The sequence below is a fragment of the Pseudomonas sp. P8_229 genome (genome assembly GCF_034008635.1).
Taxonomy (GTDB): Bacteria; Pseudomonadota; Gammaproteobacteria; order Pseudomonadales; family Pseudomonadaceae; genus Aquipseudomonas.
Genome location: NZ_CP125378.1, coordinates 3,032,273 through 3,086,793, shown reverse-complemented (window position 1 = coordinate 3,086,793; position 54,521 = coordinate 3,032,273). Strand labels below are relative to the sequence as shown.

The window sequence follows — 54,521 nt, the reverse complement described above, 5'->3', positions numbered from 1 at the left end:
GACCTCGACAAGCAATTGACCGAGGCCGGCGTGCTGTCACGCCGCATGCCGTTCCAGGTCGACAGCACCTTGCGCAAGGCAATCAACGCCGGCGAAGTCATGTTCATCGACCAGCACCTGTCGGAAACCGTCGAACAGTTGCGCAACCAGCAGTTGAAGCTGCCGGACATCGCGGTAATCGAAGCCGTGGCCATCACCGAACAGGGCCACATCGTGCCGACCACTTCGGTGGGCAACTCGGCAAGCTTCGCGATTTTCGCCAAACAGGTCATCGTCGAGATCAATCTGGCACACAACGCCAACCTCGAAGGCCTGCATGACATCTATATCCCGACCTACCGCCCGACGCGCACGCCGATCCCGTTGGTAAAGGTCGACGACCGCATCGGCAGCACCGCGATTCCGATCCCGCCGGAGAAGATCGTCGCCATCGTCATCACGCAGCAAGCGGATTCGCCGTCCACGGTGTCAACCCCGGATGTCGACACCAACGCCATCGCCGAACACCTGATCACGTTCTTCAAGCAGGAAGTCGATGCCGGGCGCATGACCAACAAGCTCGGCCCGTTGCAGGCCGGGATCGGCAACATCGCCAACGCAGTGATGTGCGGTCTGATCGACTCGCCGTTCGAAGACTTGACCATGTACTCCGAAGTATTGCAGGACTCGACCTTCGACCTGATCGATGCGGGCAAGCTGAGCTTTGCCTCGGGCAGCTCGATCACCCTGTCGGAGCGGCGCAACAGCGACGTGTTCGGCAACCTGGAGAAGTACAAGGACAAACTGGTGCTGCGTCCGCAGGAGATCTCCAACCACCCGGAAGTGGTGCGTCGCCTGGGCATCATCGGCATCAATACGGCGCTGGAGTTCGACATCTACGGCAACGTCAACTCCACCCACGTCTGTGGCACGCGGATGATGAACGGCATTGGTGGCTCGGGGGACTTCGCGCGCAACGCACACCTGGCGGTGTTCGTCACCAAGTCGATCGCCAAGGGCGGGGCGATTTCCAGCGTGGTGCCGATGGTCAGCCACGTCGACCACACCGAGCATGACGTCGACATCCTGGTGACCGAAGTCGGTCTGGCCGACCTGCGCGGCCTGGCCCCACGCGAGCGCGCCCGGGTGATCATCGACAACTGTGTGCACCCCGATTATCGCCAGGCGCTGAATGACTACTTCACCGCCGCCTGCGCCATCGGTGGTCATACCCCGCACATCCTGCGCGAAGCCCTGAGCTGGCACATGAACCTGGAAGAAACCGGGCGCATGCTGGCGGTGTAATTCGCACAGTCAACCCGCTGATGCAAACACAGGTTGTGTCAGCGGATTTTACCACCCTCCGCACCTGACAAAAACTGTACTGCTGTACCGGTGTTTTCCTACAGCTTTTACCTGCTATTTCCTTCGAATTGAACAATAACGCACCACTTGAGTGCAGACAGGTACAGTTTGCTCAATTTTGACCCGTACACCCCCTATAAACAGTTAACTGGTCACTCACAATACAGTTGAACTGTATCTAGAGAGACTAGGCAAACGAGAGGATCATGGGCACCAGTCAAACCACTACCTGATCCCGCCACAAGCGGAAGGATGTCAACCATGGAACGTACACTCAGTTCCGAACTGTTCTTCGAAGACAAAGCTGCAAAAAACCAGGCTTCCCTGCCTCTGCGCGTTATCGCCAACCTGATGTTGTGGCAGCGCCGCATCTCCAGCCGCCACCAACTGGCTCGTCTGGATTCGCGTCTGCTGGCTGACGCCGGTATTAGCGAAGCACAACGCTACGAAGAGCTGAGCAAGCCGTTCTGGCGCTAAGTAGCGTCGCTGGCTCTGGTCGTTAGACCCACCGCCAGCAACCCGAATTGAACACACAAGACCCGTCGCGGGAAACCGCGACGGGTCTTGTCGTTTCAGGGTCTGAAAAATGCCCGTACAACCACCGACAAGAACAACAGGTACAGTTTTAAAAGAACAGAATCTTAACCAGTACAATTCCCTATCGGTGTATCTGCCTCCGAAAGTGCATCCGGCGCAGCATGTCCTTAACCCCTCCCGGCTTAAGGAATACGCCATGAAAGACTTACAGGATGTTTCAGCAATTTCGATCCAGCCGCTCGTTCGCCCGCACCGCCTGCGGCGCCTGTTGCGTGGCTTTTGGCAATCATTGGAGCGCGCCAGGACACGGCGTCTGCTGGCTCAGCTCGATCAACGCGACCTGGCGGATCTGGGCCTCAGCCATGCCGATCGGCTCAACGAGTTGGAGAAACCCTTCTGGCGCTAGCATTCTGCCCACTGTGCGAACAACGCGCGGCGGCCTAATATCCATGGCAGAACGTGGCGAATCTTCTGTAACTCGCGTCTGACTCATCAGACACAAGCCACCTCTCAATACGGTTTACTTTCAGGAGATACACCATGTCCCGTCTTCGCCTGCTCAGCGCTGCCGCCTTGCTGGCCGTGGCAGCCAACGCCAGCGCCACCAGCTTCATCGTGACCACTGACGCCGTAGTTGGCGCACTGAAGTCCTCTTCGGACGCCACTTCCGACGTCAGCTCTTCACTGCGTGACAACAAAGTCGTGATCGCCGCCCGTGACGACGCTGCCAGCTTCATTGCCAGCCAAGGCCAGATCCGTGGCGTGAAGCTGGAAAGTGCCCTGGACCTCATCCGTCATCAGGCACCGCAACTGAACGCCACCGACACACAACTGGCGCAAGCCATCCTGGCGATCTGATCCGACTTCGCTGGAAGGGACACGCCAGTCGTGTCCCGATGTTTCGCCACTGGCTCTGGCCCGGGCATTACGCTAGCCTTGAGACTCGCTAACCGTTATCGAGTCCCATGCGTTTTCTGACCAACCTGCTTATTCCTTCTGCCTTGATCAGCGCCTGCTGGGCGACGTCGGTCGATGCCTTTGATGTCTCCACGCAAAACACCGTGGTGACGGTATGGGCCACCGGAATGGTGTCTTCCGCACCATTCGACCGTAAACTGATCATCGCCGCTCACGATGACGCGGCGGCGTTTGTTGCCAGTGACGGTCAATTGCGCGGCGCGCAGCTCGAATCCGCACTGCATTACCTGCGCAAATCCCGACCAAAACTTCATGTCAGCGACCTTGAACTGGCACAGGCAATTCTCGTCCAATAGTTATCCCAGTCCTTCGTTATCATTGCCCCACCGGAGTCGTTCCATGCGTAGCCCGCTGATTGCTGCCGCCCTTGGCCTGTTTTTATTGGCCGACGTGGCCCAGGCGCACACCCTGGTAGCCACCAGTAACATCATCGTTCGTGCCTCCCAGCGCACCATCGATTTCACCTCCGATACCACCACGTCGATTCGCGATTCGAAAATCATCCGCGAAGCCCACGACGATGCGGCCAGCTTCGTTGCCACCAACGGCGATATCCGTGGTGCGCACCTGGAAGCCGCCCTCAACACCTTGCGCACGCGTGTACCCGAAGCCCGCGACGCCAGTGATCAGGTGCTCGCCGAAGCCATCCTCGCACTGTGAAGTCACTCGGTGCCTGGCTGCTGGCCGGGGCAATGTTGCTGCTCGGCAACAGCGCCCACGCCAGCCTGCAATTGCGGCTCAAGACCGACGGCCTGAGCCCCGCCCAGCAGCAGGCCAGTCAAGCGTTGCTCGATGAAGCGATGCAGAAGCTGCCGCCCAGCTTCGTCGAACAGCTGGACCGGCGCATCGATGTCGGCTGGACCGACGACATGCCCGGCAACGCCTACGGCCAGGCGACCCTGGTCGCCGAACTCGACCTGAACCGCAAACTGCTCGCCAGCCTCACCGACGGCAGCGCGGCCAAAGAGAAAACCAATCGCCCCCACGGCACGGTCCGCCAGGAACTGCTGGCAACGGTGCTGCACGAACTCACCCACATTTATGACCGCGCACGTCTGTGGCCCGGCGCCGAGCGCACGCTGATCCAGCGCTGCACCCGCCGCAGCAACAGCGCCGGCCTGGTCGGCATTCCCGATGAATGTCGCGGACAGACCGAACGGCGCTTCACCCTCAGCGATGACCCGCGCCTGCTCGACCTCGCCGGTTGGCAACAGTACGTCGGGCGCCGCGGCGAGCGTGAACAGCACAACCGTCAGGTGGCCCGCAGCCCGGACCTGTACGAAATCTCCAGCCCGAAAGAGTTTGTCGCGGTCAACATGGAGTATTTCCTCCTCGACCCGAGCTACGCCTGCCGCCGTCCGGCGCTCTATCGCTACTACAAGGAACGCTTCGACTGGGCTCCTCCGGTCAAGGACACCTGCAGTAACACCTTCGCCTTTCTCAATGCCGGCAACGACTTCGCCAAACAGCCACTGGGGCAGGTCGATCCGGAGCGGGTGTATGCCGTCGACTACTTGCTGGCCGAGGCCAACCAGAACTGGGTCAGCCGCTGGGGCCACAGCATGTTGCGCCTGGTGATCTGTGCGCCGGGGCGACCACGGGGTCCGGACTGCCGGCTCGACCTGGACCAGCATCTGGTGCTGTCCTACCGCGCCTTTGTCGGCGATGTACAGTTGTCGAGCTGGGACGGTCTGGTCGGCAAGTACCCGTCGCGGCTGTTCGTGCTGCCGCTGGCCCAGGTGATCGACGAGTACACCAAGACCGAACTGCGCAGCCTCGCTTCGGTGCCACTGAACCTGTCGCGCACCGAGATTGAGGAAGTCGTCGAACACGCCGCCGAGATGCACTGGAGCTACGACGGCAACTACTTCTTCCTGTCCAACAACTGCGCCGTGGAAAGCCTCAAGCTGTTGCGCAGCGGCAGCAACAACAAGCAACTGGTCGGCCTCGACAGCATCATGCCTAACGGCTTGCTGGAGGTGATGAAAGGCCGTGGGTTGGCCGACACCAGCGTACTGGACAATCCCAAGGAAGCGCTGCGCCTGGGCTATCGCTTCGACTCGTTCCGCGATCGCTATCAGGCGATGTTCGATGTGTTGAAAAAGCAGTTGCCGATCAAACAGACCACGGTCGAGGACTGGCTGTCGTTGTCTGCCGAAGAGCGCCGCCAGTGGTTCGAGCGCGCAGACCTGCGCACCAGTGCCGCATTGCTGCTGCTGGAACAGGCGAGCTATCGCCGCCAGTTGCTGTTGGCCCAGGATGAGGTCAAGCAACGCTACCTCGGCGCACGGGAGCTGGAGAACGGTGGCATGGACAAGGCCAACGCGACCCTGCAGGAAATTCTCGCCAACAGCGGCTTCCTCAGCCGTCCGGCAGAACTGCTCGACAGCCGCGGCTACGGTCTGCCGCAACCGAGCGAGTTCAAGCGCCTGCAAGATGAAAGCAGCCAACGCCAGAAACAACTGCTGGCGCTGAGCGGCGATCTGGACAAAGAGGTGCGCAAGTTGCTGGAACCCAAGCGAGCCGCCGAGATTGCCGCCAGCGAAGCCAACGTGAAGCAGATCGGCGAACATCTGCGCAAACTGCACAAGGCATCCGGCGGACTTGAGCTGCCCTGAAAAAAAGATCGCAGCTCTAAGGCTGCGATCTTTTTTATTACCTGCAGATCAGTTCAGAACGCCATCCAGAATTTCGTAAACGATCCCGGTGCCCACCGCGATCAGCACGATATCGCCCCCGGTGCGCCGCCATTCATAACCGGGATACACCGGCAAACGGCTCAGCGCCCGACCGTCCAGCCGCTCGCCGTAATAACCGTGCGGCAACGGCCGGCCGCGCTCCAGACGGATACCCGGTGGTGGCGGTGCACCGCGCACGAAGTAGCCGTGGTTGTCGCGAATGGTCTGGCGCACCGGGCCGAAGTCGTGCGGTGGCGGGCCGCCACGGTGATCGTTTGGCGGGCCGCGATGATCGTCGCGATGGTCATTGCCATGGTTGTCGTACTGGCCCTGCTGCGGGCCACCGTGGTCATGATCATCGCGCTGATCGGCGCTGGCCAGCAGCGGTGTCGCACTGATCATCAGTACGCCCAATCCGGCCATCAGACGTTTCGGCATTTTCATCGGGTCTTTCCTCACTGCACCAACAGCAAAAAGGGATTCAGAACGTGGTTCTGAATCCCTCGGTCTTGCTCAATTAGGCTGCGTTGTGAGGCGCTAATTCCTCTGTATCAGGAACTTTACCTTCAACTGACGCGGGCCTGACGCACGCCTTCGGACAGTGCCGAGCAAAGGCTCAGCACGCCGTCGATGGCCTGCTCCGGCGTGGTCGCATTGGCGATGTGGTCGATCAGGGCCGAGCCCACCACCACACCGTCTGCCAGGCGTGCGATGGAGGCGGCTTGCTCCGGGGTGCGGATGCCGAAACCGATGCTGATCGGCAGGTCGGTATGCCGGCGCAGGCGCGTTACCGCCTCTTCGACGTGCTCCAGTGTTGCCGCGCCAGCACCGGTCACACCGGCCACCGACACGTAGTACACGAAACCCGAGCTGCCATTGAGCACTTTCGGCAGACGCGCATCGTCAGTGGTCGGGGTGGTCAGTCGGATGAAGTCCAGGCCGGCAGCCTGTGCCGGATCGCACAGTTCGGCATTGTGCTCCGGTGGCATGTCGACCACGATCAGGCCATCGACACCTGCTTCCTTGGCATCGGCAATGAAGCGCGGCACGCCATACATGTGGATCGGGTTGAAGTAGCCCATCAGCACCAGCGGCGTATCGCTGTTGCCTTCACGGAACTCGCGGACCATCTGCAGGGTTTTCGCCAGATTCTGTTTGGCGCCCAGCGCACGGATGTTCGCCAGTTGAATCGCCGGGCCGTCGGCCATCGGGTCGGTGAACGGCATGCCCAATTCGATCACATCGGCGCCAGCGCCCGGCAAACCTTTGAGGATCGCCAGCGAAGTGGCGTAATCCGGGTCCCCGGCGGTGACAAAGGTCACCAGCGCGGCGCGGTTCTGTTCTTTGAGTTTGGCAAAGCGGGTTTGCAGGCGGCTCATCAGTGTTTCTCCTGCTTGGACTGTTCCATATGGTGCATGACGGTCTGCATGTCTTTGTCGCCACGGCCCGACAGGTTGACCACCATCAGGTGCTCCTTCGGCAGGTTCGGCGCGCGTTTGAATACTTCAGCCAACGCATGAGCGCTTTCCAGTGCCGGGATGATCCCTTCCAGACGGCAGCATTTGTGAAACGCTTCAAGGGCTTCGTCGTCGGTCACCGAGGTGTACTGAACACGACCGATGTCATGCAACCACGCGTGCTCAGGGCCAATGCCCGGGTAATCGAGGCCGGCGGAAATCGAGTGGGCGTCGATGATCTGACCGTCGTCGTCTTGTAGCAGGAAGGTACGGTTGCCGTGCAGCACACCCGGTACGCCGCCGTTCAGGCTCGCAGCATGCTTGCCGGTTTCGATACCATAACCGGCCGCTTCGACCCCGATGATTTCGACGCTCTTGTCGTCGAGGAACGGGTGGAACAGGCCCATGGCGTTGGAACCGCCACCGATGCACGCCACCAAACTGTCCGGCAGACGACCTTCCTGAGCCTGCAACTGCTCGCGGGTTTCCTTGCCGATCACCGCCTGGAAGTCGCGCACCATCGCTGGGTACGGGTGCGGGCCAGCCACGGTGCCAATCAGGTAGAAGGTGCTGTCGACGTTGGTCACCCAGTCACGCAAGGCTTCGTTCATCGCGTCTTTGAGGGTGCCGGTGCCGGCCACCACCGGGATCACTTCGGCGCCCAGCAGCTTCATGCGGAACACGTTGGCCTGCTGACGCTCGATGTCAGTGGTGCCCATGTAGATCACGCAATCCAGACCGAAACGCGCGGCAACGGTGGCGGTGGCCACACCGTGCATGCCGGCGCCGGTCTCGGCGATGATGCGTTTCTTGCCCATGCGTCGCGCCAGCAGGATCTGGCCGATGCAGTTGTTGATCTTGTGCGCGCCGGTGTGGTTCAGCTCTTCGCGCTTGAGGTAGATCTTGGCGCCGCCGCAGAACTCGGTCAGACGCTCGGCGAAGTACAGCGGGCTCGGACGACCGACATAGTCACGCTGGAAGTAGGCCAGCTCTTCCTTGAACGCCGGATCTTCCTTGGCCGCTTCGTATTCACGGGCCAGATCGAGGATCAACGGCATCAGGGTTTCCGCCACGTAGCGGCCGCCGAACGCGCCGAACAGGCCGTTATCGTCAGGGCCGCTGCGCAGGTTGGAGGTGTTCGAAGTCTGGGTCATGATGTGCTCCAGGTGAATTCGGGTGAGAAGAGAATGGCGTCCACTCTACCCCTGACCTTCCAGGCTGAAAACCGATAAGATCGCTACAACCTGTCAGGAAATCTCACAGATACCATGAGCCATGACCTTCCTCCGCTGAACGCCTTGCGTGCCTTTGAAGCCACGGCCCGGCTGAACAGCGTCAGTCAGGCAGCCGAACAGCTGCACGTCACCCACGGCGCGGTCAGCCGCCAGCTCAAAGTGCTCGAAGAGCATCTGGGGGTGAGCCTGTTCGTCAAGGATGGGCGCGGCCTGAAACTCACAGATGCCGGGATTCGTCTGCGAGACGCCAGCGGCGAGGCATTCGATCGGTTGCGCAGTGTGTGCGCCGAGCTGACGCAAAACACCGCCGACGCACCGTTCGTGCTCGGCTGCTCTGGCAGTCTGCTGGCGCGCTGGTTCATCCCACGCTTGGGCCGGCTCAATGCCGATCTGCCGGACTTGCGCCTGCACCTGTCCGCCGGTGAAGGTGATCTCGACCCACGGCGCCCCGGACTCGACGCCTTGCTGTTGTTCGCCGAACCACCATGGCCGGCAGACATGCAGGTGTACGAGCTGACGGCAGAACGCATCGGACCGGTGATGAGCCCGCTGTTCCGTGGTTATCAGCGCCTGCAAACCGCACCGGCATCAGCCTTGCTCAGCGAACCCCTGCTGCACACCACCTCTCGCCCTCAAGCCTGGCCGAGCTGGGCACAACAAAACCGCCTCGACGCCAAGGCGTTGAAGTTGGGACAGGGTTTCGAGCATTTGTATTATTTGCTGGAGGCAGCGGTCGCGGGTCTAGGCGTGGCGATCGCACCAGAGCCGCTGGTGGCCGAAGATTTGAAGGCTGGTCGACTGGTTGCGCCGTGGGGTTTCTGCCAAACCCCGGCGCAACTGGCGTTGTGGCTACCCAAGCGCGCCGCAGACGGGCGCGCCCGGCAACTGGCGCAGTGGCTCAAGAACGAACTGCGCCAGACGGATCACTCGCCGCGCTTGAACAGCAAGTAGGCGGCCAGCAGCCCCAGTGCACCCACCGCCACACCGGCGGTGGTCCAAGGGTGTTCCTGAGCGTAATCACGGGTGGCGATCCCGGTCTCGCGGGTTTTCACTTTGACTTCTTCGTAGGCATCGCTGAGCAGGTGACGCGAATGTTTCAGCGCGCTTTCGGCATTGCTTTTCAGCGCCTTGAGGGTCTTGCGCGACTCGTCCGAGGCATCGTCCTTCAGGCTTTCCAACGATTTGAGCAGACTCTCGATCTCGGCTTCCATGCTTTGCAACGAGGCTTTACGTAAAGAGGTGTTGGCCATGGTGGCTCTCCTGCATTGGTGATGAGTGGCGTGTGTTGGTTGGGACTTCAGCGGTTTGAGAAAGTGCAGAAAATCTGAACTTCGCTTGCTCCGGGCCGCCGAAATCAACAGTGCAAATCACTGCTAGTCTCAATCCAACACGCCAAGGAGATCGCCATGAGTGACCATCACACCTACAAGAAAGTCGAACTGGTCGGCTCGTCCACCAGCAGCATCGAGGACGCCATCAACAATGCGCTGGCTGAAGCGAACAAGAGCATCAAGCACCTGGAATGGTTTGAAGTGGTCGACACCCGTGGCCACATCAAGGACGGCAAGGCTGCGCACTTCCAGGTAACGCTCAAAGTCGGCTTCCGGATTGCCAGCAGCTGAGTTTGGGCTACGCTTCTGAACTTGCGCGCTGGCCGAGTGCCATAGGAATGGCAAAGCGCTACAAGGTGAGCGCATCGGGATACCCGATGCCCGCCTCTTTTAATCCGACCAGGGAGTGCGACCGATGAAGAAGTTCATATTGGCAGTAGGTTTGTTGAGCCTTGCGGGTGGCGCGTTTGCTGCTGGCAAGCCTTGTGAAGAGTTGAAAAGCGAAATTGCCGCGAAGCTGGATGCCAAGGGCGTTTCCGGGTATTCGCTGGAGATTGCCGACAAGGGTGCGGCCGCTGGCGGCAAGGTTGTCGGCAAATGTGAGGGCGGCGCCAAGGAAATCGTCTACAAGCGCGGTTGATCGCGACTGAAATGCAAAAGCCGACGCGAAGGCGTCGGCTTTTTTGTGGGCGACACGTTCCCCCTGTAGGAGTGAGCCTGCTCGCGATGGCGGTGTAACAGTCAACAACTCAGTGACTGTGGAAACGCTATCGCGAGCAGGCTCACTCCTACAGGGGTTGGTGTTATCCCTTCATGACCTGCGCCAGCAACTCATAGGAATGCAGGCGATCGGCATGCTCATACAGATCACAGGTGAAGATCAGCTCATCGGCCTGCGTCTGTTCAACCAGCACCTCCAGCTTCGCGCGGATCTTCTGCGGGCTGCCGACCATTGCCAGGCCGAGGAAGTCCCCCACTGCCTCACGCTCATGGGGTAACCACAGGCCATCCATGCTTTTCACCGGTGGACGCTGCACCAGACTCTGCCCGCGCATCAACGCGAGAATGCGCTGGTACACCGAAGTCGCCAGGTAATCCGCCTGCTCATCGGTATCCGCTGCAACCAACGGTACGCCGAGCATCACGTACGGCTTGTCGAGCACCGCCGATGGCTTGAAGTGATTGCGATAGACGCGGATCGCCTCGTGCATAAAGCGCGGGGCGAAGTGCGAGGCGAAGGCGTAGGGCAAACCGCGCTCACCGGCCAGTTGCGCACTGAACAGACTGGAGCCGAGCAACCAGATCGGCACATTGGTGCCGGTTCCGGGCATGGCGATCACCCGTTGATCCGGGGTACGCGGGCCGAGGAAGCGCACCAGTTCGGCGACGTCTTCCGGAAAGTCATCGGCACTGCCAGAGCGCTCGCGGCGCAGGGCACGGGCGGTCATCTGGTCGGAACCCGGTGCCCGGCCCAGCCCGAGGTCGATGCGCCCCGGATACAGGCTTTCGAGAGTGCCGAACTGTTCGGCGATCACCAGCGGTGAGTGGTTAGGCAACATCACCCCGCCGGAGCCGACGCGAATCGTCGAGGTACCACCGGCCAGATACCCCAGCAATACCGAAGTGGCGGAACTGGCGATGCCGTCCATGTTGTGGTGCTCGGCGACCCAGAAGCGGGTATAGCCGAATTTCTCGACATGCTGCGCCAGGTCCAGCGAGTTGCGCAGCGATTGCGCCGGGCTGCCGTTCTCGCGCACCGGCACCAGATCGAGGGTGGAAAACTTTACGTCGGACAGTTGCTTCATAAACCTGCGTCTCCGAGTGGTCTGCAGGTTTTTTCTTGCGAACGAAAACCTGCCGAATTCATAAGCGTGTTCTGTGCAATAAGGGCATATACCCGAGTTTCAATAGCTGAGGGAAAAATCCTACTAAAAAAGTCAACGATTCACCTGAGCTGAACTTTGTTCCGGCGTCTATCCTCAGAAGCCTTGCAAGCAAACACCACGACGGCGCGGCGTTCCGCGCCAGATCTTGAGGAGGCAGACATGGCTATCGTGAAGAAAGCATCCGCGCATTGGGCTGGCGATCTGAAAACCGGCATCGGCTCGATCTCTACCGAAACCGGCGTCCTCAGAGAAGCGCCTTACGGCTTCAAGGCCCGCTTCGAAGGTGGCAAGGGCACCAACCCGGAAGAACTGATCGGCGCCGCCCATGCCGGCTGTTTTTCCATGGCGTTTTCGATGATTCTCGGCGATGCGGGCCTGAGGGCTGACAGCATCGACACGCAGGCGGAGGTCACGCTGGACCAGGTGGACGGCGGCTTTGCCATCACTGCGGTGAAGCTGATTCTCAAGGCGAAGATCCCGGGAGCGACGCAGGCGCAGTTTGAAGAACTGAGTAACAAGGCCAAGGAAGGGTGCCCGGTGTCCAAGCTGTTGAATGCGAAGATTACGCTTGAGGCTTCGCTGGTCAGCTAAGTCGGCGCTGACTGACCCAATCGCGAGCAGGCTCGCTCCCTCAGGGTGTGTGTTGTGAACACGTCCAATGTGGGAGCGAGCCTGCTCGCGAAAGCGATCCAAAAAGCACCGCAGTGCCTGAAGATGTGAGCGAAGTCAGAACCCGCTCTGCAAAAATATGGTCGAATAAGTGACAGCAGCTTCAGCGCACACCCGTGCGCGCTGCACCAGGGAGCTTTAACTATGAAACGTATTGGCTTGGCGATTTTCTGCAGTGCACTGGCCACAACGGTTCTTGCCGCACCGAAAGACTGTGAAGAATTGAAGAACGAGATCGAGGTCAAGATCCAGGCCAACGCCGTGCCCTCCTACACGCTGGAAATCGTCAGCAAGGAAGAGGCCGATAAACACGACGTGGCGATGGTCGTCGGCACTTGCGACAACGGCACCAAAGCGATCATCTATCAGAAAAACAGCAACTGATTCACCTCAGGTAAGGCAGTCGATGTCCCGGTCCTCGGCAACGATCTCGTGCCTGGCGTTGTACAAACGCGCGCTCGGCGTGAACCCCAGCGAACGCCCTTCCAGCAGGTAACGCTGGCCGGCTTCGAAATGGTCGTAGCGGATGTACAGGTAACACAGCCGCTCGACCGGGCCGGTCATCAGACTGCCACCGCCGCCAAACACCTCGAAGTCGAAACGCACCCGCAGCTCATGGCTGCCAGGCGTCACCTGAAAGAAACGCCCGTCGGTCAACCGTTTATTGTCGAGGCGCTCGGCCATGAGCAGTTTGCCGCCCGGGGTCGGGGTCGAAAAGTCGACCCAGGCCATTTGTGGATCGACCGGTGGCAACGGGGTCTGGCAGCCGGTGATAGCGCCGACTGCGAGCAACAGCATCAACTTGCGCATGATGGATGTCCAAGGGTTCAGACCTGAAGCATAGCGCCGATCAAGTGCGCTGACAGCCTGCCGGTGTGCCCTGGCCAACCACTTTGCGTTGCTCGTCGTAGAGCTTCGCCCATGGACGGAAACCGATACTGCCGGCCTGCAGCTGATAACGCTGACCGGCGTTGAAGTCCTTGAATTTCACGTTCAACTGGCAGTCGCGCCACAGCGGCTCGGCATCCGGGCCGATGTTGGTGGCTTCGACCGCAAACTGATAACGCACCTTCAGTTCATGGCTGCCGGGCTGCACCTCGAAATAACGTTTGTCGGCCGTGGTTCGGCTATCGACCTGCAGCGCTTGCAGCGCGGTGTCCTGTTGCCGGGCATCGAGGTCGATCCAGGCTTGCGAGGGGTCAGGGTCGGGCATTCCGAATCCGGCACAACCGGCCAGCGTCAGCAGGCCTCCAGTCAGCAACAACATGCGCATAGCGAAGCTCCAAATGGCGGGATAGTCTTGCGGGCAGACTTTCCAAAGGATTTTTTATTTTGATCAGGCCGCTTCCAAGCCATGGGTTACTTGATCGCGTTTTTCGGATTTTGTTTCCGGGTGTGATGTTTTTGTTGCTCAGCGGTTGCTCCAGCGTGAGCTATTACAGCCAGTTGGCCAGCGGTCAGTTGCAGTTGTTGCAGGCGCGTGAGCCGGTGGCCAAGGTGATCGCCGACCCCAGCCGCGATAGGGCATTACGCACACACCTGATCCAGTCGCAGAAGGCCCGCGCCTTCGCCAGCGAACAACTGCATCTGCCGGACAACCAGAGCTATCGCCTGTACGCCGACATCGGCCGGCCGTACGTGGTGTGGAACGTGTTTGCCACCCCGGAGTTTTCCCTGACCCCGCAGAACCATTGCTTCCCGATTGCCGGCTGCGTGGCCTATCGCGGCTACTACAGCCAGAGCGCCGCACGTGGCGAAGCGGCGATTCAGCGCCTGCAAGGCATGGACGTGTCGATTGGCGGCGTCGAAGCCTATTCGACCCTCGGCTGGTTCAATGACCCGATTCTCAACTCGATGATGGGCTGGGGTGACGAGCGCCTGGCCACGCTGATTTTTCATGAACTGGCGCATCAGCGCTTCTATGTGAAGGACGACACCGAGTTCAACGAGTCCTTCGCCACATTTGTCGAACAGCAAGGCACCCGACAGTGGCGGGCATTTCGTGGCCTGCCGCCAGACACCGACTCGCTGCTCATGCAGCGTGACCAGTTCATCGAGTTGGTGCTGGAAACGCGTTCACAACTGGAAAAGCTCTATGCCCAGCCGCTGCCGGCCGAGCAGATGCGCGAGCGCAAAACAGCGGCGTTCGAGCAGTTTCGTCGCGAATATCGATTGATGCGCGACAGCCAGTGGGCAGGGGACAAGCGTTATGACGCCTGGGTGAATATGCCGCTGAACAATGCGCGGCTGCTGCCGTTTGGGCTGTATGACCAGTGGGTGCCGGCGTTTGCAGCGTTGTTCAGCCAGGTTGGGGGGGATTGGGTGAGGTTTTATGTTGAGGTCGAAAAGCTGGGTGAGCTGCCGCTGACTGAGCGTAAAGCGGCACTTAGAGCGTTGGCAGAATCCTGATTTCGCATGGGCTGAGCCGGCCCCTTCGCGAGCAAGCCCGCTCCCACAGTTGAAATGCATTCTCCCTGTGGGAGCGGGCTTGCTCGCGAAGACTGACTCATCAGCGCCGCAGGAACGCCTGATGCAACTCGGCCAGCGTTTCAAAATGATAGGCCGGCGCTTCGGCACTCAATTCTTCAAAGCTGCCAAACCCATAGCCCACCGCCGCCGCATCCAGCCCGTTGCTGCGCGCGCCGATCAGGTCATGCTTGCGATCGCCGATCATCAGCGTATTGGCCGGATCCAGCCCCTCTTCGGCCACCAGGTGCGCGATCAGCTCGACCTTGTTGGTCCGCGTGCCATCCAGTTCGCTGCCGTAGATCACCTTGAAGTGTTTGGCAAAGTCGAAGTGCCGGGCAATCTCGCGGGCAAATTCCCAAGGTTTGGAGGTCGCGATATACAGCTGTCGCCCTTGGCCGCTCAAGGTTTCCAGCAGCGGTGTGACGCCATCGAACACGCGGTTTTCGTACAGTCCGGTGACCTTGAAGCGCTCGCGATAGAAGTTCACCGCTTCCCAGGCCTTGGCCTCGTCAAAGCCATAGAACTGCATGAACGCCTGCAACAGTGGCGGGCCGATGAAGTGTTCGAGCTTGGTCAGGTCCGGCTCATCAATGCCGAGTTTGCCGAGGGCGAACTGGATGGAACGGGTGATGCCCTCACGCGGGTCGGTCAGGGTGCCATCGAGGTCGAACAGTACGGTCTGGTAATGCATGAGAAATCCTGAGCAGGTGTAAGGCGATTCAGAGCTGGTCGTAGCCTTCGGCCAGATGCAGGTCCTTGAGCTTCACGTAGTTCGCCGCGCTGTAGGTGAAGAAGGCGCGCTCCTTGTCAGTCAGCGGGCGGATCTGTTTCACCGGGCTGCCCACGTACAGGAAGCCGCTTTCCAGGCGCTTGCCCGGTGGCACCAGGCTGCCGGCGCCGATGATCACGTCATCTTCGACCACCGCGCCGTCCATGACGATGCTGCCCATGCCGATCAATACGCGGCTGCCAACAGTGCAGCCATGCAGCATGACCTTGTGAGCGATGGTCACGTCATCGCCGATCAGCAGCGGGAAGCCGTCCGGGTTGAACGGCCCGGCGTGGGTGATGTGCAACACGCAGCCGTCCTGCACGCTGGTGCGCGCGCCGATACGGATGCGGTGCATGTCGCCACGGATCACGGTCAGCGGCCAGACGGAGCTGTCTTCGCCGATTTCGACGTCGCCGATCACCACCGCCGAGGCGTCGACAAACGCGCCTTTGCGCAACTGCGGGGTGTGATTCTGGTACTTGCGAACGGGCACGATAAGTTCTCTCTCTGTCGCCGATAGCTGCGGTGAGTGTCGATTGTAATTAAGATGGGCGCATGTTTCTTCCAGCCAAGGTGCCAACCGTGAGCGTGAACAACCCTCTTCTGCAGTCCTACGACCTGCCGCCGTTCTCCACGATCCGTGCCGAACACGTGCTGCCAGCCATTGAAACGATCCTGGCCGACAACCGCGCCGCCATTGCCGAGATCCTCAAGACTCAAGTCGAGAACCCGACCTGGGCCGGCCTGGTATTGGCGATGGACGAACTCAATGATCGCCTTGGCGCAGCCTGGAGCCCGGTCAGCCACCTCAACGCCGTGTGCAACAGCGCCGAACTGCGCGAAGCCTACGAGTCGTGCCTGCCGGCCCTGAGCGCCTACTCCACCGAGATGGGCCAGAACCGCGAACTGTTCCAGGCCTATGAAGCCCTGGCCAACAGCCCGCAAGCTGCCGGTTTCGAGGTGGCGCAAAAGACTATTCTGGAACACGCCCTGCGCGATTTCCGTCTGTCGGGTATCGACCTGCCGGAAGCCGAACAAAAGCGCTACGCCGAAGTGCAGAGCAAACTGTCCGAGCTGGGCAGCCGCTTCTCCAACCAACTGCTCGACGCCACGCAAGCCTGGACCAAGCACGTCACCGATGAAGCCGCCCTCGCCGGTCTGACCGATTCGGCCAAGGCGCAAATGGCCGCCGCCGCACAGGCCAAAGACCTTGATGGCTGGCTGATCACCCTGGAATTCCCGAGCTACTACGCGGTGATGACCTACGCGCAAGACCGTGCGTTGCGTGAAGAAGTCTACGCCGCCTACTGCACCCGCGCCTCGGATCAAGGCCCGAACGCCGGCCAGAACGACAACGGCCCGGTGATGGAAGAGATCCTCGACCTGCGTCAGGAACTGGCCAAACTGCTGGGCTTCGCCAGCTTCTCCGAGCTGAGCCTGGCCACCAAAATGGCCGAATCCAGCGATCAGGTGCTGAGTTTCCTGCGCGACCTGGCCAAGCGCAGCAAGCCGTTTGCCGCACAGGATTTGCAGCAACTGCGCGCCTACGCCGCCGAACAGGGCTGCGCCGATCTGCAAAGCTGGGACAGCGGTTTCTACGGCGAGAAGCTCCGTGAACAACGTTACAGCGTCGCTCAGGAAACCCTGCGGGCCTACTTCCCGATCGATAAAGTCCTCGGCGGTCTGTTCGCTATCGTCCAGCGTCTGTACGGCATCGAAATCGCCGAACTGAAAGGCTTCGACACCTGGCACCCGGACGTGCGCCTGTTCGAGATCAAGGAAAACGGCCAGCACGTCGGCCGCTTCTTCTTCGACCTCTACGCCCGCGCCAACAAGCGTGGCGGTGCGTGGATGGACGGCGCCCGCGACCGTCGCCGCACCGTCGACGGCGTGCTGCAAAGCCCGGTCGCCAACCTGGTGTGCAACTTCACCCCGGCCGACAGCGGCAAGCCGGCGCTGCTGACCCACGATGAAGTGACCACCCTGTTCCACGAGTTCGGCCATGGTCTGCATCACCTGCTGACCCGCGTTGATCACGCCGGTGTCTCCGGGATCAACGGCGTGGCGTGGGACGCGGTCGAGTTGCCGAGCCAGTTCATGGAAAACTGGTGCTGGGAGCCGGAAGGCCTCGCGTTGATCTCCGGTCACTACGAAAGCGGCGAACCACTGCCGCAGGATCTGCTGGAAAAAATGCTCGCAGCGAAGAACTTCCAGTCCGGCCTGATGATGGTCCGCCAGCTGGAGTTCTCGCTGTTCGACTTCGAACTGCACGCCACCCACGGTGACGGCCGCAGCGTCGCGCAGGTACTCGAAGGCGTGCGTGACGAGGTGTCGGTGATGCGTCCACCGGTCTACAACCGCTTCCCCAACAGCTTCGCGCACATCTTCGCTGGCGGTTACGCGGCGGGTTATTACAGCTACAAGTGGGCTGAAGTGCTGTCGGCGGATGCCTTCTCGAAATTCGAAGAAGACGGCGTGCTCAACGCACAAACCGGTCGTGCATTCCGCGAAGCGATTCTGGCCCGTGGTGGTTCGCAGGCGCCAATGGTGTTGTTCGTCGACTTCCGTGGCCGCGAGCCATCGATTGACGCACTCTTGCGCCACAGCGGCCTGAGTGAGGACGCAGCAGCATGAGTGAGGCACCTGTGATTACCAAGAAGCGCTTTATCGCCGGGGCCGTCTGCCCGGCGTGCAGCGAGCCGGACAAACTGATGATGTGGAACGAGGACAGCGTGCCGCACCGCGAATGCGTGGCCTGCGGTTACTCGGATACGCTCAACGAGCAGGGGTTGTCGGTTCCCAAGGAACTGGGCACGCGGGTCAATACCAGCGCGCTCAAACCGGCGCCGGACAAGACCGTCCAGGCCGTGCAGTTCTTCCCGAATCCGAAACTGAAGAAAAAGTCCGAAGACTGAGCCAGCGAATAACCCTCCACGGTGCAATGCCGTGGAGGGTTCGGCTTATTTGAGGTTGACTGACTGGAACCAGCTCTTCATCGAGCAGGTAGCAAACGCACTGGTGCTGCAATCGCCATTGGCCAGGGCGGTGCGCAGTTTGTCGACGTCGGCCTGCATCACATAGCGCACGCCATCCTTGAAATGGCCGCTCTCACCAAAACCGCCCTGAGTCATTTCATTCAGCGCGTCTTCCTTGCTCCAGCCCTGCACCACAATCCGGTACATCGCCGCCATCAGGCCGGTGCGGTCGGAACCATGCTTGCAATGCATCAACACCGGGCCATTTGCTTCGGCGGTCTGAATCGCGCGCAGGGTCTTGAGCACATCGGCGTCATCGACATGGTTGGTGCGATAAGGCAGTTGCACCTGATTGATGCCCGGCTCGGACAGCCAACTGCTGTCGGCTTCGGGCAGAAAGTTGATCACGGTCGCCACTTTGAGGTTCTTCAGCAACGGCACCGCACCGCCGTCCGGCAAGGCACTGCGATACAGCGTTGGCGACATCTGGAACAGGTTGTACTGCACTTCAACCGGTTGCGCCCACTCAGGCGGGCGCGATGTGACAGCGGCGTCAGCCTGGGCCGGCATCAAGTGCAGCAGGGCAACAAGCGACAAACACAAAGCAGGGAAAAGGCGCACTCGAGACATGCTGGGCTGACCGTATCGAAATTCATCAATGAAAGGCCTCGCAGCTTCTACGTCCGGCAGTCAAAGCCCTGTGAGCCACTTGTCAAAGAATCGTGAATCCGCACGATTTCATTGAACACCGCGTAAAAAAACGTGGGTTTTTCCGCTGAATCGGTTCATCCCGATGATTAGGCTGCTACCATTTGTCACACGATGTTGCAGCCGTCCCCCTTTTCCCGGTCAAACGGGCCACGCGCCGCGACGAAAAAATGCTCAAGCCGTTCGTAGAAACGGACAACCATCAATGCCTGATGAGGTGCACTCCCATGTCTGATGCAGATCGAGACAACCCGCGGCGTGAGTTCTTGCGCAAATCCCTGACCCTGATTCCCGTGGTTACCCTGGCCGGAACCGGTCTGGGCAGCAGCGTGCTGCAAGCTGCACCTGCAGCCACCCCGGCGGCGCCAGCCGCAACCCCGGCGAAATCCGAAGCCGGCGCTTACCAGCCGAGCCATTTCAGCGCCGAGGAATGGGCCTTCATCAACGCCGCCGTGGCGCAATTGATCCCCAACGACGATCAGGGCCCGGGGGCTCTGGAAGCCGGCGTGCCGGAATACATCGACCGTCAGATGAACACCCCGTATGCCGCCGGTGCCCTCTGGTACATGCAAGGCCCGTTCAACGCCGACGCGGCGCCGGAGATGGGCTGGCAGAGCAAACTGGTGCCCAAAGACATCTATCGCCTCGGCATCGCCGCCACGGATCAGTGGGCAAAATCGCTGAACGGAAAGACATTTGCTGAGCAAGACAGCGCTACCCGAGACGATCTGCTCAAGCAACTCGAAGCCGGCAAGCCGCAGTTCGATGCCGTTCCGGCAAAGATTTTCTTCAGCCTGTTGCTGCAAAACACCAAGGAAGGGTTCTTCTGCGATCCGATCCACGGCGGCAATAAAGGCATGGTCGGCTGGACCATGATCGGCTTCCCCGGCGCCCGCGCCGATTTCATGGATTGGGTGGAACGCAACGAGCAATACCCCTTCCCGGCAGTTTCGATTCGCGGCGAGAGGGCTTGAGCATGGCAACGGTAATGAAGAAGGTCGACGCGGTGATCGTCGGTTTTGGCTGGACCGGCGCAATCATGGCCAAGGAGCTGACCGAAGCCGGGCTCAACGTGCTGGCGCTGGAGCGCGGGCCGATGCAGGACACTTACCCCGACGGCAACTATCCGCAGGTGATCGACGAACTCACCTACAGCGTGCGGAAAAAACTCTTTCAGGACATCTCGAAAGAAACCGTCACCATCCGTCACAGCGTCACCGACATTGCCCTGCCGAACCGCCAATTGGGTGCGTTCCTGCCGGGTAATGGCGTGGGTGGCGCCGGTTTGCACTGGTCGGGCGTGCATTTCCGGGTCGACCCGATCGAGTTGCGCATGCGCAGCCATTACGAAGAGCGCTACGGCAAAAGCTTCATCCCCAAGGACATGACCATCCAGGACTTCGGCGTCAGCTACGAAGAGCTCGAACCGTTCTTCGATTTCGCCGAGAAAGTCTTCGGCACCTCCGGCCAGGCCTGGACCGTAAAAGGCCAACTGGTCGGCCAGGGCAAGGGCGGCAACCCGTACGCGCCGGATCGCTCGAACCCGTTCCCGCTGGAGGCGCAGAAGAACACCGTTTCCGCACAGCTGTTCGGCAAAGCGGCGACAGAGGTCGGTTACAAACCCTACAACCTGCCATCGGCGAATACTTCAGGGCCGTACACCAATCCCTACGGCGCACAGATGGGTCCGTGCAACTTCTGCGGATTCTGCAGCGGCTACGTTTGCTACATGTATTCCAAGGCTTCGCCTAACGTGAACATTCTGCCGGCGCTCAAGCCGCTGCCGAATTTCGAGCTGCGCGCCAACGCCCACGTGCTGCGGATCAACCTCGACAGCACGAAAAGCAAAGCCACCGGCGTCACCTACATCGATGCTCAGGGCCGCGAGATCGAGCAACCTGCAGATCTGGTGATCCTCGGCGCGTTCCAGTTGCACAATGTGCGCCTGATGCTGCTGTCCGGGATCGGCAAACCCTACGACCCGATTACCGGCGAAGGCGTGGTCGGGCGCAACTTTGCCTACCAGAACATGGCGACCATCAAGGCGTTCTTCGACAAGGATACCCACACCAACAACTTCATCGGTGCCGGCGGCAACGGCGTGGCACTGGACGACTTCAACGCCGACAACTTCGACCACGGCCCGCACGGCTTCGTCGGCGGCTCGCCAATGTGGGTCAATCAGGCCGGCAGCCGGCCGATTGCTGGCACTTCGAACCCGCCGGGCACCCCGGCCTGGGGCAGTGACTGGAAACGCGCGACCGCCGATTACTACACCCACCAGGTGTCGATGGACGCCCACGGCGCGCATCAGTCCTACCGTGGCAACTACCTCGACCTCGACCCGGTGTACCGCGATGCCTACGGCTTGCCGCTGTTGCGGATGACCTTCGACTGGCAGGAAAACGACATCAAGATGAACCGCTTCATGGTCGAGAAAATGGGCAAGGTCGCCCAAGCCATGGGCCCGAAAGCCATCGCGGTGATCGGCAAACAGGTCGGTGATCACTTCAACACCGCGGCCTACCAGACCACGCACCTTAACGGTGGCGCGATCATGGGCACCGATCCGAAGAAGAGCGCCCTGAACCGCTACCTGCAGAGCTGGGACGTGCACAACGTGTTCGTACCGGGTGCGTCGGCATTCCCGCAAGGTCTGGGTTACAACCCGACCGGGCTGGTGGCGGCATTGACCTACTGGTCGGCCAAGGCGATCCGCGAGCAGTACCTGAAAAACCCCGGCCCGCTGGTCCAGGCATAAGGAGCGATGACCATGAAAATTCTCGTTATCGCCACCCTGGCCCTGCTCGGCAGCGCCTCAATTCAAGCGGCCGAAGTTGATCAAGCGTTGATCAAACAAGGCGAGTACCTCGCCCGCGCCGGTGACTGCGTGGCCTGCCACACCGCCAAGGGTGGCAAGCCGTTCGCCGGCGGCCTGCCAATGGAAACCCCGATCGGCACGATCTACTCGACCAACATCACCCCGGACAAAACCGGCGTCGGTGATTACAGCTTCGAGGACTTCGACAAAGCGGTGCGCCATGGCGTTGCCAAAAACGGCAGTACGTTGTACCCGGCGATGCCGTATCCGTCCTACGCCCGTGTCAGCGAAACCGACATGCAGGCGCTGTACGCCTACTTCATGCACGGCGTCGAACCGGTCGCGCAGGAGAACAAGGCCAGCGACATTCCATGGCCGCTGAGCATGCGCTGGCCACTGATGGGCTGGCGCTGGATGTTCGCGCCGAAGGTCGAAGACTACAAGGCAACCACGGATGATCCGGTGATCGATCGCGGCGCCTATCTGGTCGAAGGCCTCGGCCATTGCGGCGCCTGCCATACGCCGCGTGCCCTGACCATGCAGGAAAAATCCCTGAGCGCGGCGGACGGCAAGAACTTCCTCGCCGGCAGTGCGCCGCTGGAAGGCTGGATCGCCAAGAGCCTGCGCGGTGATCACAAGGACGGTCTCGGCGGCTGGAGCGAAGCGCAACTGGTGCAGTTCCTCAAGACCGGACGCAGCGACCGCAGCGCGGTCTTCGGCGGCATGAGCGATGTGGTCACCCACAGCATGCAATACATGACCGACGCCGACCTGACCGCGATCGCCCGCTACCTCAAGTCGCTGCCAGCTACTGATCCAAACGATCAGCCGCACCAGTACGACGAGAAAGCCGCCAAGGCTCTGTGGAACGGCGACGACAGCCAGCGCGGCGCAGCGGTGTACATCGATAACTGCGCGGCCTGCCACCGCACCGATGGCCACGGCTACACCCGGGTGTTCCCGGCACTGGCGGGCAATCCGGTGCTGCAATCGGAGGATCCGACCTCGCTGATCCACATCGTGCTCAAAGGCGGCACCCTCCCGGCGACGCACACGGCACCCTCGACCTTCACCATGCCGGGTTTCGCCTGGCGCTTGTCGGATCAGGAAGTGGCGGATGTGGTGAGTTTCATCCGTGACAGCTGGGGCAACAAAGGCGCGCCGGTGAACGCGAACGAGGTCAGTCATTTACGCACCAGCGACATGACGACCACCTCGGCTGATGATCTCGGCCAGGCAACCCACAGCAACTAATAAAAGCCCTGTCCGTATTTAATACGGGCAGGGCTTTTTTGTATTACGCCACAACTAATATAGCGTCTGATCCATATTACGGGTTCATGATACTTACATAAGCCTTGGCCAACGCCAGCAACTTTTCCTTGTCATCTGCATCGATATCACCGTCACCATCGATATCCTTGTCATTGCGCACATCGAAGGTTTTGCCCCCGTCATAGGACGACGCAATGATAATCCGCGAATCCAGCAGAGAGTCGGCTGGCACGGCGTTCGCTGCATCCCAACCGGATTGCTTCAGTGCAAACTGCATGGACACCAGTACTTCATCCGGATCAACCGGAGTCGGACCAAGTTTCTGCAGAAAGACGCCGCGATGGTTAAAGTTAGACACTTTTAATTCCTTTTAAATATTGAATAGCAGAATGACAACAAGGCGAATACTAACGACATTGCAAGTTGCACTGCTACTTGAAACATGTGTCTCCAGGTTGCAATAAAAAGGCGCAATCAATAAACCGGATACCCTGTTCCCATACCCCGAATCGCCGAACGGCACTGGCTGTTTACTCGCACCGGCGATACTGTATGCACATACAGCCATCAGGACCCATCCGATGCACACGCCCTTGCCTCCCCGCGGTCGCGGCACCGCGACCAACCCGCACAACCGCTTCGCGCCGAATCGTTCGGTAGCCGAGGACGACGGCTGGTATCAGGAAGTGCCCGAGACGCAAAACACCGAGGTGATGATCGAGACCGCGAAAACCATCATCACCCGCAACACCTCGCCAGACCTGCCCTTTGATCGTTCGATCAATCCCTATCGCGGCTGCGAGCACGGCTGCATCTATTGCTACGCGCGGCCCAGCCACGCCTATTGGGACATGTCGCCGGGGCTGGATTTCGAAACCCGGCTGATCGCCAAGACCAACGCCGCTCAAGTGCTGGAAGAGCAGCTCAGCAAGCGCGGCTATCAGTGCGCGCCGATTAACCTGGGTTCCAACACCGATCCGTATCAACCCATCGAGCGCGAGCACCGGATCACCCGCCAGACCCTCGAAGTGCTGCTTCGCTACCGGCACCCGGTGACCATCGTCACCAAAGGTTCGCTGATTTTGCGCGACCTCGATCTGCTCACCGAGCTGGCACAGCAACGGCTGGTGGCGGTAATGATCAGCCTGACCACGCTGGACGATGAACTCAAACGCATCCTCGAACCCCGTGCCGCTGCACCGAAAGCACGGCTGCGGGCGATCCGGGTGATGCGTGAAGCGGGGATTCCGGTGGGGGTACTGTGTTCACCGATGATTCCGATGATCAACGACAGCGAAATCGAAAGCTTGCTGACCGAGGCGCACGCCGCCGGGGCGCAAAGCGCCGCGTACATGATGCTGCGCCTGCCGCTGGAGGTCGCGCCGCTGTTCGAGGAGTGGCTGCAGGCGCACTACCCGCAGCGCGCGGCCCATGTGCTGAGCCTGGTGCGCCAGAGCCGTGGCGGCGAGCTCTACGACAGCCGTTTCGGCGCCCGCATGCGCGGCGAAGGGCCGTTCGCCGACCTGCTCGCACAACGTTTTGCCAAAGCCATTAAACGCCTCGGTTTAAACCACCGTGAGGGCTATAACCTCGATTGCACTGCCTTCTGTCCGCCGGGTCGCCAGATGTCGTTGATTTAGCGACAATTAGCCTATGGTTGATGGGTTGGAATCCTTCCGCCGAAACAGACCAGTCACGTTTTTTGCGACCTGGAACACACGTTCTAGAGCGCTTTATTCAGTTTGAGTTAAGTTTCGGCGGCTACCTTGTTCATCGAGTGACTGACGGGTCGGGATGACCCGGATGTTTTAAACAGCCACTGGCTTCACATCGGAATACACGGGAATGACTCCCCGAATCCGCCAAAGAGGATGAATCATGAGTGACAAGGATAAACAGCCGTTGGCTGCGTCGGCGCAAGCCGTCCCTGGGGCGGAGTCCGCCGATGCAGCGCTGCGACAGATCGTTGACGGCTTTTTGCATTTTCATCATGAGGTCTTCCCGCAGCAGGAAGAACTCTTCAAGAAACTCGCCACGGCCCAGGCGCCAAAGGCGATGTTCATCACCTGCGCCGACTCGCGCATCGTGCCCGAACTGATCACCCAGAGCTCGCCGGGCGATCTGTTCGTGACCCGTAACGTCGGCAACGTCGTGCCGCCTTACGGCCAGATGAACGGTGGCGTTTCCACCGCGATCGAATACGCGGTACTGGCGCTGGGCGTGCAGCACATCATCATCTGCGGCCACTCCGATTGCGGCGCCATGCGCGCAGTGCTCAATCCGGACAGCCTGGAAAAAATGCCGACTGTCAAAGCCTGGCTGCGTCATGCGGAAGTGGCGAAGACCATGGTGCATGACAACTGTCACTGCGCCGACGAAAAAGAAAGCATGCCGATCCTCACCGAGGAGAACGTCATCGCCCAATTGCAGCACTTGCGTACCCATCCCTCGGTAGCCTCGCGCATGGCGAACGGTCATTTGTTCATCCATGGCTGGGTCTACAACATCGAAACCAGTGAAATCAAAGCTTACGACGCGGATCAGGGACGTTTCCTGCCGCTCGACGGCAGCCATCCGATTCCGGTGGCGACGCCCAAAGCGCGCTTCTAAATCTTCCTAAACATCTGTGTGGTTTGACGCCGGCCGCTGTTTCAGCGGCTCGGCGAAGCCATGCCTGAAGAAAACTTCGGGAGAGTCACCATGCGTGCTGCTCAATTGAAAGCGGTGTTGCCACGGGAGCTGCTCGCTTCAGTGGTTGTGTTTTTGGTCGCCTTGCCGCTGTGCATGGGTATCGCGATTGCGTCAGGGTTGCCGCCGGCCAAGGGTCTGATTACCGGGATCATCGGTGGTCTGGTGGTCGGTTGGCTGGCGGGGTCGCCGTTGCAGGTCAGTGGTCCCGCGGCGGGTCTGGCGGTGTTGGTGTTCGAACTGGTGCGCCAGCACGGCATCGAGATGCTCGGGCCGATTCTGCTGCTCGCGGGTTTCCTGCAACTGGTGGCCGGTCGCCTGAAGCTCGGTTGCTGGTTCCGGGTGACGGCGCCAGCGGTGGTGTACGGCATGCTCGCGGGGATCGGAGTGCTGATTGTGCTCTCGCAAGTGCATGTGATGCTCGATGCCAAGCCGCAACCCTCCGGTCTGGATAACCTCACGGCATTCCCCAGCGCGGTGGCGCAAGCCTTGCCATCGCTCGGCTGGCAGGCCGGGTTGCTTGGGCTGGCGACCATAGCGGTGATGTGGCTATGGGAGAAATTCCGTCCGAATTCGCTACGGTTTGTTCCCGGTGCATTGCTCGGCGTCGGTCTGGCCACGGGCGCCAGCCTGCTGCTGGCGTTGCAGGTGAAACGGGTCGAGGTGCCGGAGAATCTGGCCGAAGCCATCGACTGGCTGAAACCGGCGGACCTGCTCAGCCTGGCCGATCCGACGCTGCTGATCGCCGCGTTCGCCGTGGCGTTCATCGCCAGCGCCGAAACCCTGCTGTCTGCTGCGGCAGTGGACCGCATGCACAACGGGGTGCGTTCGGACTTCGACCGTGAGCTGTCGGCGCAAGGTGTCGGCAACATGCTCTGCGGTCTGGTCGGGGCACTGCCAATGACCGGGGTGATCGTGCGCAGTTCAGCCAACGTCCAGGCCGGTGCGACCACGCGTTATTCGACGATCCTCCATGGTCTGTGGCTGCTGGCGTTCGTGCTCTTGCTGTCGAGCGTGCTGCAAAGCATTCCGGTGGCGAGTCTGGCGGGGGTGCTGGTGTATACCGGTTTCAAACTGGTCGACCTCAAGGCCTTTCGCGGTCTGGGCCGTTACGGACGGATGCCGATGTTCACCTACGCCGCCACGGCGCTGGCGATCATCTTTACCGATCTGTTGACCGGTGTGCTGATCGGTTTCGGTCTGACCCTGGTGAAACTGGCGTTCAAGGCTTCGCGCCTGAAGATCAGCCTGATCGACCTGCCACAGGACGGTGAGATGGAGTTGCGCCTGATCGGTGCGGCGACGTTCCTCAAGGTGCCGGCGCTGACCCAGGTGCTGGGCAGCATTCCCGCAGGTACGACGGTGCATGTGCCGCTCAATAACCTGAGCTACATCGACCATTCGTGTCTGGAGTTGCTGGAGGAATGGGGTCGGGCGAATGCGGCGAAAGGGTCGAAGCTATTGATCGAGTCGCGCGGGTTGAAGCGCAGGCTTGAAGGCAGGGTGCGGACCAATACCGGAATCGGCGCTGCCGGCTAAATTTACTGGTTGAACTCAACCCCTGTAGGAGTGAGCCTGCTCGCGATGGCGGTGGGTCAGTCAACAAAGATGTTGATTGATCTATCGCCATCGCGAGCAGGCTCACTCCTACATTCGATTGTGTGTAACTCAGGCAGCAGGCTGGTCGAGCTCGAGGCCCACACCCAGTCGGCGGCCCATGCACGGCCAGCGTTTCCACGCGGCGCCGGTGTCCGGGCTGCTGAGTTTGTCGCGGTAGGCTTCTACCGACTCCAGCGCAAAACTCTCGTCGTCGAGCATCTCGTCGATAGTGTGATGCACGACTTCGTCCAGTTGATTGGCAAATTCCTCACCGAGCAATTGGTGAGCAATCAAATTGGCGACCGTCATGTCCAAGGGGATCAGTGGCTGGCCGAGATGCTTGATGTACAGGTCGTTGACCTCTTCGACAAAGCGGTGCGCCAGATAGGCTTCGTCCAGCAGATTGTCCAGGCCGACCGGCGGCTGGAGGAAGTACTGCTCGGCGATTTTCAGCACCGGTTTGATCTGCGACTCGATTCCCGCTTCCCTGGCGACTTCATTGGCTGCATCCAGCATGTCTGGTACTTCGTCGATATAAGCAGTGACGAAGCTCGTCAACGCTTCTTCGCGGTTAGCGTCCGGCAACTGGATGGCCGAATGCAGATGAGGCAACTTGGCTTCCAGCTGACGCTTGAGCCGTCCGGTTTCATTTTCGGTTTGTCGGGCTTTTTGGATCTGCTCGCGCAATGCGGCGGTGTTCATGAAAACTCCAGGGTACAAGGCAATGAAATAGGGAAGACATAACTTAGCTGCCTTACGAAAAATGCTAAGACGCATTTGTCATAATTATTTCATCCTTGATGCACCTGCGTTATATCGATTTGCCACCACTCGTCTGCATCCTTCTCCATTCGTGCCCTTGAACGCAAGTGCCAGCTGTTTCAGGTCATTTTCGTGTGCACATTGCAATTTCCCGTCGCTGTCTATACTCGCCAGTGAATGGAGTTAGCTGATGACGCCCGACTGCACCCGCAGCAAGGCCCGGCGATTCAAGTTCGTAGTCTGATGCAGCCGCTCCCTTGCCGCAGGCGAAAGCCGGCGGGATAACAAGAACGATAAGGGGAACCCGCAATGATGCGACATCCACACGTCTGGATGGGCCTCCTGTTGTGGTCGATTTTCAGCCCGGCACATGCTGCCTGGACTGTGAATATGGCGCCTGGAGCGACTGAAATCAGTCACGCAGTATTCGACCTGCACATGACCATTTTCTGGATCTGTGTGGTGATCGGGATCATCGTCTTCGGCGCCATGTTCTGGTCGATGATCGTGCATCGCCGCTCGACCGGGCAGGTCGCCGCAAAATTCCACGAAAGCACCACCGTCGAAATTCTCTGGACCGTCGTGCCGCTGCTGATTCTGGTGGCGATGGCCGTTCCGGCGACCGCCACCCTGATCCGCATGTACGACACCAGTGAGCCGGATATCGATATCCAGATCACCGGTTATCAATGGAAGTGGCACTACAAATACCTGGGCCAGGACGTCGAGTTCTTCAGCAACCTGGCCACCCCCGCCGAACAGATCCATAACAAGGAAGCCAAGGGCGAGCACTACCTGCTCGAAGTCGACAAGCCCCTGGTGCTGCCGGTCGGCGCCAAGGTGCGCTTCCTCGTGACCTCTGCCGACGTCATTCACTCGTGGTGGGTGCCGGCGTTCGCGGTCAAGCGCGATGCGATCCCGGGGTTCGTCAACGAAGCCTGGACGCGGATCGACAAGCCCGGCATCTACCGTGGCCAATGCGCCGAGTTGTGCGGCAAGGATCACGGCTTCATGCCGATCGTGGTCGACGTCAAAGAGAAGCCCGACTACGAAAAATGGCTGGCCGACCGCAAGGCTGAAGCGGCGCAGCTCAAGGAGCTGACCAGCAAGGAATGGACGCTGGACGAGCTTAAAGAGCGCGGCGACAAGATCTATCACACCACCTGCGTGGCCTGTCACCAGGCCGAAGGCCAGGGCCTGCCGCCGATGTTCCCGGCGCTCAAAGGCTCGCCGATTGCCACTGGGCCAAAAGCCGACCACCTGCACCGCGTGTACTTCGGCAAGCCCGGCACCGCGATGGCGGCGTTCGGCAAGCAGTTGTCGGAAGTCGATATCGCAGCGGTCGTGACCTACGAACGTAACGCCTGGGGCAACAACAAGGGCGACATGGTCACGCCAAAAGAAGTGCTGGAGCTCAAACAGGCGGAAAGCAAATGAGCCGGTCCATCGCGTACTTCGTGAACCGGCCGGGGCAGCGCGCCCCGGCCAGCCCAGCCCACTCACGTAAAGGAGACCGGCCATGAGCGCTGTAATCGATGACCACGGTCATGCCGACCACGCCCACGGCCCCGCCAAAGGCCTGATGCGCTGGGTGCTGACCACCAACCACAAGGACATCGGCACGCTGTACCTGTGGTTTGCGTTCTGCATGTTCCTGCTCGGCGGCTCGTTCGCCATGGTGATCCGCGCCGAGCTGTTCCAGCCCGGCCTGCAGATCGTCGAGCCGGCGTTCTTCAACCAGATGACCACCATGCACGGCCTGGTGATGGTCTTCGGTGCGGTGATGCCGGCGTTCGTCGGCCTCGCCAACTGGATGATCCCGTTGATGATCGGCGCGCCGGACATGGCCCTGCCGCGAATGAACAATTTCAGCTTCTGGCTGCTGCCGGCGGCGTTCCTGCTGCTGGTTTCGACCCTGTTCACCGCCGGCGGCGGACCTAACTTCGGCTGGACGTTCTACGCCCCGCTGTCCACCACCTATGCGCCGGAAAGCGTCACCTACTTCATCTTTGCCATCCACTTGATGGGGATCAGTTCGATCATGGGCGCGATCAACGTGATCGCCACCATCCTCAACCTGCGCGCCCCCGGCATGACGTTGATGAAAATGCCGCTGTTCGTCTGGACCTGGCTGATCACCGCGTTCCTGCTGATCGCGGTGATGCCGGTACTGGCCGGGTGCGTGACGATGATGCTGATGGACATCCACTTCGGCACCAGTTTCTTCAGCGCAGCCGGTGGCGGTGACCCGGTGCTGTTCCAGCATGTGTTCTGGTTCTTCGGCCACCCCGAGGTGTACATCATGATCCTGCCGGCCTTCGGCGCCGTCAGCCAGATCATCCCGACCTTCTCGCGTAAGCCGCTATTCGGCTACACCTCGATGGTCTACGCCACGGCGAGCATCGCGTTCCTGTCGTTCATCGTCTGGGCGCACCACATGTTCGTGGTCGGCATCCCGCTGGTGGGCGAGCTGTTCTTCATGTACGCGACCATGCTCATCGCCGTGCCGACCGGGGTGAAGGTGTTCAACTGGGCGAGCACCATGTGGCAAGGCTCGCTGACCTTCGAGACGCCGATGCTGTTTGCCGTGGCGTTCGTGATCCTGTTCTCGATCGGCGGTTTCTCCGGGCTGATGCTCGCCATCGCCCCGGCGGATTTCCAATACCAGGACACCTACTTCGTGGTCGCGCACTTCCACTACGTGCTGGTGCCGGGGGCGATCTTCGGGATCTTCGCCTCGGCCTATTACTGGCTGCCGAAGTGGACCGGGCACATGTACGACGAAACCCTCGGCAAGCTGCACTTCTGGCTGTCGTTCGTCGGCATGAACATGACCTTCTTCCCGATGCACTTCGTGGGCCTGGCGGGAATGCCCCGGCGGATCCCGGACTACAACCTGCAGTTCGCCGACTTCAACATGGTTTCGTCGATCGGCGCGTTCATGTTCGGTGCCACGCAGATCTTCTTCCTGTTCATCGTGATCAAGACCATCCGTGGTGGCGCGCCAGCCCCGGCCAAACCGTGGGATGGCGCCGAAGGCCTGGAGTGGAGCGTGCCGTCACCGGCGCCGTATCACACCTTTACTACGCCGCCGGAAGTGAAATGAAACGCCTGGCCTTTGTAGGAGTGAGCCTGCTCGCGATGAGCTGGACGCGGTGTGTCAGGCACACCGCCATCGCGAGCAGGCTCACTCCTACAGGGGGTGGTGTAGAGGGTTGGAATCATGGCTGACTCGATCTCGCTGAAAAAACTCGTCACCCGCCTGCTGGGGGTCGTCGTGGCGATGTTTGTCTTCGGCTTTGCCCTGGTGCCGATCTACGACGTGATGTGCAAGGCCTTCGGCATCAACGGCAAGACCGCCGGGCAGTACGAGGGCGAGCAGGTTGTGGATAAGTCGCGGCAGGTGCGCGTGCAGTTTCTGTCGACCAACAACATCGACATGCCGTGGGAGTTCTACCCCAAGCACGATGAGCTGACCGCCAACCCGGGCGCAGTCAACGAGATGATTTTCGTCGCGCGTAATCCCACCGACAAACCGATGAGCGCCCAGGCCGTGCCGAGTATCGCGCCCAGCGAAGCGGCGGCGTATTTCCACAAGACCGAATGCTTTTGCTTTACCCAGCAGGTGCTACAGCCGGGTCAGCAGATCGAAATGCCGGTGCGTTTCATCGTTGACCGCGACATGCCCAAGGACGTGAAGCACCTGACGCTGTCCTACACGCTGTTCGATATCACCGCCCGACATCCTCCGGTGGCTGCAAACACTGGCGGTTAAGCGTGCCCGATAAGGAGAACAATAAATGGCAAGTCATGAGCACTATTACGTCCCGGCCCAGAGCAAATGGCCGATCATCGCCACGTTCGGCATGGTCATCACCGTGTACGGCCTGGCGACCTGGTTCAACGATCTGAAGGCGGCGCGTCCGGAATCCCACGGCCCGTACATCTTTTTCGTCGGTGGGTTGTTGCTGGCGTACATGCTGTTCGGCTGGTTCGGCGCGGTGATCAAGGAAAGCCGCGCCGGGCTGTACAGCCCGCAGCTCGATCGCTCGTTCCGCTGGGGCATGAGTTGGTTCATCTTCTCCGAGGTAATGTTCTTCATCGCCTTCTTCGGTGCGCTGTTCTACGTGCGGCACATCTCCGGCCCGGCGCTGGGTGGCGAAGGCCCGAAAGGCATTGCGCACATGCTCTGGCCGAACTTCCAGTTCACCTGGCCGCTGCTGCACACGCCTGACCCGAAACTGTTCCCGCCGCCCAAGGAAGTCATCAGCCCGTGGGGCCTGCCGCTGATCAACACGATCCTGCTGGTCAGTTCCAGCGTGACCATCACCATCGCCCACCACGCCTTGAAGAAGGGCCATCGCGGCGCGCTGAAAATCTGGCTGGCGATCACCGTGCTGCTGGGCTGCGGCTTCCTCGCCTTGCAGGCCGAGGAATACATGCACGCCTACCACGAACTGGGCCTGACCCTGGGTTCAGGCATCTACGGCGCGACGTTCTTCATGCTCACGGGGTTCCACGGCGCCCACGTGACCATCGGCACGATCATTCTGTTCGTGATGCTGATGCGCATCATGAAGGGCCACTTCGATGCCGAGCATCAGTTCGGGTTCGAGGCAGCAAGCTGGTACTGGCACTTCGTCGATGTGGTGTGGATCGGCTTGTTCATCTTCGTTTACGTGCTCTGAGGGCTGATCACCAAGGCGCGTGCGACACCAGTTGGCCGCTGTAAAAGCCCCAGGCGATCAAGCCGACGGTGGCAGCGGCCAGTGCCACCCGAACACTCAAGGCGATGACCAGGCGATTGGAGCTGCTGTCGTCCTTGACCAGGAAAAACAGGCCGCTGAACAGGCTGATCACCGTGGCAATCAGCAGCACGACAATGGCTGCTTTGAGCATGGGAAGACTCCGGGGGACAGGCGATGCAGTTGAGTATAGCGATCGCGACGACTGACTTTGTGGCGCGGCCATGAAGCGCTTTCGCCCAGGCGTGATACCGACCGTGGTGGTGGCCCTGTTGCTGCCGCTGCTGGTGTCGCTGGGCTTCTGGCAACTGGGCCGCGGCGCGGAGAAAACCGCCCTGCTCGCCAGTTACGCCGAGCGCCGCGCCGCCGCGCCGATGGCCAGCAACGAATTGCTGCACAGCACCGACCCGGCTTATCGCCGGGTACATCTTTACGGTCAGTTCGATGGCGCCCACAGCCTGTTGCTCGATAACCGCCAGCGCAACGGCAAGGTCGGCATCGAACTGCTGCAACCGTTTCAGGACCGGGCCAGCGGTCTCTGGCTGCTGGTCAATCGTGGCTGGCTGCCGTGGCCGGACCGCCGCATAACCCCGAAATTCACCACTCCGACTGACGTGTTGAGTCTCGACGCCTGGGTCTACGTCGCTCCCGGCGCGACCTTCCAGTTGCACGCCGATCCGGCCAGCAGCACCTGGCCGCAAACCATCACCGCCGTCGAGCCGGCCAAGCTGTGGAAAACCCTCGAGCGCGACGGTTTCGCCTACGAACTGCGCACCGAACCCGGCCCGGCCAGCTACGAGGCTGATTGGCCGGTGGTCGCCATGGGCCCGGAAAAACACTTCGGTTACGCCGTGCAGTGGTTCGCCATGGCCACCGCCCTGTTCGGTCTCTACCTCTACCTTGGATTGCACAACGCAAAGGAGAAAAACCATGGGAACGGCCATGAATCCACCCAGCATGTCTGAGGCGAAACCTGCCGCCACCCGTCGTCGTGGCCGGATCCAGCTGCTGCTGATCCTGCTTGGCGTGGTCGGCCCGATGATCCTCGCCACCGGCATGTACAAACTGCAGTTCTGGGTGCCGGACGGTCGCAGCTATCACGGCGAACTGATCGGCAACGGCCAGTCCCGTGCCGACCTCGGCGTGCAGGCCGACGAACAGCGCTGGCAGATGCTGGTCACCGCACCCAAGGACTGCGCGGTCGATTGCCAGCAACTGGTGTACCTCGCCCGGCAGATCCAGATCGGCCTCGGCCGCGATGCCGGGCGCGCCAGCCACGCCCTCGCCGCCGCGCAACCGCTGAACGCCGATTACGAAGCCAAGCTCACCCGCGAATACCCGCAGTTGCAACGCTACCCGCTGGACGCCGCCACCTTCAGCAAGACCACCGGCGACAAGGCCACGCCGCAGCTGTGGATCATCGACCCGCACGGCAACCTCGTGCTGCGCTACGACCCGAACGTGAAGGGTAAGGATCTGCTCAACGACCTGCGCCACCTGCTGAAACTGTCGAACATCGGATAAGGGCATCGTCATGGCCAAACCTGGATTTCGCCTCGCGCTGTTTGCCACCCTGCTGGCACTGATCGTCGTGCTGCTCGGCGCCTACACCCGCCTGACCCACGCCGGCCTTGGATGTCCGGACTGGCCGGGCTGCTACGGCTTTATCAGCGTGCCGAAAAGCGAGGCCCAACTGGCCCATGCCGAGCTGCATTACCCCGACTCGCCGGTGGTGGCGCACAAGGGCTGGAACGAGATGATCCACCGCTACTTCGCCGGCACCCTCGGCCTGCTGATTTCGATCCTGGCCGGGCGCGCCTGGGTCAATCGCCGGCATCCCGGCCAGCCGCTAAAGCTGCCGCTGTTCCTGCTGGCGGTGGTGTTCGCCCAAGCGGCATTCGGCATGTGGACGGTGACGCTCAAGCTCTGGCCGCAAGTGGTTACCGGGCATCTGCTCGGCGGCTTTGCGACATTGAGCCTGCTGTTCCTGCTGACCTTGAGGTTGTCCGGCGTGCTGCCGGCGCTGACCGTGCCCAAGCGCTTGCAGTACTGGGCGACCGCCGGGCTGTTGCTGGTGATCGGCCAGATCGCCCTCGGTGGCTGGGTCAGCTCCAACTACGCGGCGGTGGCCTGCATCGACTTTCCGACCTGTCACGGCCAATGGCTGCCGCCAGCCGACTTTGCCAACGGCTTTCACCTGACCCAGCACATCGGCCCGAATTACCTCGGCGGCCAGCTCGACAGCGATGCGCGCACGGCGATTCACCTGACCCACCGCATCGGCGCCTTGCTGGTCACGCTGGTGCTGCTCGGTCTGGCCTGGCAACTCAGGGCCGTCGGCATGACGCGGCTCGCCGGGCTGGTGCTGGTCGCCCTCGGCGCACAAATCACCCTTGGCATCAGCAACGTGCTGTTCCATCTGCCGCTGCCGGTGGCGGTGGCGCACAACGCCGGCGGCGCAGCGCTGCTGTTGACCATGGTGCTGGTCAATTACCACGCGCGGACCAGTCTGGTCCGGGTCAAACAGCCGGTACTGGCGCGCTGGCGCCTCAGCACGCGTAAGCACGTGGCCGCGCCTATAACGATAAAAGGAGAAACGCCATGGCGCTTCTGATCGGCGAACGTCCCGCGCAAGCGCTGTGGCGTGACTATCTGGAGCTGACCAAGCCGAAAGTGGTGGTGCTGATGCTCATCACCTCGCTGGTCGGCATGTTCCTCGCGACCCGCGCCGGGGTGCCGTGGACGGTGCTGGTGTTCGGTAATCTGGGAATTGCGCTGTGTGCCGGCGGGGCAGCGGCGGTCAACCATGTGGTCGACCGGCGCATCGATGCGGTGATGGCGCGCACGCATAAACGGCCATTGGCGGAAGGTCGGGTTTCGCCAGCGGCGGCGCTGACCTTTGCACTGGTGCTGGCGCTGCTCGGTCAGGCCATGTTGCTGACCTTTACCAATCCGCTGACGGCGTGGCTGACGCTGGCCTCGCTGCTCGGTTACGCGGTGATCTACACCGGTTTCCTCAAACGCGCGACACCGCAGAACATCGTCATTGGCGGCCTCGCCGGCGCGGCCCCACCGCTGCTCGGCTGGACCGCCACCACTGGCCATGTCAGCGCCGAACCGTTGCTGCTGGTGCTGATTATCTTCGCCTGGACCCCGCCGCACTTCTGGGCGCTGGCGATTCATCGCAAAGAGGAATACGCCAAGGCCGACATCCCGATGCTGCCGGTGACCCACGGTGAGCACTACACCAAGGTGCATATTCTGCTGTACACCTTTGCGCTGCTGGCGGTCAGTCTGCTGCCGTACGTGATTCACATGAGCGGCGTGCTCTACCTGCTCTGCGCCCTCGCGCTGGGCGCAAGGTTTCTGCAATGGGCCGTGGTGCTGTACCGTGGCACTCGGCCGCACGCGGCGATCAACACCTTCAAGTACTCTATTTATTACTTGTTCCTGTTGTTCATCGCCCTGCTCGTAGACCACTACTTACTGTTGAACCTATGACTCGAACCCAGAAAACCGTCTTCATCCTCGTCGCCGTGATCGCGCTGATCCTGGGACTTACCGTCAACAAAGTGCTGAGTGGCAAAGGCCAGGGCGACCCCACCGCGCTGATCGACGCCGGCATCATCCTGCTGCCGCAAAGCCGCACCCTGCCAGGCGTGACGATGACTAATCAGGATGGCCAACCGGTCGCCATCGACGAGTTGAAAGGCAAGTGGAGCCTGCTGTTCTTCGGCTACACCTTCTGCCCGGACATCTGCCCGACCACCCTCGCGCAACTGCGCCAGATCAAGAGCGAGTTGCCCAAGGACGCTGTGGATAAGTTGCAGATCGTGCTGGTCAGCGTTGACCCGAACCGCGATAACCCGCAGCAGTTGAAGCAGTACCTGGGCTACTTCGACCCGCAGTTCATCGGCCTGACGCCGAAGTCGATCGAAGAGCTGCAGAAGGTGGCGAACGCAGTGAGCATTCCGTTCATTCCGGCCGATACCAGCAAGCCGAACTACACCGTGGATCACAGCGGCAACCTGGCGGTGATCGGGCCGGACGGGACGCAGCGTGGGTTTATTCGTGCGCCGTTGAACAACGCCAAACTGGTCGCACAACTCCCGGTAATGCTTAACCGCAAATAAGGTCACCACTGTTCCAATGTGGGAGCGGGCTTGCTCGCGAATGCGGTGGGACAGATAAAGATATGGCGACTGACACACCGCATTCGCGAGCAAGCCCGCTCCCACAGGGGATTTGTGTCAGGCAAAAAAAGGGAGCCACTTGGGCTCCCGTTTTGTACACAACCAACCAAATCAGAACGCCGGCAACACCGCGCCTTTGTACTTCTCGGTGATGAACTTCTTCACTTCCGGGCTGTGCAGCGCAGCAGCCAGTTTCTGCATCGCGGCGCTGTCCTTGTTGTCCTCGCGGGACACCAGGATGTTCACGTACGGCGAGTCGTTACCTTCGATCACCAGCGCATCCTTGGAGGGATCGAGCTTGGCTTCCAGCGCGTAGTTGGTGTTGATCAGCGCCAGATCGACCTGGGTCAGCACGCGCGGGATGGTCGCGGCTTCCAGTTCACGGATTTTCAGGTCTTTCGGGTTTGTCGCGATGTCTTTGACAGTCGACAGGATGTTTTTCGGATCCTTCAGCGTGATCACGCCCGCCTTGGCCAGCAGCAACAGCGCACGGCCGCCGTTGGTGGCGTCGTTCGGGATCACCACGTTGGCGCCGCTTGGCAGGTCCTTCAGATCCTTGATCTTGTTCGAGTACGCGCCCAGTGGCTCCAGATGCACGCCAGTCACCGCGACCAGATGGGTGCCCTTGGCCTTGTTGAACTCATCAAGGTACGGCTGGTGCTGGAAGAAGTTGGCATCCAGACGCTTTTCAGCGACCTGTACGTTCGGCTGAATGTAGTCGGTGAACACCTTGACCTTCAGATCCACGCCTTCTTTGGCCAGAGCCGGCTTCACGAATTCGAGGATTTCCGCGTGCGGCACCGGAGTGGCGGCAACGGTCAGGGTTTCAGCGTGGGCCGAAAAAGCGGCTACGGCAGCGAAAGCAGCGATCAGTTTTTTCATTCAGCTAACTCCTTTTCAAAGCGCCCGTATGGCGCCTGCCAGCGAATGGCCGGCTCATTTCTTGATTACAAAAACCGGTTATTTGCGCGAGAAATGCACGACCAGTCGATCACCTACCATTTGCAGCACTTGTACCAGAATCAGCAGCAACACCACGGTGACGATCATCACGTCAGTCTGGAAACGCTGGTAGCCGAAACGGATCGCCAGGTCACCCAGACCACCGGCACCGACCACACCGGCCATCGCCGTGTAGGACACCAGCGTAATCGCCGTCACCGTAATCGCTGCGAAGATGCCCGGACGGGCTTCCGGCAGCAAGGCGTTCATGATGATCTGCCGGGTGGTCGCGCCCATCGACTGGGTCGCTTCGATGATGCCGCGATCGACTTCACGCAGCGCGGTTTCCACCAGACGCGCGAAGAACGGGGTCGCCCCCACCACCAACGGCGGAATCGCACCGGCCACGCCCAGCGAGGTGCCGGTGATCAGCACGGTGAACGGGATCATCACGATCAACAGAATAATGAACGGCAGCGAACGCAGGATGTTCACCGCCAGCGACATGAAGGCGTAGAGGCCACGGTTTTCCAGGAGCTGACGCGGGCTGCAGAGAAACAGCAACACACCCAGCGGCAGGCCGAGCAGCACGGTAAACAGCAGCGAACCGCCGAGCATCAGCATGGTGTCGCCGGTCGCCAGCCAGATTTCGTACCAGTCGATATTGGTGAAGAAACTCATCAGGGCTTCCATTAACGCAGCACCTCCATGTGAACGTCAGCGGCGGTGAAGCGGGCGAAGGCCGCTTCCATGTCGCCACCGGTGACGGCGAGGGTCAATTGCCCGTAAGGAATGTCTTTGATGCGGTCGATGCGACCGGCGAGGATGCTGTAGTCGACGCCGGTTTCCCGGGCGACAGTACCGAGCAACGGCGCGTAGGTCGCTTCGCCCTGGAAGGTCAGACGCACGATGCGACCCGGCACGTGAGCGAAGTCATCGCGCTGTTCGCTTTCGTCGATCTGCTCGCTTTCCTGCACAAAACGCTTGGTGGTCGGGTGCTTCGGATGCAGGAACACATCGGCCACCGAACCTTGCTCGACGATCACCCCGGCGTCCATCACTGCCACCTGATCGCAGACGCGACGGATCACGTCCATCTCGTGGGTGATCAGGACGATGGTCAGTTTCAGTTCACGGTTGATCTCGGCCAGCAGTTGCAGGACTGACGCGGTGGTCTGCGGATCGAGGGCGCTGGTGGCCTCGTCGCACAGCAGAATCTTCGGCTTGGTCGCCAGGGCGCGGGCGATGCCGACGCGCTGCTTCTGGCCGCCGGACAATTGCGCCGGATACTTCTTGGCGTGGTCGGACAGACCGACCCGCGCCAGCAACTCGGCGACGCGCTGGTTGATCTCGCTGGTGGACAGTTCACCGGCCAGGGTCAGCGGCAGCGCGACGTTGTCGGCGACAGTCTTGGACGCAAGCAGGTTGAAGTGCTGGAAGATCATCCCGACCTGCTGGCGGAAACGGCGCAGGCCGTTGGCGTCCAGTGCGGTGACTTCTTCGCCGTCGACGATGATCTTGCCGCCGCTGGACTCTTCCAGGCGATTGATCAGACGCAGCAGGGTACTTTTTCCCGCACCGGAATGGCCGATCAGGCCGAAGACCTGACCGTTTTCAATCGAAAGACTGGTCGGGTGCAGGGCGGGAATGTCCTTACCGGCGACGCGGTAAGTTTTGTGGACGTTTTGAAACTCGATCACGTAGCGAACCTTGTGGGGCGCGTTAGAAAAGGATCAGCGGTTAGCCGGGCGCGCATTTTAGCCTGTCCGTATAGAGGTTCTTAGCATTTATTTCGCAATCAACCTTCGATTTGGCAATAACAAGATCAAAGGTCATAAAAAAGGAACGCCCAAAACCCTCGTCAGTCACTAAGTAAGCGACTTGAAAACCCTGGGTGCCGTACCCGGGAACCACTCAAGAGTCCCCGGCAAGCATCGGGGTCAACCGAGGAGTTTACGTCTGATGAGCAAGAAGCCTACGACCGATAAAAGCCAGATGGCCGGAACCGACACCCAGGACCGCGCCAACACCAACGCCAAACTCGACAGTCTGGAGACATTTCGCTCCGACGCTACCGGCCAGGCCCTGCGCACCAACCAGGGGGTGAAGGTTGCCGATAACCAGAACACCCTCAAGGCCGGCCCGCGCGGGCCGTCGTTGCTGGAAGACTTCATCATGCGTGAGAAAATCACGCACTTTGACCATGAGCGCATTCCAGAGCGCATCGTCCACGCACGCGGCACTGGCGCCCATGGTTTCTTCCAGGCCTACGAGAACCATTCGACGCTGACCAAGGCCGGTTTCCTGCAGGATCCGGGGAAAAAGACCCCGGTGTTCGTGCGCTTTTCCACGGTGCAGGGGCCACGCGGCTCCGGCGATACCGTGCGTGACGTGCGCGGTTTTGCGGTGAAGTTCTTCACTGATGAAGGCAACTTCGATCTGGTCGGCAACAACATGCCGGTGTTCTTCATTCAGGACGCGATCAAGTTTCCCGACTTCGTCCACGCGGTGAAACCCGAGCCGCACAACGAAATCCCCACCGGCGGCTCGGCCCACGATACGTTCTGGGATTTCGTCTCGCTGGTGCCGGAATCGGCGCACATGGTGATCTGGGCGATGTCCGACCGGGCGATCCCGAAAAGCCTGCGCAGCATGCAGGGCTTTGGCGTGCACACCTTCCGCCTGGTCAACGCCGAGGGCAAATCGCGTTTCGTCAAATTCCACTGGCGCCCTACCGCTGGCACCTGCTCGCTGGTGTGGGACGAGGCGCAGAAGCTCGCCGGTAAAGACACCGACTACCATCGTCGCGACCTCTGGGAAGCGATCGAGATGGGTGACTACCCGGAATGGGAACTGGGGGTACAAATCATCGAGGAGGAAAACGAGCACGACTTCGATTTCGACATCCTCGACCCGACCAAGCTGATCCCCGAAGAAATCGTGCCGATCACCCCGCTGGGCAAGATGACCCTCAACCGTAACCCGGATAACTTCTTCGCCGAGACCGAGCAGGTCGCGTTTTGCCCCGGTCATATAGTACCGGGCATCGACTTCTCGAATGACCCGTTGCTGCAAGGACGGCTGTTTTCCTACACCGATACGCAAATCAGCCGACTCGGTGGGCCGAATTTTCATGAGTTGCCAATCAACCGCCCGGTGGCGCCGTTCCACAACGGTCAGCGCGATGCGCAGCACCGTACGGTGATCGACAAGGGTCGCGCGTCCTACGAGCCGAACTCGATCGATGGTGGCTGGCCGAAGGAAACCCCACCGGCGGCTAAAGACGGCGGCTTCGAGAGCTACCCGGAGCGCATTGATGCGAACAAGATCCGCCAGCGCAGCGAATCATTCAGCGACCACTTCTCCCAGGCACGACTGTTCTTCCACAGCATGAGTGAGCACGAGAAGGAGCACATCATCGCCGCCTATAGCTTCGAACTGGGCAAGGTGGAACGTGCGTTCATCCGCGCGCGGGAGGTGAACGAGATCCTGGCCAACATCGACCTGGAGCTGGCCAAACGTGTCGCGGCCAATCTGGGGTTGCCGGCGCCAGCCAAAGGCACGGTCGAGGTGCGTCGAACCTCGTTCGATCATTCGCCGGCGCTGAGTCAGGCCAATTTGCTGCCAGAGAATATCAAGACGCGGAAAGTGGCAGTTCTTGCCGCCAACGGCGTCGATAGTGCGGCGATTGATGCGATGAAGAAAGCTTTGGCTGCTGAGGGTGCGCATGCCAAATTGCTGGGCCCGACTTCGGCGCCGGTGAAGACCGCCGACGGCAAAACCCTGGCGGTGGACGCCTCCATGGAGGGTATGCCTTCGGTGATCTTCGACGCGGTGTTCGTGCCGGGTGGTGCGGCGTCGATCAAGGCATTGAGCGGCGATGGCGTGGCGTTGCATTACCTGCTGGAGGCGTACAAGCATCTGAAGGCGATTGCGCTGCACGCAGAGGCCAAGCAGTTGCAGGATCTGCTGAAGCTGGAGGCGGATGCTGGGTTACTGCAGGGCAAGGATGTGCCGGGGTTGACCAAGCCGTTCTTTGCCGCGATCGGGCAGCATCGGGTCTGGGCGCGAGAGCCTAAGGCGAAAGCCATTCCAGCCTAAGGATCTTCGATGGCTGAAAGGGCGCTATCGCGAGCAGGCTCACTCCTACAGGGGATCTTCGGTGAACACAGAATTTGTGTCATACCGAGCTCGAAATGTAGGAGTGAGCCTGCTTGCGATGCTCTTTTCAGGGTTTACGCGGGATCAGAACCATCTGCGCCGGCACTGTGCGCAAGATTTGCTTCTCGATCTGCAGATCGAAATCCGGATTCAGTTTCTTCACGCGCTTGGTCAGCAATGTCGCCAGCCAAGGGTAATCCTGGGTGCGCGGTGCCTGAATGCTCACGGTGCACTCGTAATTCACCACATCGGCGGCGATCGCATCCAGTTGCCGACGAAGTTTGCGACTATCGTTGATGTTCAGCGCCACCGTGGTGCTCTCGGCGGTCGGATCGATCACCTTGGCTTTCGGTTTGGCCTCAGCTGCCAGCAGCGCCGCTTCGGCTTTTTCCAGCTCGGCTTTACGGGCTTCGGTGATGGCGCCGTTGACGCCACCGGTCAGCGCCGGGGCTTTGGGCATCAGCGCGCGGGCACGGCTCAGCGCGGTGGCTGCGGCGTTTACATCACCTTTCTGCAACACGATCTGGCTGCGACGCAGGTAGGCTTCGGCCAACTGCCGCTGGTATTGCTCAAGGGACTGATCGTTGGGGGTTTCAGTCTGCAAGGCCGCCAACTGATCTTCGGCGGTGGCCAGTTCGCTGCTGGCCAGGCTTTGCTCCAGCTGTGCGATGGCCGTGGCCCGCGCGTCGGGGGCTTCGGCCACCGGCGGCGTGCTTTGGCAGGCGCCCAGCAGCACGGAAAATGCGACAAGGAGCAGATAACGGGAGGCGAACGGCTTCATTCCTGCGACTCTCTAATTGCGCAAAAAGCGAGCAAGTCTACACCCCTCGACGGGGCAGAACAAAACTCAGCAGAAACAGTGCGGCCGCCGTCACAACGATTGACGGCCCCGCCGGGGTGTCCTTGAACCATGACAGCGCCAGCCCGCCACACACCGCGAGCATGCCCAGCAGGCTCGCGCCCAGGGCCATCTGCTCCGGCGAGCGGGCGTGACGTTGTGCCGCAGCCGCCGGGATGATCAACAGCGAGGTAATCAGCAACACCCCGACGATTTTCATCGCCACCGCGATCACCACCGCGATCAACAGCATCAGCGCCATGCGCAGGCCCGCCACCGGCAGGCCTTCGACCTTGGCCAATTCCTCATGCACGGTGATCGCCAGCAGCGGCCGCCACAATGTCACCAGCAACACCAGCACCGCCGCGCTGCCGCCGAGGATCCACATCAGGTCGGTCGGGCTGATCGCCAGCAGGTCGCCGAACAGATAGGCCATCAGGTCGATCCGCACTTCATGCATGAAGCTTAGTACCACCAGGCCGAGAGAGAGCGTGCTCGGTGCGAGAATTCCCAACAGCGTGTCGGACGCCAGCGGCTGGCGCTGTTGCAAGGTCACCAGCAGCACCGCCAGCAGCAGGCAGCCGACCGTGACCGCAACGGTCGGACTCACATCCAGCAAAAAGCCCAGCGCCACGCCAAGCAGCGCGGCGTGGGACAGGGTGTCGCCGAAATAGGCCATGCGCCGCCAGACCACAAACGAGCCCAACGGCCCGGCGACCACCGCCAGTGCCAGACCTGCAAGCAGGGCATACAACAGAAAATCAGCCATGCTTGCAGTTGTCTCCGTGAACGTGGGTGTGGCCCGCACCGGGCGCCTTGACCACCGAACCGTGCAGGTCATGGGCGTGGTCGTGATGGTGGTGATAGATCGCCAGGCTCGGCGCATTCTTGCCGAACAGCTCGACGAACGCCGGATCGCCGCTGACCTGCTCGGGATGCCCGGAGCAGCAGACGTGACGGTTCAGGCACACCACCTGATCGGTGGTGCTCATCACCAGATGCAAATCGTGGGAAACCATCAACACACCGCAGCCGTGACGGTCGCGCAGGCGAGTGATCAGGCTGTACAGCTCGGCTTGCCCGGCCACATCGACGCCTTGCACCGGCTCATCCAGCACCAGCAGCTCCGGTTCGCGCAGCAGCGCCCGGGCCAGCAGCACCCGCTGCATCTCACCACCGGAAACGCTTTGCACGGGACTGTCGATCACGTGTTCGGCGCCGACTTCTTTCAGTGCCGCCAACGCACGGGGACGATCAACGCCCGGTACCAGCCGCAGGAACCGCAGCACCGACAGCGGCAAGGTCGGATCGACGTGCAGTTTTTGCGGCATGTAGCCGACGCGCAGTTTCGGCTTGCGCCAGACGCTGCCGCTGTCCGGCTTCAACAGCCCGAGCACAGCGCGCACCAGGGTGGTCTTGCCAGCGCCGTTGGGGCCGATCAGAGTGACGATCTGCCCCGGTTCGACGCTCAGCTCGATGTTGTCCAGCACAGTCTGCCCGGCAAAGGTCACGGCGACGTGCTGAAGACGGATCAACGGGTTGCTCATCAAGCCCCCTGGCAACCGGAGCACAGGCCGACCACTTCGACGGTCTGCGCTTCGACGATGAAACCGACGTCTTTGGCGCTGTTGATGATCGCGTCGCTGATAGCTTTCTGTTCCAACTCAATGGCGGCGTGGCAGTCGCGGCAAATCAGGAACTGGCCCTGATGCGCATGTTCCGGGTGCACGCAACCGACGAAGGCGTTGAGCGACGAGATGCGGTGCACCAGGCCGTTTTCGAGGAGGAAATCCAGCGCGCGGTACACGGTTGGTGGCGCGGCGCGACGGCCGTCCTGTTCGCTGAGCACCGCGAGAATGTCATAGGCGCCCAGCGGCTTGTGGCTCTGCCACACCAATTCCAGCACCCGCCGGCGCAACGCAGTCAGGCGCAGGCCTTTCTGGGCGCACAAGGCATCGGCCTCGGTCAGTGCGCTGTGCACGCAATGAGAGTGGTCGTGGGGACGGCTGGCAATCGGTGTAATAGGCATGGGCGGCGACGAGTTTTGATAGAGACGTTATTATGTTACCCGTTCTCGCCTCCTTGAGTGGTCATCGTGTCCCGACTTTTTTCTGTTTTTGTGGCTTTTGTCGCCAGTTTTCTGCTGATCGGTTCGGCCCAGGCCGAGGTCAAGGTCCTCACCAGCATCAAACCGTTGCAGTTGATTGCAGCGGCGGTGCAGGACGGCGTGGCGATTCCCGAAGTGCTGCTGCCGCCGGGCGCTTCGCCACACAACTACGCGCTGCGCCCATCGGATGTGCGCAAGGTGCAATCGGTGGATCTGCTGTACTGGATCGGTCCGGACATGGAAGGCTTCCTGCCCCGGGTGCTGAACGGTCGTACGCTGCCGAGCGTCGCGGTGCAGGATCTGCCGGGGATGAAGCTGCGCCGTTTTGCCGAGGACAGCCATTCCCACGCTGAAGACGCCGACGAGCATGATCACGATCACCGTCCGGGCACGCTGGATGCGCATTTGTGGCTATCACCGGTCAATGCACGGGTGATTGCCGACAAAATGGCGGCCGACCTGAGCGCTGTCGATCCGGCCAACGCCGAGCGTTATCAGAGCAACGCCAAGGCCTTCGATGAGCGCCTCGATGTGTTGGATGCGCGGCTGAAGAAGCGCCTGGCAGGCATTGATGGCAAACCGTACTTCGTCTTTCACGAGGCGTTTGATTACTTCGAAGAAGCCTACGGCCTGAAGCACACCGGCGTATTCAGCGTGGCTGCCGAAGTGCAGCCGGGTGCGCAGCACGTCGCGGCGATGCGCAAGCGCTTGCAGGAAGTCGGTAAGACGTGTGTGTTCAGCGAGCCGCCGTTGCGCCCGCGCCTGGCGGAGACCCTGGTAGCTGGACTGCCGGTGAAACTGGCTGAGCTGGATGCGTTGGGCGGGTATACGCCGGCGACAGCTCAGGGTTATGAGCAGGTGCTGGAGAAGCTGGGCAATGATCTGGCCGGGTGTCTGGAATCGCTGTAACCCCCAACTCCTGTGGGAGCAAGCCTGCTCGCGAAAGCGGTGTGCCAGTCAACATAGATGCTGAATGTGCCGCCCCATTCGCGAGCAAACCCGCTCCCACAGGTTCGTGGTGGCTTCCAGAATTAACTCAGAGGGCGAACGGCAACGGTGTATTGACCTGCTGCCGCTGCGCCAACCGCTGCTCGAACTCCTGCGGATCGTGAATCAGCACGTCCTGCCCGGCAAACTGCTCGGCGGCGATCAGTCGCGAAAGCCAGAACCGCACACACGCCACGCGCAGCATGGTCGGCCACAACTCGGCCTCCGCCGCCGTAAACGGTCGCAGCCCCGCATAGGCACCGAGGAACGCACGGGCACGTGGCCCATCGATCAGGCCTTCCTCGTCCGAACACCAGTCGTTCAAGGCAATCGCCACGTCGTAGAGCATCGACCCCGAGCAAGCGTTGTAGAAGTCGATCAGGCCGGTCAGGTGCGTGCCTTCGAACATCGCGTTGTCGCGGAACAGGTCGGCGTGGATGTTCGCCCGAGGCAGCGCGAGGATTCTCTCTTTCTGCGCAGTGATTTCCTCCAGCGCCTTGTGCAACAGGGCACGCGGCTCGTCGCTCAGGTGCGAGAGAAACTCGGTGCCCTCCTCCAGCATCCAGTCCAGGCCACGATCAGTCTTGCGCTTGATCATGCGCTCGCCCTGGGTCGCCAGGTGCAGGTGCGCCTGCAACTCGCCGACCTGCGCGCAATGCTGCGCATTGGCGACCTTGATATGTTTGCCGGACAGGCGTGGTTGCAGCAGCGCCGGTTTGCCCTTCAGCTCACGCAGCGCCACGCCGTCGGTGGTGCGCAGTGCGTAAGGCACCGGCAGATCGGCCTCGTGCAGCACGTCGAGCAGTTCGATGAAGAACGGCATCTCCTGCACCGGGCCGCGTTCGACCAGGGTCAGGACGAACTCGCCCTGCTCCAGGCTGATAAAGAAATTGGTGTTTTCGCTGCCGGCGGCGATCCCCTGGAAATCAAGCAGACGGCCAAGCCCGTAAGGGGCGAGAAAGGTTTCCAGCTCGGGCCGAGCCAGGGGAGTGAACACAGACATGGTTAAAAACTGCTCAGTTCAGACGTCGCGGTCAGGCGACGCCGATTAAAAGTCGGGAATCTTACTTCCAGGTAAAGATTTCCCACGCGGGAATCAACATATTCGGCTGATCGGAGCGGATGTAGTTCGCGTCCGTACCATCGGCGCGCACCAGGAAATAGGGCTTACCCTTCTTCGGCGTGACCTTGATCGCATAGACGAAGCCACTGCGACTGTATTCCTGGATGACCTTGTCGCCTTCCGTGTGCGCGTTAATGGTAACTTCCGGCTCTTTTGACGACGCATCATCCGCCGCCATCGCGGCCAACGGTGAGGCAGCAATCAGACCGACCAGCAGCAAGCGATTTAACGTACGCATGATAACCTTGTCCCTTTGTCGTCAACGGTCCCGCTATTCTAGCGCCGGACCCGCCGAAAAGGTTGATCCTGCTCATGAGCCAAGCCCCCCTCGTCCTGGTGGACGGTTCGTCTTACCTGTACCGCGCTTTCCACGCACTGCCACCGCTGACCACCTCCAAAGGCCTGCCGACCGGTGCGGTCAAAGGTGTGCTGAACATGCTCAAGAGTCTGCGCAAGCAGTACCCGGACAGCCCGTTCGCCGTGGTCTTCGACGCCAAGGGCGGGACGTTTCGCGATGAGATGTACGCCGAATACAAGGCCAACCGCCCAAGCATGCCCGACGACATGCGCGTGCAGATCGAGCCGCTGCACCAGAGCGTGATCGCCCTCGGTTTCCCGCTGCTGTGCGTGGAAGGCGTGGAGGCTGACGACGTGATCGGCACCCTGGCGCGCAGCAGCGCGGCGGCAGATCGCTCGGTGATCATCTCCACCGGCGACAAGGACATGGCGCAACTGGTCGACGGCCACATTACCTTGGTCAATACCATGTCCGGTAGCTCGATGGACGTGGAGGGCGTGAAGGAGAAATTCGGCGTCGCTCCAGAGCAGATCATCGATTATCTGGCACTGATGGGCGATTCTTCCGACAACATTCCGGGCGTTCCCGGCATCGGCCCGAAGACCGCGTCCGGCCTGCTGGTGGGCGTCAATGGCGGCCTGACCGAACTCTACGCACAGCTCGACATCGTGCCGACCCTGCCGATTCGCGGGGCCAAGACCCTGCCGGCCAAGCTCGAAGAACACAAGGAGATGGCGCTCCTCTCCTATCAACTGGCCACCATCAAGGTCGACGTGCCGCTGGACGTCGAACTCGACGACTTGCAGATGGGTGCGGAAGATCCCGCCAAGCTCTACGAGCTCTACACCCTGCTGGAATTCAAGAGCTGGCTGAATGACCTTGATCGTGACGCCAAGCGCCAGGAACTGAGCGCTGCCAGCGAGCCAGCGCCGGCTGGCGATCTGTTCAGCGCGCCAGCAGAAGAAGCGCCCGCCGCTCCTGCTGAAGCCGCGTATGAAACCATCCTCGATCAGGCGCGCTTCGACGTCTGGCTGGAAAAACTGAAGAACGCCAAACTGTTCGCCTTCGACACCGAAACCACCGGCATCGACGCGCAGCAGGCACAACTGGTCGGCCTGTCGTTCGCCGTGCAGGCCAACGAAGCGGCGTACATTCCGCTGACCCACTCGTACATCGGCGTGCCCGACCAACTGGATCGCGACACCGTACTGCGCGCGCTGAAGCCGATTCTGGAAGACCCGAACAAGCTCAAAGTCGGCCAGCACGCCAAGTTCGACATGAACATCCTGGCCAACTGCGCCATCGGCGGCGATCAGAACAACGGCATCAGCGTGCGCGGCATCGCCTTCGATACGATGCTTGAGTCCTACGTGCTCAACTCCACTGCCACCCGCCACGACATGGACAGCCTCGCGCAGAAGTACCTGGACCACACCACTGTGAGCTTCCAGGACATCGCCGGCAAAGGCGCCAAGCAACTGACCTTCGACCAGATCGCTCTGGAACAGGCCGGGCCGTACGCCGCCGAAGATGCCGACATCACCTTGCGTCTGCACCAGACCCTGTTCGAAAAGCTCAGCGCGATCCCTAGCCTGGCCAGCGTGCTGACCGACATCGAGATTCCGTTGGTGCCGGTCCTGGCGCGCATCGAGCGCCAGGGCGCATTTGTCGACGCCGCGTTGCTGGGCGTGCAGAGCATCGAACTGGGCGAGAAGATGGTTGCGCTGGAGCGCGAAGCCTTCGAGATCGCCGGCGAAGAATTCAACCTCGGCTCGCCGAAACAGTTGGGCGTGATTCTCTACGAAAAGCTCGGCCTGCCGGTACTGAAGAAAACCGCCAAGGGCCAGCCATCGACCGCCGAAGAAGTGCTGGCGAAACTCGCCGAGGACGATCACCGCTTGCCGAAAGTGCTGATGGAGCACCGCTCCATGAGCAAGCTGAAAAGCACTTACACCGATCGTCTGCCGGAGCAGATCAACCCGCGCACCGGGCGCATCCACACCTCGTACCATCAGGCTGTGGCATCGACTGGGCGCTTGTCCTCCAGCGATCCGAACCTGCAGAACATTCCGGTGCGTACCGCTGAGGGCCGGCGCATTCGTCAGGCGTTCGTGGCGCCAAAGGGCTACAAACTGCTGGCGGCGGACTACTCGCAGATCGAACTGCGGATCATGGCCCACCTGTCCAGGGACGAAGGCCTGATGAACGCCTTCCGCAACAACCTCGACGTGCACACCGCGACCGCTGCCGAAGTGTTCAAGGTCGAACTCAATGAAGTGACTTCCGACCAGCGCCGTGGCGCCAAGGCGATCAACTTCGGCCTGATCTACGGCATGGGTGCGCAGAAGCTCGGCAAGGACATCGGCGTCGACACCAAGACTGCCAAGGCTTACATCGACACCTACTTCGCCCGTTATCCAGGCGTTCGCGAGTACATGGATCGCACCCGCGCGCAGGCAGCGGATCAGGGTTATGTCGAGACGTTCTTCGGTCGTCGTCTGTATCTACCGGAAATCAACTCGAACAAGCCACAGGAACGCGCTGCCGCCGAACGCACGGCGATCAACGCGCCGATGCAGGGCACCGCTGCGGACATCATCAAGAAAGCCATGGTGGCGGTGGATAACTGGCTGGCAGCGTCCGGGCTGGACGCCAAAGTCATCCTGCAGGTGCACGACGAACTGGTGCTGGAGGTTCGCGAGGATCTGGTCGATCAGGTGAGCCAGGAAATCCGCCTGCACATGAGCGAAGCGGCGAAGCTGGACGTGCCGTTGCTGGTGGAAGTCGGCGTTGGCAACAACTGGGATGAGGCGCACTAAGGCGTCTGGCCCGGCCGTTTGCCGTGACATGGGGTCGCGGCAAACAGCAGAAATGTGCTTATTTCGAAACGCGCTTGAAATTATTCCAAAGCTTTTTGAAAAAAATCTGAACTAATCTGACAGCTCACTACTCAGAGATACTGAATGGCTGGTGAAGCCCTTCGATGCTCCTATGTTGTGTTAAGTGTTGGCAGATATCTGAACCCCGCCCTAGCGGTTCGGAACTTAAACCCCGGAACTTCTCCCTCCCCATATGAAGTCCGGGGCTTTTTTTTGCCTCAAAACTGGCTGTGGTGCCGCCAGACTGCGTTAAAAGCGCAGTTAAAAATGCTCATTTAGGGCCCCTAAAGTCGAGCGCGACCCCCGGCCTTTTTTAACCGCACTTTTGCCTTGCCTGACAGCACCACAGACAGTTTTGAAATCCCCTTACTCTGCCTCTGCCGGCACTTCCGTGCCTTTGCCTGCCAGTTCCATCCAGCCTGCCAGCACAGTGTAGGCCTCTTCCAGGCCCAGGCGTTTTGGCGCCGAGAACAGTTGGATGGTGACCAGATCACCCCAGCCCTTGCGAATTTCCGACTGCACCTTAAGCAGCGTGTTCTTGGCTGCGCCGTAGGTCAGCTTGTCGGCCTTGGTCAGCAGAATGTGCATCGGCATGCCGGCGGCAACGGCCCAGTCGAGCATCAGCAGGTCGAAGTCGGTCATTGGATGACGGATGTCCATCATCAGAATCAAACCCTTCAAACTCTCGCGGCCACCAAGGTAAGCCTCAAGGTGACGCTGCCAGTGCATCTTCAGCGGGATCGGTACTTTTGCGTAACCGTAGCCCGGCAGGTCGACCAGACGACGATCTTCGTCTAGCTTGAAGAAGTTCAACAGCTGTGTGCGACCCGGGGTTTTCGAGGTTCGCGCCAGGCTGGCGTGAGTCAGGGTGTTCAGTGCGCTGGATTTACCGGCGTTGGAACGACCGGCGAACGCCACTTCGAAGCCTTCGTCGTCAGGGCATTGATCGACTTTGGCGGCACTGAGCATGAACGTGGACTGTTGGCACAGGCCGAGGATGGGATTCTTGAGTTGCATGGGATTTCCGATGTGGGCGGCGCCGGGATTGGGCGCGGAACGCGGTGTCGCTTCCGTTTCAGTGACGCCAGTATATAATGCCGCAGATTTTGTGTGTGCTTTGTCCCAGCGAAGGATGAAGTTCACGAGAGCCAAAGACCTTGATTGCGCATCAGAACGCAGAACGCTCTCAACCCTGAAAAGGTCGTTTTATGACGAAATGGCTGCTGGCTGCCGGAGTCCTGATACCGCTTTACAGCGCACAGGCTACACAGGAACCGGAAGCCGTGTACAACCGTGTTTGTGGTGCCTGTCATTCCGGCCAACTACCCATGGCGCCCGAAAGAGGCGATCAGGAAGCTTGGACGCCGAGGTTGGCGAAAGGTATGGAGACGCTGGTGCAACACGTGACCCAGGGTTTCAAGGCGATGCCGCCGCGTGGTTTGTGCATGGACTGCAGTGCCGAGGATTACCAGGCCATCATCCTTTGGATGAGCGAGAGTAAACCCGGTCCATAACTCTTAACCCTTAGCCGTAGTTGGATTAGCTGATGAACAAATTGATCGTGAGTCTGCTGTTGACCGTGGGAATCTCAGGCTTCGCCCATGCTGCCGGTGATGCCACCGCCGGCCAGGCAAAAGCTGCCGTATGCGGAGCCTGCCATGGCCCGGACGGGAACAGCATGGCACCAAACTTTCCGAAACTGGCCGGCCAGGGTGAACGCTACCTGACCAAGCAACTGCACGACATCAAGTCGGGCAAGCGCACCGTTCTGGAAATGACGGGCCTGCTGACCAACCTGAGCGATCAGGATCTTTCCGACATCGCGGCGTACTTTGCCAGCCAGAAAGGCAGTGTCGGCGCCGCTGATCCGAAGATCGTCGCTCGCGGTGAAGCCCTGTTCCGCGGCGGTAATCTGGCCAAGGGCCTTCCAGCCTGCACCGGCTGCCACTCGCCGAATGGCGCGGGTAATGCCGCTGCCGGCTTCCCGCATCTGGGTGGCCAGCACGCTCAATACATCACCAAGCAGTTGACCGATTTCCGCAAGGAAGAAGGCGGCCGCACCAACGACGGCGACACCATGACCATGCAGACCATCGCCAAACGCCTGAGCGACGAAGACATCGCTGCCGTCTCCAGCTACATTCAAGGTCTGCACTAAGAGCATTTGGCAGCGATAGATCTCGCGCAACGTTAACGCTCGATTAATCCGTCGCAGCAAGTATAAAAAGGGTGGCTTTGGCCGCCCTTTTTTGTGGCCGCTGCCGTTACACTACAGAACTCATGCCCGCCAGGATCTGTCTGAAAACAGGTCGCGCGAGGCGACCCAAATTGTCCAGGAGTAAAGCATGCGTAATCTGATCATCAGCGCCGCTCTCGTCGCTGCCAGCCTGTTCGGCGTGACCGCCCAGGCCGCCGAAGCACCGGCCGCCCCTTACGTCGAGCTGGCCAACCCGGTGCCGGTGGCAGAGCCTGGCAAGATCGAAGTGGTCGAGTTGTTCTGGTACGGCTGCCCGCACTGCTTCGCCTTTGAACCGGTGATCAACCCTTGGGTTGAAAAACTGCCGTCCGACGTCAACTTCGTGCGCATTCCAGCCATGTTTGGCGGCCCGTGGGACGCTCACGGCCAGATGTTCCTGACTCTGGAAGCGATGGGTGTCGAGCACAAGGTTCACGCGGCGGTATTCAACGCGATCCAGAAAGAACACAAGAAGCTGACCGACAAGAACGACATGGCTGACTTCCTCGCCACCCAGGGCGTGGACAAGGACAAGTTCCTCGCCACCTTCGACTCGTTCGCCATCAAGGGCCAGATCGTAAAAGCTCGCGAACTGGCCAAGAAGTATGAAATCACTGGCGTGCCAACCATGATCGTCAACGGCAAGTACCGCTTCGACATCGGCTCTGCCGGTGGCGCCGAGCAAGCGTTGAAACTGGCTGACGACTTGGTCGCCAAAGAGCGAGCGGCCAACAAGGCAGCTGCCAACTAAGCGCGGTCATCGCCATGCGCCGCTGGGGAACCGAACGCATCGTTGGCCTGCATGATCCGCAGGTCAACGAGCATCACCTGGAGTCCACGGGCCTGCCCGCAGACCATCGTCTGCGCTTGCTCAGCTTCAACATCCAGGTCGGCATCAGCACCGAGCGCTATCGACATTACCTGACCCGCAGCTGGCAGCACCTGCTGCCGCACACCGGGCGCTCAGGCAATCTGCAAAAGATCGGCGATCTGCTTGGCGACTTCGATCTGGTCGCCTTGCAGGAAGCCGATGGCGGCAGCCTGCGCTCGGGCTACGTCAATCAGGTCGAACACCTGGCGCACCTCGGCGCCTTCCCCTACTGGTATCAACAACTCAATCGCAACCTCGGCCGACTGGCCCAGCACAGCAATGGCGTGCTCAGTCGCCTGAAGCCGTGGGCGATCGAAGACCATCCGCTGCCCGGCCCGAAAGGTCGCGGCGCCATCCTTCTGCGCTTCGGCGAAGGCCCGGAAGCGCTGGTGGTGGTGATGATGCACCTGGCCCTCGGCGCCCGGGTGCGCAGCCTGCAACTGGCCTACATTCGAGACCTGATCAGTGGCTACAAGCACCAGGTATTGATGGGCGACATGAACACCCATGCCAGCGATCTGCTACAACAGTCACCGTTACGCGATCTCGGCCTGCTGGCCCCGCAGCTGGAAGCGACCTTCCCTAGCTGGCGCCCGCAGCGTTGCCTTGATCATATTCTGCTCAGCCCGACCCTGACCCTGGAAAAGGTCGAAGTGCTGGCGCAACCGATTTCCGATCACCTGCCGGTCGCGGTAGAGATTCGTCTGCCGGGTTCGCTCACGGCCGATGCATTGCCCGCGTTGAGTCCTGCCCCTCGCGGAACCCCTGAATGAGCGACGAAGCCCAGCGCTGGAAAGAAAAGTACCTCAAAAGCATCGAACAACAGGACAAGCTCGAACGTCGCTGGGCCGCCAGGCTCGACTTGCTGCGGCGCGGCCTGGTGCGCAGCACTCTGGCGGCCGAAGGCACCGACAAAGTCGTTGACCAGTGCATGAAAGAGATGCGCGACGTGGTGCG

At 60.7% G+C, this 54,521-nt stretch carries 61 protein-coding genes (2 of these 61 running past the window's edge); 38 read left to right on the top strand and 23 right to left on the bottom strand.

The window, feature by feature from the left end:
- The 7 genes from QMK55_RS14090 to QMK55_RS14060 form a co-directional block, all read left to right on the top strand.
- Positions 1-1,284: the 3' portion of an acetyl-CoA hydrolase/transferase family protein gene (locus QMK55_RS14090; RefSeq protein ID WP_320329392.1), read on the top strand. The gene continues 210 nt to the left of window position 1, outside the view; the window shows 1,284 of its 1,494 coding nt (coding positions 211-1,494); its start codon lies off the left edge, out of view; its stop codon occupies positions 1,282-1,284.
- A 321-nt stretch (positions 1,285-1,605) separates the two neighbouring features.
- A complete protein-coding gene (locus QMK55_RS14085; protein WP_007962833.1) occupies positions 1,606-1,821 on the top strand; it encodes a DUF1127 domain-containing protein in 216 nt (71 codons plus the stop codon).
- Between the two features lie 256 nt (positions 1,822-2,077).
- Positions 2,078-2,287: a DUF1127 domain-containing protein gene (locus QMK55_RS14080; protein ID WP_102355427.1), complete on the top strand. Its 210-nt coding sequence runs from the start codon at positions 2,078-2,080 to the stop codon at positions 2,285-2,287.
- Positions 2,288-2,421: 134 nt separating this feature from the next.
- The gene (locus QMK55_RS14075) at positions 2,422-2,739 is read left to right on the top strand and encodes a DUF2388 domain-containing protein (protein WP_102355428.1); all 318 of its coding nucleotides are present in this window, start codon (positions 2,422-2,424) and stop codon (positions 2,737-2,739) included.
- A 107-nt stretch (positions 2,740-2,846) separates the two neighbouring features.
- Positions 2,847-3,155 carry a DUF2388 domain-containing protein gene (locus QMK55_RS14070; protein ID WP_102355429.1) on the top strand — a complete coding sequence of 103 codons (309 nt, stop codon included), beginning with the start codon at positions 2,847-2,849 and terminating at the stop codon, positions 3,153-3,155.
- Between the two features lie 43 nt (positions 3,156-3,198).
- Positions 3,199-3,519 (top strand): DUF2388 domain-containing protein, encoded by a 321-nt coding sequence (locus QMK55_RS14065; RefSeq protein ID WP_007911662.1) that lies wholly within the window; start codon positions 3,199-3,201, stop codon positions 3,517-3,519.
- Positions 3,516-5,477 (top strand): DUF4105 domain-containing protein, encoded by a 1,962-nt coding sequence (locus QMK55_RS14060; RefSeq protein WP_102355430.1) that lies wholly within the window; start codon positions 3,516-3,518, stop codon positions 5,475-5,477. Before QMK55_RS14065 ends, QMK55_RS14060 begins: the two co-directional genes overlap by 4 nt.
- A 48-nt stretch (positions 5,478-5,525) precedes the next feature.
- Here the strand turns inward: QMK55_RS14060 and QMK55_RS14055 are convergent, their stop codons facing one another.
- The 3 genes from QMK55_RS14055 to trpB all read right to left on the bottom strand — a co-directional run bounded on the left by QMK55_RS14055 (position 5,526) and on the right by trpB (position 8,148).
- Positions 5,526-5,981 (bottom strand): anti-virulence regulator CigR family protein, encoded by a 456-nt coding sequence (locus QMK55_RS14055; RefSeq protein WP_320329391.1) that lies wholly within the window; start codon positions 5,979-5,981, stop codon positions 5,526-5,528.
- 122 nt (positions 5,982-6,103) lie between these two features.
- On the bottom strand, positions 6,104-6,916 hold the full coding sequence (gene trpA, locus QMK55_RS14050) for a tryptophan synthase subunit alpha (protein ID WP_320329390.1): 813 nt from the start codon (positions 6,914-6,916) through the stop codon (positions 6,104-6,106).
- Complete coding sequence (trpB, locus tag QMK55_RS14045; protein ID WP_102355433.1) at positions 6,916-8,148, bottom strand: tryptophan synthase subunit beta; 1,233 nt, start codon at positions 8,146-8,148, stop codon at positions 6,916-6,918. The genes trpA and trpB overlap by 1 nt, the downstream gene beginning before the upstream one ends.
- A gap of 114 nt (positions 8,149-8,262) precedes the next feature.
- Here trpB and QMK55_RS14040 point away from each other — a divergent pair, with 114 nt between their 5' ends.
- The gene (locus tag QMK55_RS14040) at positions 8,263-9,180 is read left to right on the top strand and encodes a LysR family transcriptional regulator (protein WP_320329389.1); all 918 of its coding nucleotides are present in this window, start codon (positions 8,263-8,265) and stop codon (positions 9,178-9,180) included.
- On the opposite strand, the gene QMK55_RS14035 is transcribed toward QMK55_RS14040, so the two are convergent.
- A complete protein-coding gene (locus QMK55_RS14035) occupies positions 9,153-9,479 on the bottom strand; it encodes a DUF883 family protein (RefSeq protein WP_095190284.1) in 327 nt (108 codons plus the stop codon). The two genes, QMK55_RS14040 and QMK55_RS14035, sit on opposite strands and share 28 nt — an antisense overlap.
- Positions 9,480-9,635: 156 nt before the next feature.
- On the opposite strand from QMK55_RS14035, the gene QMK55_RS14030 reads away from it, so the two are divergent.
- Positions 9,636-9,851, top strand: a complete 216-nt coding sequence (locus QMK55_RS14030; RefSeq protein WP_003220389.1) for a dodecin — start codon at positions 9,636-9,638, stop codon at positions 9,849-9,851.
- A 124-nt stretch (positions 9,852-9,975) separates the two neighbouring features.
- A complete protein-coding gene (locus QMK55_RS14025) occupies positions 9,976-10,200 on the top strand; it encodes a DUF1161 domain-containing protein (RefSeq protein ID WP_025112344.1) in 225 nt (74 codons plus the stop codon).
- Between the two features lie 163 nt (positions 10,201-10,363).
- Here QMK55_RS14025 and QMK55_RS14020 read toward each other — a convergent pair whose 3' ends face one another.
- Complete coding sequence (locus QMK55_RS14020) at positions 10,364-11,365, bottom strand: LLM class flavin-dependent oxidoreductase (protein WP_320329388.1); 1,002 nt, start codon at positions 11,363-11,365, stop codon at positions 10,364-10,366.
- 240 nt (positions 11,366-11,605) lie between these two features.
- Here QMK55_RS14020 and QMK55_RS14015 point away from each other — a divergent pair, with 240 nt between their 5' ends.
- Positions 11,606-12,037 carry an OsmC family protein gene (locus tag QMK55_RS14015; protein WP_102355435.1) on the top strand — a complete coding sequence of 144 codons (432 nt, stop codon included), beginning with the start codon at positions 11,606-11,608 and terminating at the stop codon, positions 12,035-12,037.
- A 222-nt stretch (positions 12,038-12,259) separates the two neighbouring features.
- A complete protein-coding gene (locus QMK55_RS14010; protein WP_102355436.1) occupies positions 12,260-12,499 on the top strand; it encodes a DUF1161 domain-containing protein in 240 nt (79 codons plus the stop codon).
- Between the two features lie 6 nt (positions 12,500-12,505).
- On the opposite strand, the gene QMK55_RS14005 is transcribed toward QMK55_RS14010, so the two are convergent.
- Both QMK55_RS14005 and QMK55_RS14000 read right to left on the bottom strand, forming a co-directional pair.
- Complete coding sequence (locus tag QMK55_RS14005) at positions 12,506-12,925, bottom strand: hypothetical protein (protein WP_102355437.1); 420 nt, start codon at positions 12,923-12,925, stop codon at positions 12,506-12,508.
- Between the two features lie 40 nt (positions 12,926-12,965).
- A complete protein-coding gene (locus QMK55_RS14000; protein ID WP_102355438.1) occupies positions 12,966-13,388 on the bottom strand; it encodes a hypothetical protein in 423 nt (140 codons plus the stop codon).
- A 59-nt stretch (positions 13,389-13,447) separates the two neighbouring features.
- On the opposite strand from QMK55_RS14000, the gene QMK55_RS13995 reads away from it, so the two are divergent.
- Entirely contained in the window at positions 13,448-14,524 is a 1,077-nt protein-coding gene (locus QMK55_RS13995; RefSeq protein WP_320329387.1) for an aminopeptidase, read from the top strand.
- A gap of 100 nt (positions 14,525-14,624) precedes the next feature.
- On the opposite strand, the gene QMK55_RS13990 is transcribed toward QMK55_RS13995, so the two are convergent.
- Together QMK55_RS13990 and QMK55_RS13985 are read right to left on the bottom strand one after the other, a co-directional pair.
- On the bottom strand, positions 14,625-15,275 hold the full coding sequence (locus QMK55_RS13990) for an HAD family hydrolase (protein ID WP_320329386.1): 651 nt from the start codon (positions 15,273-15,275) through the stop codon (positions 14,625-14,627).
- Positions 15,276-15,303: 28 nt separating this feature from the next.
- Positions 15,304-15,849: a gamma carbonic anhydrase family protein gene (locus tag QMK55_RS13985; protein WP_102355441.1), complete on the bottom strand. Its 546-nt coding sequence runs from the start codon at positions 15,847-15,849 to the stop codon at positions 15,304-15,306.
- 62 nt (positions 15,850-15,911) lie between these two features.
- On the opposite strand from QMK55_RS13985, the gene prlC reads away from it, so the two are divergent.
- Positions 15,912-17,990, top strand: a complete 2,079-nt coding sequence (gene prlC, locus QMK55_RS13980) for an oligopeptidase A (RefSeq protein ID WP_320329385.1) — start codon at positions 15,912-15,914, stop codon at positions 17,988-17,990.
- A complete protein-coding gene (locus tag QMK55_RS13975) occupies positions 17,987-18,271 on the top strand; it encodes a YheV family putative zinc ribbon protein (protein ID WP_007962808.1) in 285 nt (94 codons plus the stop codon). The genes prlC and QMK55_RS13975 overlap by 4 nt, the downstream gene beginning before the upstream one ends.
- Before the next feature lie 45 nt (positions 18,272-18,316).
- Here QMK55_RS13975 and QMK55_RS13970 read toward each other — a convergent pair whose 3' ends face one another.
- Complete coding sequence (locus QMK55_RS13970) at positions 18,317-18,961, bottom strand: dual specificity protein phosphatase family protein (protein WP_320329384.1); 645 nt, start codon at positions 18,959-18,961, stop codon at positions 18,317-18,319.
- Positions 18,962-19,266: 305 nt separating this feature from the next.
- Between QMK55_RS13970 and QMK55_RS13965 the strand changes: the two genes are divergently transcribed.
- Genes QMK55_RS13965 through QMK55_RS13955 form a run of 3 tightly spaced genes read left to right on the top strand, consistent with a single transcriptional unit; the run spans position 19,267 to position 23,114 of the window.
- Positions 19,267-20,013 carry a gluconate 2-dehydrogenase subunit 3 family protein gene (locus QMK55_RS13965; protein WP_320329383.1) on the top strand — a complete coding sequence of 249 codons (747 nt, stop codon included), beginning with the start codon at positions 19,267-19,269 and terminating at the stop codon, positions 20,011-20,013.
- Positions 20,014-20,015: 2 nt separating this feature from the next.
- Positions 20,016-21,800 (top strand): GMC family oxidoreductase, encoded by a 1,785-nt coding sequence (locus tag QMK55_RS13960; protein WP_320329382.1) that lies wholly within the window; start codon positions 20,016-20,018, stop codon positions 21,798-21,800.
- Between the two features lie 12 nt (positions 21,801-21,812).
- A complete protein-coding gene (locus QMK55_RS13955) occupies positions 21,813-23,114 on the top strand; it encodes a cytochrome c (protein ID WP_320329381.1) in 1,302 nt (433 codons plus the stop codon).
- Positions 23,115-23,190: 76 nt separating this feature from the next.
- Here QMK55_RS13955 and QMK55_RS13950 read toward each other — a convergent pair whose 3' ends face one another.
- Positions 23,191-23,493 (bottom strand): hypothetical protein, encoded by a 303-nt coding sequence (locus QMK55_RS13950; protein ID WP_102355446.1) that lies wholly within the window; start codon positions 23,491-23,493, stop codon positions 23,191-23,193.
- Positions 23,494-23,716: 223 nt separating this feature from the next.
- Between QMK55_RS13950 and QMK55_RS13945 the strand changes: the two genes are divergently transcribed.
- The 3 genes from QMK55_RS13945 (at position 23,717) to QMK55_RS13935 (ending at position 27,362) form a co-directional block, all read left to right on the top strand.
- Positions 23,717-24,775 carry a PA0069 family radical SAM protein gene (locus QMK55_RS13945; RefSeq protein ID WP_102355447.1) on the top strand — a complete coding sequence of 353 codons (1,059 nt, stop codon included), beginning with the start codon at positions 23,717-23,719 and terminating at the stop codon, positions 24,773-24,775.
- A gap of 238 nt (positions 24,776-25,013) precedes the next feature.
- Positions 25,014-25,745, top strand: a complete 732-nt coding sequence (locus QMK55_RS13940; protein WP_025112327.1) for a carbonic anhydrase — start codon at positions 25,014-25,016, stop codon at positions 25,743-25,745.
- 90 nt (positions 25,746-25,835) lie between these two features.
- Positions 25,836-27,362, top strand: a complete 1,527-nt coding sequence (locus QMK55_RS13935; RefSeq protein WP_102355449.1) for a SulP family inorganic anion transporter — start codon at positions 25,836-25,838, stop codon at positions 27,360-27,362.
- A gap of 129 nt (positions 27,363-27,491) precedes the next feature.
- Here the strand turns inward: QMK55_RS13935 and QMK55_RS13930 are convergent, their stop codons facing one another.
- Complete coding sequence (locus QMK55_RS13930) at positions 27,492-28,124, bottom strand: hypothetical protein (RefSeq protein WP_320329380.1); 633 nt, start codon at positions 28,122-28,124, stop codon at positions 27,492-27,494.
- Positions 28,125-28,493: 369 nt separating this feature from the next.
- On the opposite strand from QMK55_RS13930, the gene coxB reads away from it, so the two are divergent.
- From coxB to QMK55_RS13910, 4 genes are all read left to right on the top strand, one after another.
- Entirely contained in the window at positions 28,494-29,621 is a 1,128-nt protein-coding gene (gene coxB / locus QMK55_RS13925; RefSeq protein ID WP_320329379.1) for a cytochrome c oxidase subunit II, read from the top strand.
- Between the two features lie 82 nt (positions 29,622-29,703).
- Positions 29,704-31,290: a cytochrome c oxidase subunit I gene (gene ctaD, locus QMK55_RS13920; RefSeq protein ID WP_102355451.1), complete on the top strand. Its 1,587-nt coding sequence runs from the start codon at positions 29,704-29,706 to the stop codon at positions 31,288-31,290.
- 117 nt (positions 31,291-31,407) lie between these two features.
- Complete coding sequence (locus tag QMK55_RS13915; RefSeq protein WP_102355452.1) at positions 31,408-31,959, top strand: cytochrome c oxidase assembly protein; 552 nt, start codon at positions 31,408-31,410, stop codon at positions 31,957-31,959.
- 25 nt (positions 31,960-31,984) lie between these two features.
- Positions 31,985-32,872: a cytochrome c oxidase subunit 3 gene (locus tag QMK55_RS13910; RefSeq protein WP_102355453.1), complete on the top strand. Its 888-nt coding sequence runs from the start codon at positions 31,985-31,987 to the stop codon at positions 32,870-32,872.
- A 7-nt stretch (positions 32,873-32,879) separates the two neighbouring features.
- On the opposite strand, the gene QMK55_RS13905 is transcribed toward QMK55_RS13910, so the two are convergent.
- Positions 32,880-33,083 (bottom strand): twin transmembrane helix small protein, encoded by a 204-nt coding sequence (locus QMK55_RS13905; protein ID WP_041073718.1) that lies wholly within the window; start codon positions 33,081-33,083, stop codon positions 32,880-32,882.
- A gap of 70 nt (positions 33,084-33,153) precedes the next feature.
- Here QMK55_RS13905 and QMK55_RS13900 point away from each other — a divergent pair, with 70 nt between their 5' ends.
- From QMK55_RS13900 to QMK55_RS13880, 5 genes are read left to right on the top strand one after another with little or no spacing between them, the layout of a single operon-like run.
- Complete coding sequence (locus QMK55_RS13900; RefSeq protein WP_320329378.1) at positions 33,154-33,894, top strand: SURF1 family protein; 741 nt, start codon at positions 33,154-33,156, stop codon at positions 33,892-33,894.
- On the top strand, positions 33,860-34,453 hold the full coding sequence (locus QMK55_RS13895) for a hypothetical protein (protein WP_102355454.1): 594 nt from the start codon (positions 33,860-33,862) through the stop codon (positions 34,451-34,453). Before QMK55_RS13900 ends, QMK55_RS13895 begins: the two co-directional genes overlap by 35 nt.
- A gap of 10 nt (positions 34,454-34,463) precedes the next feature.
- Complete coding sequence (locus QMK55_RS13890; protein WP_320329377.1) at positions 34,464-35,543, top strand: COX15/CtaA family protein; 1,080 nt, start codon at positions 34,464-34,466, stop codon at positions 35,541-35,543.
- Positions 35,531-36,430, top strand: a complete 900-nt coding sequence (cyoE, locus tag QMK55_RS13885; protein WP_320329376.1) for a heme o synthase — start codon at positions 35,531-35,533, stop codon at positions 36,428-36,430. Before QMK55_RS13890 ends, cyoE begins: the two co-directional genes overlap by 13 nt.
- A complete protein-coding gene (locus QMK55_RS13880; RefSeq protein WP_102355457.1) occupies positions 36,427-37,062 on the top strand; it encodes an SCO family protein in 636 nt (211 codons plus the stop codon). Before cyoE ends, QMK55_RS13880 begins: the two co-directional genes overlap by 4 nt.
- Positions 37,063-37,233: 171 nt before the next feature.
- Here the strand turns inward: QMK55_RS13880 and QMK55_RS13875 are convergent, their stop codons facing one another.
- The 3 genes from QMK55_RS13875 to QMK55_RS13865 all read right to left on the bottom strand — a co-directional run bounded on the left by QMK55_RS13875 (position 37,234) and on the right by QMK55_RS13865 (position 39,764).
- Positions 37,234-38,004 (bottom strand): MetQ/NlpA family ABC transporter substrate-binding protein, encoded by a 771-nt coding sequence (locus tag QMK55_RS13875; protein WP_102355458.1) that lies wholly within the window; start codon positions 38,002-38,004, stop codon positions 37,234-37,236.
- 78 nt (positions 38,005-38,082) lie between these two features.
- Entirely contained in the window at positions 38,083-38,757 is a 675-nt protein-coding gene (locus QMK55_RS13870; protein ID WP_102355459.1) for a methionine ABC transporter permease, read from the bottom strand.
- Positions 38,757-39,764, bottom strand: a complete 1,008-nt coding sequence (locus QMK55_RS13865; RefSeq protein WP_102355460.1) for a methionine ABC transporter ATP-binding protein — start codon at positions 39,762-39,764, stop codon at positions 38,757-38,759. Before QMK55_RS13865 ends, QMK55_RS13870 begins: the two co-directional genes overlap by 1 nt.
- 259 nt (positions 39,765-40,023) lie before the next feature.
- Here QMK55_RS13865 and katE point away from each other — a divergent pair, with 259 nt between their 5' ends.
- Positions 40,024-42,165 carry a catalase HPII gene (gene katE / locus QMK55_RS13860; protein ID WP_320330256.1) on the top strand — a complete coding sequence of 714 codons (2,142 nt, stop codon included), beginning with the start codon at positions 40,024-40,026 and terminating at the stop codon, positions 42,163-42,165.
- Positions 42,166-42,292: 127 nt separating this feature from the next.
- On the opposite strand, the gene QMK55_RS13855 is transcribed toward katE, so the two are convergent.
- The 4 genes from QMK55_RS13855 to QMK55_RS13840 are packed head-to-tail and all read right to left on the bottom strand — an operon-like array spanning position 42,293 to position 45,092.
- Complete coding sequence (locus tag QMK55_RS13855; protein WP_102355461.1) at positions 42,293-43,006, bottom strand: PA5502 family lipoprotein; 714 nt, start codon at positions 43,004-43,006, stop codon at positions 42,293-42,295.
- Positions 43,007-43,043: 37 nt separating this feature from the next.
- Positions 43,044-43,832 carry a zinc ABC transporter permease subunit ZnuB gene (gene znuB / locus QMK55_RS13850; RefSeq protein WP_025112310.1) on the bottom strand — a complete coding sequence of 263 codons (789 nt, stop codon included), beginning with the start codon at positions 43,830-43,832 and terminating at the stop codon, positions 43,044-43,046.
- Positions 43,825-44,610, bottom strand: coding sequence for a zinc ABC transporter ATP-binding protein ZnuC (znuC, locus tag QMK55_RS13845; protein WP_025112309.1), 786 nt, complete (start codon positions 44,608-44,610; stop codon positions 43,825-43,827). Before znuC ends, znuB begins: the two co-directional genes overlap by 8 nt.
- Positions 44,610-45,092 (bottom strand): Fur family transcriptional regulator, encoded by a 483-nt coding sequence (locus QMK55_RS13840; RefSeq protein ID WP_025112308.1) that lies wholly within the window; start codon positions 45,090-45,092, stop codon positions 44,610-44,612. Before QMK55_RS13840 ends, znuC begins: the two co-directional genes overlap by 1 nt.
- A 66-nt stretch (positions 45,093-45,158) precedes the next feature.
- Here QMK55_RS13840 and QMK55_RS13835 point away from each other — a divergent pair, with 66 nt between their 5' ends.
- Positions 45,159-46,079 carry a zinc ABC transporter substrate-binding protein gene (locus tag QMK55_RS13835; protein ID WP_102355530.1) on the top strand — a complete coding sequence of 307 codons (921 nt, stop codon included), beginning with the start codon at positions 45,159-45,161 and terminating at the stop codon, positions 46,077-46,079.
- Positions 46,080-46,206: 127 nt separating this feature from the next.
- Here the strand turns inward: QMK55_RS13835 and QMK55_RS13830 are convergent, their stop codons facing one another.
- Positions 46,207-47,160: a homoserine kinase gene (locus QMK55_RS13830; RefSeq protein ID WP_320329375.1), complete on the bottom strand. Its 954-nt coding sequence runs from the start codon at positions 47,158-47,160 to the stop codon at positions 46,207-46,209.
- A 61-nt stretch (positions 47,161-47,221) separates the two neighbouring features.
- Positions 47,222-47,518 (bottom strand): DUF2782 domain-containing protein, encoded by a 297-nt coding sequence (locus tag QMK55_RS13825; RefSeq protein WP_320329374.1) that lies wholly within the window; start codon positions 47,516-47,518, stop codon positions 47,222-47,224.
- A 74-nt stretch (positions 47,519-47,592) separates the two neighbouring features.
- Here QMK55_RS13825 and polA point away from each other — a divergent pair, with 74 nt between their 5' ends.
- Positions 47,593-50,397 (top strand): DNA polymerase I, encoded by a 2,805-nt coding sequence (gene polA, locus QMK55_RS13820; RefSeq protein ID WP_320329373.1) that lies wholly within the window; start codon positions 47,593-47,595, stop codon positions 50,395-50,397.
- A 426-nt stretch (positions 50,398-50,823) separates the two neighbouring features.
- On the opposite strand, the gene yihA is transcribed toward polA, so the two are convergent.
- On the bottom strand, positions 50,824-51,474 hold the full coding sequence (gene yihA / locus QMK55_RS13815; RefSeq protein ID WP_320329372.1) for a ribosome biogenesis GTP-binding protein YihA/YsxC: 651 nt from the start codon (positions 51,472-51,474) through the stop codon (positions 50,824-50,826).
- A gap of 191 nt (positions 51,475-51,665) precedes the next feature.
- On the opposite strand from yihA, the gene QMK55_RS13810 reads away from it, so the two are divergent.
- The 5 genes from QMK55_RS13810 to QMK55_RS13790 form a co-directional block, all read left to right on the top strand.
- Positions 51,666-51,971, top strand: a complete 306-nt coding sequence (locus QMK55_RS13810) for a c-type cytochrome (RefSeq protein ID WP_025112302.1) — start codon at positions 51,666-51,668, stop codon at positions 51,969-51,971.
- Positions 51,972-52,003: 32 nt separating this feature from the next.
- Entirely contained in the window at positions 52,004-52,615 is a 612-nt protein-coding gene (locus QMK55_RS13805) for a c-type cytochrome (RefSeq protein WP_102355467.1), read from the top strand.
- Between the two features lie 187 nt (positions 52,616-52,802).
- Positions 52,803-53,444, top strand: coding sequence for a thiol:disulfide interchange protein DsbA/DsbL (locus QMK55_RS13800; protein WP_102355468.1), 642 nt, complete (start codon positions 52,803-52,805; stop codon positions 53,442-53,444).
- A gap of 14 nt (positions 53,445-53,458) precedes the next feature.
- Positions 53,459-54,337, top strand: a complete 879-nt coding sequence (locus tag QMK55_RS13795; RefSeq protein ID WP_025112299.1) for an endonuclease/exonuclease/phosphatase family protein — start codon at positions 53,459-53,461, stop codon at positions 54,335-54,337.
- Positions 54,334-54,521 carry the start of a diguanylate cyclase gene (locus QMK55_RS13790; RefSeq protein WP_320329371.1) on the top strand. 1,921 nt of this gene lie beyond the right edge of the window, so 188 of the gene's 2,109 nt are visible here — the first part of the coding sequence; it begins with the start codon at positions 54,334-54,336; the stop codon falls past the right edge of the window. The genes QMK55_RS13795 and QMK55_RS13790 overlap by 4 nt, the downstream gene beginning before the upstream one ends.

Bases quoted from the DNA above. Each gene is read 5' to 3' on its own strand.
- QMK55_RS14005 (WP_102355437.1), bottom strand. From the start codon at position 12,925: ATGCGCAAGTTGATGCTGTTGCTCGCAGTCGGCGCTATCACCGGCTGC.
- QMK55_RS14010 (WP_102355436.1), top strand. From the start codon at position 12,260: ATGAAACGTATTGGCTTGGCGATTTTCTGCAGTGCACTGGCCACAACG.
- QMK55_RS13800 (WP_102355468.1), top strand. From the start codon at position 52,803: ATGCGTAATCTGATCATCAGCGCCGCTCTCGTCGCTGCCAGCCTGTTC.
- QMK55_RS13875 (WP_102355458.1), bottom strand. From the start codon at position 38,004: ATGAAAAAACTGATCGCTGCTTTCGCTGCCGTAGCCGCTTTTTCGGCC.
- QMK55_RS13810 (WP_025112302.1), top strand. From the start codon at position 51,666: ATGACGAAATGGCTGCTGGCTGCCGGAGTCCTGATACCGCTTTACAGC.
- QMK55_RS13975 (WP_007962808.1), top strand. From the start codon at position 17,987: ATGAGTGAGGCACCTGTGATTACCAAGAAGCGCTTTATCGCCGGGGCC.
- QMK55_RS13960 (WP_320329382.1), top strand. From the start codon at position 20,016: ATGGCAACGGTAATGAAGAAGGTCGACGCGGTGATCGTCGGTTTTGGC.
- cyoE (WP_320329376.1), top strand. From the start codon at position 35,531: ATGGCGCTTCTGATCGGCGAACGTCCCGCGCAAGCGCTGTGGCGTGAC.
- QMK55_RS14085 (WP_007962833.1), top strand. From the start codon at position 1,606: ATGGAACGTACACTCAGTTCCGAACTGTTCTTCGAAGACAAAGCTGCA.
- QMK55_RS14030 (WP_003220389.1), top strand. From the start codon at position 9,636: ATGAGTGACCATCACACCTACAAGAAAGTCGAACTGGTCGGCTCGTCC.
- QMK55_RS13805 (WP_102355467.1), top strand. From the start codon at position 52,004: ATGAACAAATTGATCGTGAGTCTGCTGTTGACCGTGGGAATCTCAGGC.
- trpA (WP_320329390.1), bottom strand. From the start codon at position 6,916: ATGAGCCGCCTGCAAACCCGCTTTGCCAAACTCAAAGAACAGAACCGC.
- QMK55_RS13945 (WP_102355447.1), top strand. From the start codon at position 23,717: ATGCACACGCCCTTGCCTCCCCGCGGTCGCGGCACCGCGACCAACCCG.
- QMK55_RS13900 (WP_320329378.1), top strand. From the start codon at position 33,154: ATGAAGCGCTTTCGCCCAGGCGTGATACCGACCGTGGTGGTGGCCCTG.
- QMK55_RS13930 (WP_320329380.1), bottom strand. From the start codon at position 28,124: ATGAACACCGCCGCATTGCGCGAGCAGATCCAAAAAGCCCGACAAACC.
- QMK55_RS14025 (WP_025112344.1), top strand. From the start codon at position 9,976: ATGAAGAAGTTCATATTGGCAGTAGGTTTGTTGAGCCTTGCGGGTGGC.
- QMK55_RS13825 (WP_320329374.1), bottom strand. From the start codon at position 47,518: ATGCGTACGTTAAATCGCTTGCTGCTGGTCGGTCTGATTGCTGCCTCA.
- QMK55_RS13915 (WP_102355452.1), top strand. From the start codon at position 31,408: ATGGCTGACTCGATCTCGCTGAAAAAACTCGTCACCCGCCTGCTGGGG.
- QMK55_RS13840 (WP_025112308.1), bottom strand. From the start codon at position 45,092: ATGCCTATTACACCGATTGCCAGCCGTCCCCACGACCACTCTCATTGC.
- QMK55_RS13795 (WP_025112299.1), top strand. From the start codon at position 53,459: ATGCGCCGCTGGGGAACCGAACGCATCGTTGGCCTGCATGATCCGCAG.
- QMK55_RS13870 (WP_102355459.1), bottom strand. From the start codon at position 38,757: ATGGAAGCCCTGATGAGTTTCTTCACCAATATCGACTGGTACGAAATC.
- yihA (WP_320329372.1), bottom strand. From the start codon at position 51,474: ATGCAACTCAAGAATCCCATCCTCGGCCTGTGCCAACAGTCCACGTTC.
- QMK55_RS13855 (WP_102355461.1), bottom strand. From the start codon at position 43,006: ATGAAGCCGTTCGCCTCCCGTTATCTGCTCCTTGTCGCATTTTCCGTG.
- znuC (WP_025112309.1), bottom strand. From the start codon at position 44,610: ATGAGCAACCCGTTGATCCGTCTTCAGCACGTCGCCGTGACCTTTGCC.
- QMK55_RS14020 (WP_320329388.1), bottom strand. From the start codon at position 11,365: ATGAAGCAACTGTCCGACGTAAAGTTTTCCACCCTCGATCTGGTGCCG.
- QMK55_RS13890 (WP_320329377.1), top strand. From the start codon at position 34,464: ATGGCCAAACCTGGATTTCGCCTCGCGCTGTTTGCCACCCTGCTGGCA.
- QMK55_RS13905 (WP_041073718.1), bottom strand. From the start codon at position 33,083: ATGCTCAAAGCAGCCATTGTCGTGCTGCTGATTGCCACGGTGATCAGC.
- QMK55_RS13955 (WP_320329381.1), top strand. From the start codon at position 21,813: ATGAAAATTCTCGTTATCGCCACCCTGGCCCTGCTCGGCAGCGCCTCA.
- QMK55_RS13990 (WP_320329386.1), bottom strand. From the start codon at position 15,275: ATGCATTACCAGACCGTACTGTTCGACCTCGATGGCACCCTGACCGAC.
- QMK55_RS13970 (WP_320329384.1), bottom strand. From the start codon at position 18,961: ATGTCTCGAGTGCGCCTTTTCCCTGCTTTGTGTTTGTCGCTTGTTGCC.
- trpB (WP_102355433.1), bottom strand. From the start codon at position 8,148: ATGACCCAGACTTCGAACACCTCCAACCTGCGCAGCGGCCCTGACGAT.
- coxB (WP_320329379.1), top strand. From the start codon at position 28,494: ATGATGCGACATCCACACGTCTGGATGGGCCTCCTGTTGTGGTCGATT.
- QMK55_RS13940 (WP_025112327.1), top strand. From the start codon at position 25,014: ATGAGTGACAAGGATAAACAGCCGTTGGCTGCGTCGGCGCAAGCCGTC.
- prlC (WP_320329385.1), top strand. From the start codon at position 15,912: ATGTTTCTTCCAGCCAAGGTGCCAACCGTGAGCGTGAACAACCCTCTT.
- ctaD (WP_102355451.1), top strand. From the start codon at position 29,704: ATGAGCGCTGTAATCGATGACCACGGTCATGCCGACCACGCCCACGGC.
- QMK55_RS14070 (WP_102355429.1), top strand. From the start codon at position 2,847: ATGCGTTTTCTGACCAACCTGCTTATTCCTTCTGCCTTGATCAGCGCC.
- QMK55_RS14055 (WP_320329391.1), bottom strand. From the start codon at position 5,981: ATGAAAATGCCGAAACGTCTGATGGCCGGATTGGGCGTACTGATGATC.
- QMK55_RS13830 (WP_320329375.1), bottom strand. From the start codon at position 47,160: ATGTCTGTGTTCACTCCCCTGGCTCGGCCCGAGCTGGAAACCTTTCTC.
- QMK55_RS14000 (WP_102355438.1), bottom strand. From the start codon at position 13,388: ATGCGCATGTTGTTGCTGACTGGAGGCCTGCTGACGCTGGCCGGTTGT.
- QMK55_RS13965 (WP_320329383.1), top strand. From the start codon at position 19,267: ATGTCTGATGCAGATCGAGACAACCCGCGGCGTGAGTTCTTGCGCAAA.
- QMK55_RS14040 (WP_320329389.1), top strand. From the start codon at position 8,263: ATGAGCCATGACCTTCCTCCGCTGAACGCCTTGCGTGCCTTTGAAGCC.
- QMK55_RS14065 (WP_007911662.1), top strand. From the start codon at position 3,199: ATGCGTAGCCCGCTGATTGCTGCCGCCCTTGGCCTGTTTTTATTGGCC.
- QMK55_RS13910 (WP_102355453.1), top strand. From the start codon at position 31,985: ATGGCAAGTCATGAGCACTATTACGTCCCGGCCCAGAGCAAATGGCCG.
- QMK55_RS13880 (WP_102355457.1), top strand. From the start codon at position 36,427: ATGACTCGAACCCAGAAAACCGTCTTCATCCTCGTCGCCGTGATCGCG.
- QMK55_RS13935 (WP_102355449.1), top strand. From the start codon at position 25,836: ATGCGTGCTGCTCAATTGAAAGCGGTGTTGCCACGGGAGCTGCTCGCT.
- znuB (WP_025112310.1), bottom strand. From the start codon at position 43,832: ATGGCTGATTTTCTGTTGTATGCCCTGCTTGCAGGTCTGGCACTGGCG.
- polA (WP_320329373.1), top strand. From the start codon at position 47,593: ATGAGCCAAGCCCCCCTCGTCCTGGTGGACGGTTCGTCTTACCTGTAC.
- QMK55_RS14015 (WP_102355435.1), top strand. From the start codon at position 11,606: ATGGCTATCGTGAAGAAAGCATCCGCGCATTGGGCTGGCGATCTGAAA.
- QMK55_RS14080 (WP_102355427.1), top strand. From the start codon at position 2,078: ATGAAAGACTTACAGGATGTTTCAGCAATTTCGATCCAGCCGCTCGTT.
- QMK55_RS13895 (WP_102355454.1), top strand. From the start codon at position 33,860: ATGGGAACGGCCATGAATCCACCCAGCATGTCTGAGGCGAAACCTGCC.
- QMK55_RS14075 (WP_102355428.1), top strand. From the start codon at position 2,422: ATGTCCCGTCTTCGCCTGCTCAGCGCTGCCGCCTTGCTGGCCGTGGCA.
- QMK55_RS14035 (WP_095190284.1), bottom strand. From the start codon at position 9,479: ATGGCCAACACCTCTTTACGTAAAGCCTCGTTGCAAAGCATGGAAGCC.